Annotated in this window: 55 protein-coding genes and 1 tRNA gene (1 of these 56 cut by a window edge); 35 read left to right on the top strand and 21 right to left on the bottom strand. The window is 56.5% G+C overall.

Annotated features, from left to right (window positions below; translation table 11 throughout):
- Window positions 1-127: 127 nt before the first annotated feature.
- The 3 genes from HX786_RS11370 to HX786_RS11380 are packed head-to-tail and all read right to left on the bottom strand — an operon-like array spanning window position 128 to window position 2,222.
- Window positions 128-751, bottom strand: coding sequence for a DUF3916 domain-containing protein (locus HX786_RS11370; RefSeq protein ID WP_177020400.1), 624 nt, complete (start codon window positions 749-751; stop codon window positions 128-130).
- Window positions 752-806: 55 nt separating this feature from the next.
- Complete coding sequence (locus HX786_RS11375) at window positions 807-1,061, bottom strand: colicin E3-like toxin immunity protein (RefSeq protein WP_102368185.1); 255 nt, start codon at window positions 1,059-1,061, stop codon at window positions 807-809.
- 6 nt (window positions 1,062-1,067) lie between these two features.
- Window positions 1,068-2,222 (bottom strand): colicin E3/pyocin S6 family cytotoxin, encoded by a 1,155-nt coding sequence (locus HX786_RS11380; RefSeq protein WP_178912066.1) that lies wholly within the window; start codon window positions 2,220-2,222, stop codon window positions 1,068-1,070.
- A gap of 280 nt (window positions 2,223-2,502) precedes the next feature.
- On the opposite strand from HX786_RS11380, the gene HX786_RS11385 reads away from it, so the two are divergent.
- A complete protein-coding gene (locus HX786_RS11385) occupies window positions 2,503-2,973 on the top strand; it encodes a helix-turn-helix domain-containing protein (RefSeq protein WP_177021397.1) in 471 nt (156 codons plus the stop codon).
- A complete protein-coding gene (locus tag HX786_RS11390) occupies window positions 2,970-3,545 on the top strand; it encodes a PIN domain-containing protein (RefSeq protein ID WP_178903279.1) in 576 nt (191 codons plus the stop codon). The genes HX786_RS11385 and HX786_RS11390 overlap by 4 nt, the downstream gene beginning before the upstream one ends.
- A 113-nt stretch (window positions 3,546-3,658) precedes the next feature.
- Here the strand turns inward: HX786_RS11390 and HX786_RS11395 are convergent, their stop codons facing one another.
- Window positions 3,659-3,883, bottom strand: coding sequence for a hypothetical protein (locus HX786_RS11395; RefSeq protein WP_178912067.1), 225 nt, complete (start codon window positions 3,881-3,883; stop codon window positions 3,659-3,661).
- A gap of 367 nt (window positions 3,884-4,250) precedes the next feature.
- Between HX786_RS11395 and HX786_RS11400 the strand changes: the two genes are divergently transcribed.
- Window positions 4,251-6,005 (top strand): hypothetical protein, encoded by a 1,755-nt coding sequence (locus tag HX786_RS11400; RefSeq protein ID WP_178912068.1) that lies wholly within the window; start codon window positions 4,251-4,253, stop codon window positions 6,003-6,005.
- Window positions 6,006-6,110: 105 nt separating this feature from the next.
- Here HX786_RS11400 and HX786_RS11405 read toward each other — a convergent pair whose 3' ends face one another.
- The gene (locus HX786_RS11405) at window positions 6,111-6,479 is read right to left on the bottom strand and encodes a PH domain-containing protein (protein WP_003210321.1); all 369 of its coding nucleotides are present in this window, start codon (window positions 6,477-6,479) and stop codon (window positions 6,111-6,113) included.
- Window positions 6,480-6,636: 157 nt separating this feature from the next.
- Between HX786_RS11405 and HX786_RS11410 the strand changes: the two genes are divergently transcribed.
- Window positions 6,637-7,272, top strand: coding sequence for a LysE family translocator (locus HX786_RS11410; RefSeq protein WP_178912069.1), 636 nt, complete (start codon window positions 6,637-6,639; stop codon window positions 7,270-7,272).
- Here HX786_RS11410 and HX786_RS11415 read toward each other — a convergent pair.
- Both HX786_RS11415 and HX786_RS11420 read right to left on the bottom strand, forming a co-directional pair.
- Window positions 7,269-7,598: a hypothetical protein gene (locus HX786_RS11415; RefSeq protein WP_177046425.1), complete on the bottom strand. Its 330-nt coding sequence runs from the start codon at window positions 7,596-7,598 to the stop codon at window positions 7,269-7,271. The two genes, HX786_RS11410 and HX786_RS11415, sit on opposite strands and share 4 nt — an antisense overlap.
- Window positions 7,599-7,811: 213 nt before the next feature.
- Window positions 7,812-9,143 (bottom strand): Fic family protein, encoded by a 1,332-nt coding sequence (locus HX786_RS11420; protein ID WP_178912070.1) that lies wholly within the window; start codon window positions 9,141-9,143, stop codon window positions 7,812-7,814.
- 1,056 nt (window positions 9,144-10,199) lie between these two features.
- On the opposite strand from HX786_RS11420, the gene HX786_RS11425 reads away from it, so the two are divergent.
- The 3 genes from HX786_RS11425 (at window position 10,200) to HX786_RS11435 (ending at window position 17,017) form a co-directional block, all read left to right on the top strand.
- Complete coding sequence (locus tag HX786_RS11425; protein WP_178912071.1) at window positions 10,200-11,252, top strand: hypothetical protein; 1,053 nt, start codon at window positions 10,200-10,202, stop codon at window positions 11,250-11,252.
- A 43-nt stretch (window positions 11,253-11,295) separates the two neighbouring features.
- Complete coding sequence (locus tag HX786_RS11430) at window positions 11,296-12,708, top strand: hypothetical protein (RefSeq protein WP_178912072.1); 1,413 nt, start codon at window positions 11,296-11,298, stop codon at window positions 12,706-12,708.
- 292 nt (window positions 12,709-13,000) lie between these two features.
- Entirely contained in the window at window positions 13,001-17,017 is a 4,017-nt protein-coding gene (locus HX786_RS11435) for a hypothetical protein (RefSeq protein WP_178912073.1), read from the top strand.
- 61 nt (window positions 17,018-17,078) lie between these two features.
- On the opposite strand, the gene HX786_RS11440 is transcribed toward HX786_RS11435, so the two are convergent.
- From HX786_RS11440 to HX786_RS11480, 9 genes are all read right to left on the bottom strand, one after another.
- Window positions 17,079-17,936 (bottom strand): hypothetical protein, encoded by an 858-nt coding sequence (locus tag HX786_RS11440; protein WP_178912074.1) that lies wholly within the window; start codon window positions 17,934-17,936, stop codon window positions 17,079-17,081.
- Between the two features lie 88 nt (window positions 17,937-18,024).
- A complete protein-coding gene (locus tag HX786_RS11445) occupies window positions 18,025-20,913 on the bottom strand; it encodes a DUF927 domain-containing protein (protein WP_178912075.1) in 2,889 nt (962 codons plus the stop codon).
- The gene (locus HX786_RS11450; protein ID WP_178912076.1) at window positions 20,910-21,182 is read right to left on the bottom strand and encodes a DUF3077 domain-containing protein; all 273 of its coding nucleotides are present in this window, start codon (window positions 21,180-21,182) and stop codon (window positions 20,910-20,912) included. Before HX786_RS11450 ends, HX786_RS11445 begins: the two co-directional genes overlap by 4 nt.
- Window positions 21,179-21,463: a hypothetical protein gene (locus HX786_RS11455; RefSeq protein WP_178912077.1), complete on the bottom strand. Its 285-nt coding sequence runs from the start codon at window positions 21,461-21,463 to the stop codon at window positions 21,179-21,181. The genes HX786_RS11450 and HX786_RS11455 overlap by 4 nt, the downstream gene beginning before the upstream one ends.
- 530 nt (window positions 21,464-21,993) lie before the next feature.
- Window positions 21,994-22,299 (bottom strand): hypothetical protein, encoded by a 306-nt coding sequence (locus HX786_RS11460; RefSeq protein WP_178912078.1) that lies wholly within the window; start codon window positions 22,297-22,299, stop codon window positions 21,994-21,996.
- Entirely contained in the window at window positions 22,296-22,550 is a 255-nt protein-coding gene (locus HX786_RS11465) for an AlpA family transcriptional regulator (protein WP_178912079.1), read from the bottom strand. The genes HX786_RS11460 and HX786_RS11465 overlap by 4 nt, the downstream gene beginning before the upstream one ends.
- Window positions 22,551-22,631: 81 nt before the next feature.
- Window positions 22,632-23,576 (bottom strand): hypothetical protein, encoded by a 945-nt coding sequence (locus tag HX786_RS11470; protein WP_178912080.1) that lies wholly within the window; start codon window positions 23,574-23,576, stop codon window positions 22,632-22,634.
- A 246-nt stretch (window positions 23,577-23,822) separates the two neighbouring features.
- On the bottom strand, window positions 23,823-25,064 hold the full coding sequence (locus HX786_RS11475) for a tyrosine-type recombinase/integrase (protein ID WP_178912081.1): 1,242 nt from the start codon (window positions 25,062-25,064) through the stop codon (window positions 23,823-23,825).
- Window positions 25,065-25,229: 165 nt separating this feature from the next.
- Window positions 25,230-25,314, bottom strand: a tRNA-Leu gene (locus HX786_RS11480).
- Window positions 25,315-25,422: 108 nt separating this feature from the next.
- Here HX786_RS11480 and queA point away from each other — a divergent pair.
- From queA to HX786_RS11510, 6 genes are all read left to right on the top strand, one after another.
- On the top strand, window positions 25,423-26,472 hold the full coding sequence (queA, locus tag HX786_RS11485; RefSeq protein WP_008438293.1) for a tRNA preQ1(34) S-adenosylmethionine ribosyltransferase-isomerase QueA: 1,050 nt from the start codon (window positions 25,423-25,425) through the stop codon (window positions 26,470-26,472).
- A gap of 5 nt (window positions 26,473-26,477) precedes the next feature.
- Window positions 26,478-27,593, top strand: a complete 1,116-nt coding sequence (gene tgt / locus HX786_RS11490) for a tRNA guanosine(34) transglycosylase Tgt (RefSeq protein ID WP_166742186.1) — start codon at window positions 26,478-26,480, stop codon at window positions 27,591-27,593.
- A 43-nt stretch (window positions 27,594-27,636) separates the two neighbouring features.
- Entirely contained in the window at window positions 27,637-27,975 is a 339-nt protein-coding gene (gene yajC, locus HX786_RS11495; protein ID WP_003175975.1) for a preprotein translocase subunit YajC, read from the top strand.
- Window positions 27,976-28,037: 62 nt separating this feature from the next.
- Entirely contained in the window at window positions 28,038-29,906 is a 1,869-nt protein-coding gene (gene secD, locus HX786_RS11500; RefSeq protein WP_003210312.1) for a protein translocase subunit SecD, read from the top strand.
- Between the two features lie 9 nt (window positions 29,907-29,915).
- Window positions 29,916-30,830, top strand: a complete 915-nt coding sequence (gene secF / locus HX786_RS11505; RefSeq protein WP_003210311.1) for a protein translocase subunit SecF — start codon at window positions 29,916-29,918, stop codon at window positions 30,828-30,830.
- Between the two features lie 123 nt (window positions 30,831-30,953).
- On the top strand, window positions 30,954-31,502 hold the full coding sequence (locus HX786_RS11510) for a glycine zipper 2TM domain-containing protein (protein WP_003210309.1): 549 nt from the start codon (window positions 30,954-30,956) through the stop codon (window positions 31,500-31,502).
- 51 nt (window positions 31,503-31,553) lie between these two features.
- Here HX786_RS11510 and suhB read toward each other — a convergent pair whose 3' ends face one another.
- A complete protein-coding gene (suhB, locus tag HX786_RS11515) occupies window positions 31,554-32,369 on the bottom strand; it encodes an inositol-phosphate phosphatase (protein ID WP_178912082.1) in 816 nt (271 codons plus the stop codon).
- Between the two features lie 145 nt (window positions 32,370-32,514).
- On the opposite strand from suhB, the gene trmJ reads away from it, so the two are divergent.
- From trmJ to HX786_RS11620, 21 genes are all read left to right on the top strand, one after another.
- Window positions 32,515-33,285 (top strand): tRNA (cytosine(32)/uridine(32)-2'-O)-methyltransferase TrmJ, encoded by a 771-nt coding sequence (gene trmJ, locus HX786_RS11520; RefSeq protein ID WP_003210307.1) that lies wholly within the window; start codon window positions 32,515-32,517, stop codon window positions 33,283-33,285.
- Window positions 33,286-33,287: 2 nt separating this feature from the next.
- On the top strand, window positions 33,288-34,073 hold the full coding sequence (gene cysE / locus HX786_RS11525) for a serine O-acetyltransferase (RefSeq protein WP_008438291.1): 786 nt from the start codon (window positions 33,288-33,290) through the stop codon (window positions 34,071-34,073).
- Between the two features lie 302 nt (window positions 34,074-34,375).
- Window positions 34,376-34,867 carry a Fe-S cluster assembly transcriptional regulator IscR gene (gene iscR, locus HX786_RS11530; RefSeq protein WP_177027913.1) on the top strand — a complete coding sequence of 164 codons (492 nt, stop codon included), beginning with the start codon at window positions 34,376-34,378 and terminating at the stop codon, window positions 34,865-34,867.
- Window positions 34,868-34,917: 50 nt separating this feature from the next.
- Window positions 34,918-36,132 carry an IscS subfamily cysteine desulfurase gene (locus HX786_RS11535; RefSeq protein ID WP_008438290.1) on the top strand — a complete coding sequence of 405 codons (1,215 nt, stop codon included), beginning with the start codon at window positions 34,918-34,920 and terminating at the stop codon, window positions 36,130-36,132.
- Window positions 36,133-36,234: 102 nt separating this feature from the next.
- Window positions 36,235-36,621: a Fe-S cluster assembly scaffold IscU gene (gene iscU / locus HX786_RS11540; protein WP_003209682.1), complete on the top strand. Its 387-nt coding sequence runs from the start codon at window positions 36,235-36,237 to the stop codon at window positions 36,619-36,621.
- Between the two features lie 28 nt (window positions 36,622-36,649).
- On the top strand, window positions 36,650-36,973 hold the full coding sequence (iscA, locus tag HX786_RS11545) for an iron-sulfur cluster assembly protein IscA (RefSeq protein ID WP_003209680.1): 324 nt from the start codon (window positions 36,650-36,652) through the stop codon (window positions 36,971-36,973).
- An 8-nt stretch (window positions 36,974-36,981) separates the two neighbouring features.
- Window positions 36,982-37,503, top strand: a complete 522-nt coding sequence (gene hscB / locus HX786_RS11550) for a co-chaperone HscB (protein WP_008438289.1) — start codon at window positions 36,982-36,984, stop codon at window positions 37,501-37,503.
- Between the two features lie 51 nt (window positions 37,504-37,554).
- Window positions 37,555-39,417 carry a Fe-S protein assembly chaperone HscA gene (gene hscA, locus HX786_RS11555; protein ID WP_087695132.1) on the top strand — a complete coding sequence of 621 codons (1,863 nt, stop codon included), beginning with the start codon at window positions 37,555-37,557 and terminating at the stop codon, window positions 39,415-39,417.
- A gap of 3 nt (window positions 39,418-39,420) precedes the next feature.
- The gene (gene fdx / locus HX786_RS11560) at window positions 39,421-39,762 is read left to right on the top strand and encodes an ISC system 2Fe-2S type ferredoxin (RefSeq protein ID WP_003209674.1); all 342 of its coding nucleotides are present in this window, start codon (window positions 39,421-39,423) and stop codon (window positions 39,760-39,762) included.
- A 14-nt stretch (window positions 39,763-39,776) separates the two neighbouring features.
- Window positions 39,777-39,977: a Fe-S cluster assembly protein IscX gene (iscX, locus tag HX786_RS11565; protein ID WP_003209673.1), complete on the top strand. Its 201-nt coding sequence runs from the start codon at window positions 39,777-39,779 to the stop codon at window positions 39,975-39,977.
- Between the two features lie 92 nt (window positions 39,978-40,069).
- Window positions 40,070-40,495 carry a nucleoside-diphosphate kinase gene (ndk, locus tag HX786_RS11570; RefSeq protein ID WP_178912083.1) on the top strand — a complete coding sequence of 142 codons (426 nt, stop codon included), beginning with the start codon at window positions 40,070-40,072 and terminating at the stop codon, window positions 40,493-40,495.
- 30 nt (window positions 40,496-40,525) lie between these two features.
- Complete coding sequence (rlmN, locus tag HX786_RS11575) at window positions 40,526-41,674, top strand: 23S rRNA (adenine(2503)-C(2))-methyltransferase RlmN (RefSeq protein WP_003209670.1); 1,149 nt, start codon at window positions 40,526-40,528, stop codon at window positions 41,672-41,674.
- A 12-nt stretch (window positions 41,675-41,686) separates the two neighbouring features.
- A complete protein-coding gene (gene pilW, locus HX786_RS11580) occupies window positions 41,687-42,445 on the top strand; it encodes a type IV pilus biogenesis/stability protein PilW (RefSeq protein ID WP_178912084.1) in 759 nt (252 codons plus the stop codon).
- Entirely contained in the window at window positions 42,445-43,437 is a 993-nt protein-coding gene (locus HX786_RS11585) for a RodZ family helix-turn-helix domain-containing protein (RefSeq protein WP_177081123.1), read from the top strand. The genes pilW and HX786_RS11585 overlap by 1 nt, the downstream gene beginning before the upstream one ends.
- A gap of 4 nt (window positions 43,438-43,441) precedes the next feature.
- Window positions 43,442-44,551: a flavodoxin-dependent (E)-4-hydroxy-3-methylbut-2-enyl-diphosphate synthase gene (gene ispG, locus HX786_RS11590; RefSeq protein WP_003209666.1), complete on the top strand. Its 1,110-nt coding sequence runs from the start codon at window positions 43,442-43,444 to the stop codon at window positions 44,549-44,551.
- Window positions 44,552-44,574: 23 nt separating this feature from the next.
- Entirely contained in the window at window positions 44,575-45,864 is a 1,290-nt protein-coding gene (hisS, locus tag HX786_RS11595) for a histidine--tRNA ligase (RefSeq protein ID WP_003209664.1), read from the top strand.
- Window positions 45,865-45,904: 40 nt separating this feature from the next.
- Entirely contained in the window at window positions 45,905-46,546 is a 642-nt protein-coding gene (locus HX786_RS11600) for a tetratricopeptide repeat protein (protein ID WP_003209663.1), read from the top strand.
- Entirely contained in the window at window positions 46,539-47,690 is a 1,152-nt protein-coding gene (gene bamB / locus HX786_RS11605; RefSeq protein ID WP_003209662.1) for an outer membrane protein assembly factor BamB, read from the top strand. Before HX786_RS11600 ends, bamB begins: the two co-directional genes overlap by 8 nt.
- A 139-nt stretch (window positions 47,691-47,829) precedes the next feature.
- Entirely contained in the window at window positions 47,830-49,299 is a 1,470-nt protein-coding gene (gene der / locus HX786_RS11610; protein WP_003209661.1) for a ribosome biogenesis GTPase Der, read from the top strand.
- Between the two features lie 109 nt (window positions 49,300-49,408).
- Window positions 49,409-50,557 carry a pyridoxal phosphate-dependent aminotransferase gene (locus HX786_RS11615; RefSeq protein ID WP_003209660.1) on the top strand — a complete coding sequence of 383 codons (1,149 nt, stop codon included), beginning with the start codon at window positions 49,409-49,411 and terminating at the stop codon, window positions 50,555-50,557.
- Window positions 50,545-51,336, top strand: a complete 792-nt coding sequence (locus tag HX786_RS11620) for an amidohydrolase (protein WP_178912085.1) — start codon at window positions 50,545-50,547, stop codon at window positions 51,334-51,336. Before HX786_RS11615 ends, HX786_RS11620 begins: the two co-directional genes overlap by 13 nt.
- A 194-nt stretch (window positions 51,337-51,530) precedes the next feature.
- Here HX786_RS11620 and leuA read toward each other — a convergent pair whose 3' ends face one another.
- From leuA to HX786_RS11640, 4 genes are all read right to left on the bottom strand, one after another.
- A complete protein-coding gene (leuA, locus tag HX786_RS11625) occupies window positions 51,531-53,210 on the bottom strand; it encodes a 2-isopropylmalate synthase (RefSeq protein ID WP_003209657.1) in 1,680 nt (559 codons plus the stop codon).
- Window positions 53,211-53,530: 320 nt separating this feature from the next.
- Window positions 53,531-54,352, bottom strand: coding sequence for a peptidoglycan DD-metalloendopeptidase family protein (locus HX786_RS11630; RefSeq protein ID WP_008438272.1), 822 nt, complete (start codon window positions 54,350-54,352; stop codon window positions 53,531-53,533).
- 3 nt (window positions 54,353-54,355) lie between these two features.
- Window positions 54,356-55,735 (bottom strand): exodeoxyribonuclease VII large subunit, encoded by a 1,380-nt coding sequence (gene xseA, locus HX786_RS11635; RefSeq protein ID WP_177020410.1) that lies wholly within the window; start codon window positions 55,733-55,735, stop codon window positions 54,356-54,358.
- Between the two features lie 10 nt (window positions 55,736-55,745).
- Window positions 55,746-56,636 (bottom strand): LysR family transcriptional regulator, encoded by an 891-nt coding sequence (locus tag HX786_RS11640; RefSeq protein WP_003209651.1) that lies wholly within the window; start codon window positions 56,634-56,636, stop codon window positions 55,746-55,748.
- Window positions 56,637-56,735: 99 nt separating this feature from the next.
- Between HX786_RS11640 and HX786_RS11645 the strand changes: the two genes are divergently transcribed.
- Window positions 56,736-57,064: the start of a sulfite exporter TauE/SafE family protein gene (locus HX786_RS11645; protein ID WP_003209649.1), read on the top strand. Its footprint extends 439 nt past the window's final position; the window shows 329 of its 768 coding nt (coding positions 1-329); its start codon is at window positions 56,736-56,738; its stop codon lies beyond the right edge, outside the window.

Genomic DNA, 57,064 nt, shown 5'->3' on the forward strand with positions numbered 1-57,064 from the left:
GTGGGGAAGATCGGGGGGCGGTTGGAGTTGTATAACCGGGAGGTGGGTGGGTTGTGTGCGCGGTTGAGTTTTAGCGAGAGGGCTGCTTGAAAAGGCCGTCGTTATAAGCACGGCTTTCATCGCAAGGCTACGGTGCTGTGCTGAATAAATGCGGATGTTCTGCCTGAAATGCTTTGAAAGTCTTGTACTTCCAGCGGTCGCCGCCCGGGTCTTCATCCGATGAACTGACCTCGCCGAAATACCAATGCTCTGACTCGAACTGTTCTCCGTCCTCATCTTCGTGGATGAAGTGAAAACCCACCTCGTGTAGGCCTGGGGGGATGATCAACCCCCATTCGTTTGCAAGGCTTCTGCCCGTTATTCGGGTTTGACGAAAGTAGTCGTAGTCGAAGGGCAGAATAGCGCCGAGGTAGCGGCTTTTATCGATGTAGACGCAGACTTCGCTTGAGAACATGTCGGGCACCAGAATGGCTGCTACGATCCAGCATTCAGGTGTTTCATCGGGCCGGGCTTGAATCAGGTGCGCGGCCGCGTTGATCAATTGCTGAGCGCAGTGTGCCTGGATCGCCGGGGTTGTTTGCTTGCCTTCGACCAAGGTTTCTATGACGGGGATTTTGAAATTTTCAAATCCTCGCCTCACTGGGAAGTCTTCTAAAAACCAGCCTTCGAAACTATCTGCCCATCGGCTTATTGCGCGCAAGCGCCTGGGGATGTTGCGGAGTTTTTTGTCTGAAAGTGCAAGACGACGCATAGGGTATGAATACTCTTGGTTTGCTTCTGTTTGTGAGGCCCGGGCTTATTCTTGATCACCAGGACTTTCTATAATCGAGAGCGAGAAAGTAGTCACTTTCCGACGAAATAATTTTGTGGCTGAAGAGCGGCTGTATAGTTAATAGCCATTCTTCACGCAGCTGGAACATTCCGTTGTTAATGTCGTCTTCAACGGACAGTCTGAGCGAGTCGACAACGGTATAGTCCTCGCCCAAGTCTGCGGAGCGCTCTATTCCTAAACCAAGCTCTGTCGACTTATCGAACCATTCCAGTCTTAATTTCAGTCCCATATGCCCTCACAAAAATTTTTTGATATTTCGTTTTTTCTTAGGCTTTTTCAGCCGTTCACCAGTTATGTGGTTGAACGCCCCCAAGTGACTGCCATCGCTTGCTCTATACGCCTCTAGTTCGCCGTGCTGCGAGTCCCACTCGTAAATTATCCGTCCTTTGTCATCAATCCAGCGCTCTCTAAGCCCTGCCCCACCTTGCTTTGGGGTCTTGGGTTTTGCCTTGCTCAGGTTTAGGAAACCGGTGATTTCGTCTGTGCCGGGAGCGGAATGGTATTTGTGATCGCCCGCCCTAACGCTAACCACCACATACAGCGGCCGAACCCTCGACTTCACCGGAAACACCAGAATAAAATCCCGATACTCCGGCGGATAAATCGGGTTCACCAGAATCTGTTTGGCCGCCTCCGTCGGCGGATAAATCCACATCACCGGCGCTTGCGGTGCAGCCTCCAATGCCGGTATGCCAAGGGTGTCGCCAGGATCAATGGCCGGCGTCCAAATCAGCTCCACACCCTCGCCAAGATCCGCCACGAACTGACTATCACGACTCTGAAACTGCACCACATCGATCATCTGCCAGTCGGTATTTTTACCGGTGTAAAACCCATACCCCTTGAGCGTCCCGTCGTCGCGTTGCTCGATATGCAAGCGCATCCGCGAGCGGGCTTTTTGCAGGTTACGAAGCTGCTCTTCGCTATAGAGCGCACTGTCGCCAAGCTCCGATGGCCAAGCCAGCGCCACCAGCCCTGCAAGCAAGCTCCCCGCTGCGGCGCCGACCGCCGCAGCCGAGGACTCCAATGCCGCTGTGCGCAATACAAGCTGGCCAAGCCCTACGGGCAGGGCACTACCACTGATTTTCCTGAGGGACACGCCGCCGTGGCTGTCCATCTCCCGCCCGCCTAACAGCGTGAAGTGGCCGTAGTCCTTGATCAGCTCAAGCGGCACATAGCCGGTGGGATTGTTGTAGCTGATGATCCCGTCGGGCAACTGGCACGACTTGGCGAATACGTGGCCTGGAATCCTCGCGGGTTCAGGCGATGGCGGGGGAGGCGCTTCATACAAATCAATGAACGGTGAATTCGAAATCTGCTTAGGCTGCGGAGTCAGGATTCGCCGCTTCAGCTGCTCTTCTTCGGTAATTGGATACGCGCGCTCTGTCATGACGACTCACTTCCCTGTGCAAGGAAGCGAGCCTATGAGAGCGGAGAAGAACCTGAAATTCTCGCTGTTCGATGGGAGGTGTGGGAAATGTCATCAGATCAACAGCGACAATCGCGTCCCACGCTGCAGGCCGCAAAGTACGACGAGTAAGTAGATTCGTCCCCTGTGCTCCTTTACTGACGAACAGCTCACTGACTAGCGGTCGTTTCGTTTATTGCGATTTTCGTTTATTTCGTCTAGCGTTGATCTCACTCAGTTGAGTATTTGCCGGAGCGAAATCATGATTGCCAGCCATCTCCCCAAAACCGTCCTGCCGTTGGAAAAGGAAGTCGAAGCCGCCGTACAAGGCCAGCGAGCGTTGGCGTCTCTACTATCGACCAAGTTTGAGACCCAGCGTATCGACATTTTCGACAAGGAAGACAAGCCTCATACGCTGGTGCTACCTACCTCAGCGCTGCGCCTGCTGGTCGATATTTTGGGTGAGTTGGCCATTGGTAATGCCGTAAAGGTTGTGCCGGTCCACGCTGAACTGACTTCCCAGGAAGCTGCCGACATGCTCAATGTGTCGCGACCGCATTTGGTCAAGATGCTGGAAGAGGGCGCTATTCCATTCACCAAAACCGGACGGCATCGGCGGATACGGTTTTCTGATTTGATGGCGTTCAAGCAGCGGCGTGAGGATGAAAGTCAGGAGGCGATGGATGCGTTGGCGCAGCAGGCGCAGGAGTTGGGAATGGGGTATGAGGGATGAGGTGTTCGCCTTTTACTGCGGTATACGACGCCTGTGTTCTCTACCCTGCGCCACTCAGGGACTTGCTTATGTGGCTTGGCCTTTCGGGGCTTTTTCGAGCGCGATGGACTAATCAGATTCATGAAGAGTGGAAGCGAAATGTGCTCAAGAATCGACCTGACTTAACGGTAGCTCAAATGGATTGCACTTCGGCGCTGATGGACATGGCGATACCGGATGCTCTGGTGACGGGGTACGAGGATCTTTGTTCGAGCCTGGATTTGCCTGATCCTGATGATCGTCATGTGCTCGCGGCGGCGATCAGGAGTAAGGCCGAGGTTATCGTGACCTTCAACTTGAAGGATTTTCCAGCGCGGGTGTTGGACGCGTACGACATTGAAGCGATGCATCCGGATGACTTTGTTTCGGATCTTTGGGATTTGGATCAGGCAGCTGTGTTGGCTGCGGCGCAGAAGCAAAGGCGATCGCTGAAGAGGCCGCCGATGGATGCGGGGAATTACCTGGAGATGTTGATGCGGCAGGGGTTGGTGCAGACGACTAAGTTTCTTGGGCCTTATGAGGTGATGTTGTAGCGATTGTGTCAGATGGGCTGCATCTGCCGGTCAGATGTTTCTTGGCATATCTGGAGTAAATAGATCTGCCCCCTAAGTTTCTGACCCCTAAGTTTCTAATGTTGAGATTGATTTCACTCGTGACAGGCGAGGTAGAGCGACGCATTTTTTGGAAGAACCTGTGACGTGAGGTTTTCAATGACCTTGATCTGATTTGCTGTAAGCAGATAGTCGTAAACGCCGTCACTCTCTGTCTGCCAACCCATGATGGTGCGCAAATCTTCAGCTTTCACATTGAGGGAGATTTCAGCTGAAATGTTGTCGATACTTATAGGCACAACGTATATCAAGTGCTTCACGGCTTTACTCTTTTCAAGTCATCTGTGTCTTTAGTTTCTTCACCCTTTATCGGATCGAAATTCGCCGCTTCAGCTGTTCTTCTTCGCTAATTGGATACGCGCGCTCTGTCATGGCTGCTCACTTCCCTGTACAAGGAAGCGAGCCTATGAGAGCGGAGGCGAACCTGAAATTCCCGTTGTTCGATGGTGTGCGTGGGAAAACTCACTTTCTGAATGGGTGCTCACCTCCTAATCAGGTGTAGGAAGCTTCCAGTTCGCGTGCAGGCGTCGAAAAACCGATGTGTCGATATGCTAGGGTCATGCGCCATAACCGATAGGGATAAGGCGAGTGCCTGCCCTCAGTGGAAATTGGACAGGACGCCAGTTGATGATTTATGAAGATGTAGACCCGCAACTACTTGCCTTTTTGCATGACCCTATGGCGAACACGACTGCCCTCCCGCCAGCTGGCAAACGTCTCACCTGGCGCAGTCGAATGCTTTACAAAATACCCGCACTGCGTCGGCTGATTTGTCCCGAACAGGTTCAGGCAATACTCTGGGAGAAACTTAAGGCAAACCTGGAGCAGGCCCGACAATCGCTGCCGCAGTATCTCTTCGAAGACAACATACCGCTCAACCCTAATACGGTGCACCGGTTCACAGATCAACTGGGTAGCTATTTCAGGATTGAGGTGGCGTCTGCAGGTCATGGTGCGTCATCAGCGTCGGGAAGTGATACGTACGCTGATTTTAGTAAAGCCTACACATGGGCGGCGCTTGAATATACGTGCAACAGGATTGCCGAAAACCTGCAGCTGCGAGCCGTACATAACTTATCCATCCTGAAGAATGCTAACTTGTGGTTGTGTTATTACCTCAGTGAAATCTATTTTCTCATGGGGCATGGGCTTCTGACTGCCAGGTTGGTTGGGAGCACTCTTCACATTGTACCTACCGCGAAACTACAGCGACGGATCAAGGGGTATTGGTTGGCGGAGGTTACTGAGGCTAATTCTAAAATCAGTGATACACGCACATTGTATGACATGGCGGAACTGTTGCAGAAATATGGCCGTTTGAATCCGGATTTGCGTGGGCTTCTGGTGGATCAGACTCTCGATAAATGCCTGTCTATACATTCGGAGTACTTGTCCGCCGCCATGACACGGCATCCCAAGTATCATTACTTGCGAGAAATAGTCGATTTTGCCGTTCACCTGGAGCTGCGTGTGATGTCGGGCGAACGTACAACCGATGAAGCTTACCTGAGGACTATTGTCAGTCCTGCCACGGTGGATATGATCAACAGTGCCTTGGCCGGACGCGCACCAACGTTGGACTCCGCCAGCAGTTTCATAGAATACAAGGGCGGCGTTTATGTGCGGGGAGCGCTGAACTTTAAGTATGGGTTGAGAAAATTCGTCAGGTACTTGCTAGGTACCGCAACCATCAATGGGAAAGAGGCGGACTTTGGCCAACTGCTCGGAGCCGGCTTCGAAAAAGATTACGTTTTAAATTACATTAAAAAACTCAACGATCCACGTCTGGAAGTGTTTGGGGAATTCAAGCCGGGCAATAATGCGAAAATCAAGGGGTATGATATTGATTTGGTGGTTCGGGACCTAGAGGATGATATTTATTACTTTATTCAGGTTAAATATCAATTATCGGAAATTCCAACCTATCTTTCGGAGCAGTGCCAGCTATTTCTTAATGCTAATTTTCGTACCGGCTTTGTCAGGCAGTTGGCCGTGCTAAGGGACACTATTTCCGATGAAAGTATTCGCCAGAAACTGAGCCAGCATGGCCTGGCCGGTGCTCACGCAGGTAATAGTCACTTTGTATTGTTGCACAATATCCCCTTCCTGAACTTTTATGAACTGGATGGTATTTTCTTTTATGAGTGGAATCTGCTTCGGAATATTCTACGTGATGGGCGGGTGCAGGTTCGAAAAGATCAACACATTACCGAAGAGCGAGTGTTGAGCAAACCACGGATGCATCGGCCTCAGGAGATGGTAGACGCTTACTTCAACCAGTCGCAGAGCGGAAGGCAGATGACCGAGCACTATGATGTCTATTGCAGGGCTAATACGCGCTTTGTTTTCGATGAGCTGGACGTGATCTGCAAACTGTTATGACGTCCAGTGGTTTGCCCCTGAGCGGGCGTGATTGTTTAGGTCCGATCACGGGCAAGGCTGGCTTCTTCAATGGTTTTTTCAGGTAGTCCTGAGCAGCGCATTGGTTCAAAGCACATGCCGGGAAATCACCCTCGATATCTCAACAATCGACGTCTTCCCCGTGAACTCAAACTTCACTTTCCCCACCGCCGAAAAGTAAATCTCCAACTCCGAATCCAGGTCAAAGGTCCCCGAGGTTTCCACCGAATACGCGACGATATTTTTATACGGCAGGGACGTGAAATCCTTTTTGCTGCCGGTAATTCCCTGCACGTTCACCGCGATGATGCGCTTGGTGGTGAACACCACGCCGTCGCGCATGGCCTTGTAGGAATCGATGACCTGCTCATCATCCAGCAGCAATGACGAAACGCGCTCGGCGTATTCGTTGTTCTGCTTGAGCTTGAAGAAGCCTTTGTTGTTGAAGTCGATCATGTGCCTTTCCTTGGGTGAGTGGTGCAGCAGATGCCGGTACCGGTGTATGACGTTTTGCTCGCGGATCTGTATCTAACGGCGTTCCTTTTATCGACCTACCATGGCGCCAACAACCCGCCGGCCATCACAAGGTTTTACGTCGTCAAGGAGCCACACCATGCCCGAACACTCCAGCCTGCTTGCCTACGGCCTGATCTCGCTCGGCATGGTGCTGACGCCCGGCCCGAACATGATTTACCTCATTTCGCGGTCGATCTGCCAGGGGCGATTGGCCGGGCTGATTTCCCTGGGCGGCGTTGCGATGGGTTTTGTCGTCTATATGTTCTGCGCGGCATTGGGTATCACCGCGTTGGTGATGGCGGTTCCCTATGCCTACGACGCGCTGCGGCTCGGCGGGGCGCTGTATCTGGTTTACCTGGCCTGGCAGGCGGTGAAGCCGGGTGGCCGGTCGCCCTTCCAGGTGCGGGACTTGCCCAAGGACAGCCCGCGCAAGCTGTTCATGATGGGCTTTGTCACCAACCTGCTGAATCCCAAAGTGGCAGTGATGTATCTGTCGTTGCTGCCCCAGTTTATCGACCCCAACGGGCACGCCAGTGTGCTCTCGCAATCGCTGGTACTGGGCTTTACGCAGATCATGATCAGCGTGAGTGTCAACGGGCTGATCGCTCTGATGGCGGGCTCGATCGCGGGGTTCTTCATCCGCAAACCGGTCTGGCAAACCGTACAGCGCTGGTTGATGGGCTCGGTGCTGATGGGCCTGGCTGTACGCATGGCGGTCGAAGGCAGGCGTTAAAGGATCGCCTTCAGGTAATCCTTGAGTGCGTTGAGCGGGGCATTGAGTTCTTCGAGTGTCGTCGCTTGGCGCGCATCCACCGCAAGCCGTTGCAGCTCGCGGCCCATCACGGTGTGTGCACCGCCCAGGGATTCGAGGGCCAATGCCAGGCACTCGTCGATCTTATGCTGGATGGCATTGATATCGCCCTTGCGCACCAGCAAGCCAAACACCTCCCGCTCATAGCCGTCCATGACCAGGTCGTCCCGCAGAATCGGGCTCGCGTCTTCGGTCTCATGCACCAGCTTGAGCGCAAAAAGTGCTACAGCTTCCAGCGTCTGTTCCATGGCCAAGGTTCCTCTTTTCTCGCGTTCGCCCGCCCATCATCACTTTCCTGCAGGCGAAAAAAAAGACCTTGAATTTCAAGGTCTTTTTTTAAGATGGTGCCCGAGGGAGACTCGATCACCCCATATTCTATATACCCTGCAACCGGATTATAACGGTAGGGATACACGTGGGGATACAGGGAAAACGCTTCTGTGTCAGTAAACGCTTACCTACTACGAAATCTGCTCTATCAAAGCGTCCGAGATTTTTTGTGCAAGCGCTGTGGTAGACAACTTCAAAATCTCGTCATTCGCTTGCCGTACGTACCATTCATCTCCGTTACCTGATAGAGCCGTGATTTCTATGGCATAGGGCGAATTTTGATCAGAAATCCATTTAGGAAAGCCATCAGGGTTTTTGGTGGACCAGTAAAGAGAAGGGCCTCCCTCTCGCTTGAGGTGTTGAAACATTTTCGAACTGCGGTGGCCAATGTATGCAAGCTTCTCCAGCTTTTCTATTCCCGGGATTTCAATTTTTACGTTGAACGCCCAAGAGCGGGTTACCGAATGGCCTAGGCACACTTCTACGTATTCCAGAATGTCCAGTGGTTCGTTGAAGATGTGCGCATGACATGTCCCCTTTAGCTGGTCGACAGTTCGCCCTACCTTGTCCTCTATGATGGACGCTAGCAAGCGAACGCTGGTTTCCCAAATACGTAGCTGGCTTGCCTGGCGCTTCCGCAGTTTTTCTACAATAGGGTCGTAGCTCTGCTTCTTTTTGGCCGAGAGCTCCAAGCCCATAAGCGCGCCCTCAATTCTGTCGAAAATCAACTCACAAAAAGACCTGATATCGCCGCCGTCGTCAGACTCTGCCAAAGACTCGATGTAGCGCTCGCGCTCTTTTTTCTTGATGATTATCGGCGGATACCCTGAGCGTATTAACTCTAGGTTACCTACTGCTCGGGCTGTGCGGCCGTTACCATCTATGTATGGATGAATGTGAGCCAACCATGCGTGGAGTACCGCACATCGAATTGGTGCAGGTAGCGTGATGTTCTCTTTCGACCAACGCTGCCAATGCTCCATGTTGTCCATCACTTCAGACCACGTCTTCGGTGGAACGTGTTTGGCTCCGCTAATGGTGACTTTTTCTTTTCGAAAGATCCCTGCGCCGGCGCGATCTCCCAATAGTAGAGAATGGATTTCATGAATTTGGGGTATGTCGGTCGGATCGTCATGGTTGCGGGCCAGCTCGGTGATCCTTGTTAAAGCGCTGTCCAAAGCAATCGCATCTTTCGCATATGCGGGATCGTGACCGGTGATAGTGATCCCTTTCATTACGGCTAGCTCAGTCTCGCCTGCTGTGAGCGTACTACCCTCAATGGCATTAGATTCCGCTACCTGCTCAAAACGTTTCTCGCCGTAATACTCTTTGAGGGTTTCTGCGGTCATGATTCCGCTCTGTCGCAGAAGGTTCACGCGCTCCTCAATCGCTTTCACTCTTTGCTGTATTTGCTCACTTGCTAACCCCTCCAGCACATAGGGCGTGTTTTCAAGATTCAACACAGAGGTTCTCCTTTACCTTAAAAATGATGAGTTGGTGGTCGCCTTCAGCGGCCATCGAAGCTACTCGTTTCTCGTCAGCCCGTCCATATGGTATGACCCATACGAATGCTCGCCGGGGACCCTGGGCAGATAGCCTCAACACGGGGCATGAAACCCGCGGGATCGTGGTAGCGGCAGCCGCACCAGCTTACTGAAATTTCAACGTTGAAATTGAAAAGATCTTGAAGAGAAAAGGGCATCTTTACCGGATCTGTAACGGTCATGCGTTTCGTTCAGGATAGTGAACGATTGGCCCGGTCAATTCGGTCAACCAGTCAACTAACTTAGGAACCCAGCCACTAACGAGATCCCGCGGGTTCTTTGCCCCGTGCCTATTCGAAATGCCAAGGGTTCCTAGCAACCTTCCGACTCATAGGGCAAATGCACTGGTGAACAGCGGTTCACTCAGTTCAACTGTTCACTAAGCTGGGCACCTTTCCGCTAACACAATCCCACGGGTTTCACACCCCTGTATATATGCAAAATCTCCCAGTGGCCTCGAGGGTTTTGAAATGTGAGGGGCCTGACCATGACCTACGTCGCTGATGGTTTGTCCGCTCACGGGGCTAGGGGGTAAAAGTTGGTGTTACAGGTGTTACTCGTGTTACGTGATTATTTATATTATTGATTTATATGCGTTTTTATTGAGTTACACCTCTGTCTGCTCCGATCACAATGAGGTGTTACAGGCGCACGGGTGTTACATCTCTCGGAGGTGTATGACTTGATCGCTATCAGTCTGACGCGTTTTGGCTAGCGAATACCCCGGGCCAGGAGGGCAGACTCAGAGTTGTTTGAGACGCTTACCAAGCCAGTATTCGGAAAGGTCGACTCATGCGCGGTTTCCGGTAATGGCCGCTTGCCATTTATTTTGGACACTGCCTATGTTTTCACATCACTATAGGGCCGCTCAGGTAAATGGGGCGAAGGCGTAGCACTCTGCCGATCTGCTGTAAATGCGCTGAGGCGAGTACGTTGCAGGACAACTAGGAAGTGCTGGCTTTTATTGGAGATCGCATGAGTTTTTTTACGGATGAAGAATCAGAATCGTTAACGATCAAGAGAATGATCCTTCACGTGGTTGGCCCCAAGGACTTTCAGGCCATGCCTGAGCGATCTTTGGAGGAGGAAGCATTTTTCATCGGCAAAATAGAAGACATGGCGGCTACGCCTCTCTTCATGTTCAAGTCGGTTTCTACAACACGCCAAGAAATCGAGGCGATCGCTACCGGCGATGTCTCTTTTGAGCATGGGGCGCAGAGCTTGGCCGCTAGCTTTAATCGTAAGCATGTCGGTGGTAGTGCCGATGGCGTTCTGTGCATGTTTGAGCTTGAAGTAGCTGATCCAGAAGTGAAAATCTACAGCCTGATCAAGTATGACTACAAACTTGCTCTCGAGCAGAACGAATCATCGCCAGGGCAAGCCTTTCGAAGGATCGTTACAGCCCTGGTAGACGATAAGAAGGCCATACAGAAAACGGCGCTGGTGCGTGTCATCAGTGGTGTTGCAGACCACAGCATCTCAGCGACTGACCGCACCAAGCAAGGTGCGGATCTCGCTGACTACTTCGCTGACTTCCTCTCTGTGACTAGAGCTGTTTCCAATACAGAACTGAGTGAGATCGCTCGCAAACTGATCAAGGGGGCTCTCCAGGCATGCAAGTCTGATCTGCCTGATCAGGACGTAGCTCGGGCTGTTAAACGGGCACAAGCATCTCTAGGGGCTCGCAGAAAAATTGATGAAGAAGCCATTGTTGAGGCAGTAATGGCCGCTGCGGGGCATCCGGAAGATGAGAAGGTTACTAATAGACTTGAGCGTGAGACGCGGAAACGCGTGAAGGCGAGCAAAATCCATGAGGTCAGCTTCAAACCTGATCGGCGCATCTTTCGCCAGCCTTACATGCGCAAGATTATGACCGTCGAGGGTGTGACGATTTTGTTTCCGGACAAGATCGAGAACCCCAATGTACTTGTGGTTGACTTTGAGGGAGACAGAAAACAGATCATCATCGACACCGATAAGGTCATGGAGGACAGCGTTGTCACACCTAAGACTGGTCAACCTACTTAATGGTCTAGCTCGAACTAAAAAAGCCTTGATCTCGGAGGGACCGATGAGTCTTGTCGTCTCAAATTTACTCGTCGAATCAACGCTCGAAGTAGTACGCGCAGCAACTGAAGTATCCTGGGCATTCAGCATCGCTGACAGCCATGGAACGGAATACGATATCGAAGAGGTTGATGCTGACTTCGGGCCTTTTCGCGTCGTGCTCGAAAAGTCATTACCGTCCGAGCATAGTGTTTCAGATGATCTGTTCATCGCCACCGAAATCGGTTTCAAAAGCTTCCTTCGCAAAGGAAATAACGCTTCACGGTGGCATATCCTTGGGCTGACCTCCGCTTTCAGTACGCGGGCCAGGATGTACTGCGGATGGGCCGAATCCCTGGCATTGCCGGCATCGCCAGCAACGAAGGCGCCCCGCCTACTGGTGAAGGAGTCAGCGACTGTTCGCACTGTGCCAGAAGACGTTCGCCATTGGTTACTTGCAGAAGGTTATGCCCTCGAACCAAGTGACCCGTTCCACGTGGCCTGGGCTATGTACTCGCTTAATTACCTGAGTCGCTGTTTTGCAAACGAGATCGACTCCGCCGGCACCACACTCACCTTCAAGGGGCCGCCAAAGCTCAACCTCACGATCAGCCATGTCGCAGATGTCGATGAGGAACTGCATCTCGACGGATTTGAGGTTATTCAAGAGGCCGCTGGTTGGGTTTTCGATAACGCAAGAGAAGCTGAGGTAAAGCACATCCTTCTCTCAGCGGAAATCGCTCGATCAGGCAGAGCCGATGGCCTGACCGGAGATTACCTCAGGGAATACCTCAGAGGCGCACTTGATTGCGCCAAGATTGCCTATCAAATGGCGGTATCGGAGATCACCAAAGACACGCTTAAATCCTTAGGAGATCTACGCAAGGCCGTCACTGAAGAGACGTCAAAAGCTACAGATGCAACCCGCCAAGCGGTGGCCGCTATAGCGACAGCGTTGACTGTCGGCCTGGGCTTGATCGCAGCCCGGCTAACTGTGCATATCAATCCTTATCTGATTTCCCTCGTCATGGGCGTAGCGTTTGGCTATACCCTCATGAGCGTGATATCTGGCCGGAAATTCATCACTATTCAACAGAGAGTGCGACAGGAGTGGCAGCCAAAGCTTTACCGGTTTCTATCCGGCGAAGAATATAAAAAAATGGTAGCCGAGCCTATCAGCGAGGCCGAAAAGCTATTCCATCGAGTGAGCCGTTGGGGCCTAGCGATGCTGGGCGCGACTGCGGTTGGGATCTTCATCTTCGCATTCGCATACGACATCCCAGCCACTTCTCAAGCCGGTGCTCCAATTTCACCTCAGCATCAGGTTGAACCTAGGCGACCAGTGCCACAAGCTAAGCCTCCGATACCTCGTAATCTTGACAAGGGAATGAAGGCGGATTTTGAACTTGTACCGTTGATACTCGCAGCCTTAGCGTGATGAGGCGAGGTGTAACCACGCATAGCCGGGATCTTCAACGATCCTTGCTCATGATGTGGCTCTAACACGGTTTAAGCCCACGTTTTCCTGTTGGTTTTGACTCCGGTGCGTTGCGAGCAAAGGCAGTGATCGAATTTTCGAGTAGTGCGCTCTAGCTTCGATATTAAAAGTACATCTCTCATAGAACCTGAAAATGTCGTAGCCTTGTTCATGCATTCAGCGCATGGTGTTTTCAATGCCCAACTAAATCGCAAGAACGCATCATGCGTTTCAATGGAATGAGTCTGCCAATATGAGCTCGGCTTACTACTTACCTCGAAAACTGACAGCTAATGAGAAAATTTATACTCAGGAGGAGCTGCTTCTAGCTTCAGATTACATTGTCGTTTTGTCTGAACCGGGCGGCGGTAAGTCTTCATTGCTGGAAAGCATCGCGCAACGGTTAGGGGTGGCTTGCGTGACCGCTAACGTGTTCAGGCATCTGGGGAGCGAAGAGAAAAATACCTCTCTAGTCATAGATGCTTTTGATGAGCTGGCCAAGATCGATCAGTCTGGCATACACAGGCTATTTGCAAACGCTAAAAAGTCTGAAGCGAAGCTAGTTGTCATTTCGAGCCGGTCGAGTGAATGGGGTGCATCGTCGACTCAAGCATTTGCCGACTTCATGGGGCAGTCCCCGCTCGTGGTTCGATTATGTGAGTTCGATAAAAATGAGCAGAAAGCTATATTTGATAAACATGTGCCAGGGGAAGATTTTAAAGTATTTGAAGATGAAGTTTCGAGGTTTGACTTAGACTCATTGTTGCCTAACCCTCAATTCCTAAAGCTGTTCGCAGACGCATATGTAGAAAGTGGGCGGCATTTTGTAAATAAGCGGTCTATTTTTTCCTTGGCAGTAGAAAGGTTGTCAAGAGAAACAAATCCCAAAATTGCAAGTGGTCCTAATTCACTTTCAATAACTGAAAAGGTCTCATTTGCTTCTGAAATATTTGCCAAACTGCTTCTGAGTGGGGCTGACGGTGTAACTAAAAGCGAGGCGAATGAGAGTCGTGTTTATCCTTTTATGGGGTCACTCTCTGCCAGATATAATAAGTATGCTGATGTTATTGCTACGAGACTATTTAAGCCTGGAGATTATTCAGACCAGCATCGCCCTGTTCATAAGGTTGTTGTTGAATACTGTGCAGCGGGCTATTTAGTAGGTCGTATCGGAGCAGCTGCGGACTCCCTTACACTCACTAAGTGTCTACCTATTATTGCACCGAACACCATTGTTCGAGATGAACTGCGTGGGCTGGTTGGATGGATGGCTGCGCTAGGTAACCGAGATATCCAAATAGCGGCTATCCAGCTGGATCCGTATGCCGTGCTTGCTAACGGTGACCCTTCATCGCTTGAATCCTCTTCAAAGCATTTGCTTATTCGCAAACTTAAAGAAATTGAATCAATAGATCCTTATTTTAGAAGAGGTGATTTTGGGAGAAGTTTTAGTGCCGCTGGCTTTTTCACAAAGGATGTAATTGAGGAGGTTCGTCCGGTTTTAGTGTTGGGCAATGAGGGGCACCTTCGAGACCTAATTTTAGAATTGCTAATAAACTCAAAAGAAGCAAGGCAGGTTGAGAGTGAGTTAGTGGATATACTTCTTTCTACTTCAGAGTCTGAGAGCGCAAGATTGCTGGCAAGCAGGTGCTTGCTTGCGATTGAAGGTCGCGACTCCAAAACTGATCTAATAGCTTTGTACGCTGAGGCTACACATGCTTCTCTGCGAGTTGCTGCTGAAATTATTAAAGGCTCATGGATGCCGCCTTATGGTCGAGCAGATATTTTAGAGTTCCTCCGTGTTTGTGCCGAACTGTATCCGAAAAAGTACGACCCAAATGACAGGGTTGTAGAGTCTCGCTATTTTATAAAGCGTTTGATTGGGTCTCTAGATTTGGAAACCTCTGAGTGGCTTCTAGATAATCTGTATTTGGACCTGGTTTGTATTTGCGGGAAAGCAGTATATGAGTGTGGTTGCAAGACTGGTACTAGTAAGATTATTGGCTCATTACTTGATCGTTATTTCGGTGTGGTGGCTCCCCCTTATGACCCAGTAAAAATTTGGAAATGGGTTGAGAATTTAAACTACTACAATCAGATAGGAGCAAGCCAAAGTAAGTCTGTAGAAATTATGCAGGATGATGTCGAACTTCGCCAAGGCATAATGTCTCACGCTCTAGGGAAGTTGGCTGATTGCGAAGAGATAATTAATACGAAAATACATAAATTTGATTTTCACTCTCACTCTGGACTGGTTCTATGTCGCAGAGATATGAGATGTTTAGCTGACTTCGCCTTTGAGTCAAATAATCCAGTGTTATGGTCCACCTGTATTCCATTTCATCGAAAGCATCTTTCTAGCGATGCTAGAGGGTCTGACGATCTACGGAAACACCTACGCAATCAAGCGCTTATGAAGCCTGCTTTTATGCGAGAGTGGAGCAAGGTAAAAAGGCAAATGTCGGAGAGCGACCAGCGCTATGGCTTGCCTGCCAATTTCAGGAGAAAATTAAGAAAGGGGCGCCAGAAGCAAAAGATAATTCGTGAAAAAAATGCGCAATATCTGAAGGATAATAGACAAATAATCGAGTCAGGTTCGCACTGGAGATGGCTTGTGCGATTTTCAGATCTGGCGTTAACACACTCAGGCCAGATTGAAAGTGAACTTGGCGACGAGCGAATTGCAAGAAACGCCTTGAGAAATTGTATTGGATTTATAGCACCGAAGATTCCTAGTCTTACCGACGCTGCTACCCTATCCTACACGTCGAGTGGTTCGTTAGCTGTGCGTGTTTTATATGCGGCCTGCTTGGAAATAATGCGGGAAAAACACAGTTTAGAGGGTGTCGAACTACGGCTGCTGAAGGTGTTGAGGGGGAGTATAAATGTTCACTATAGCTCTGTGAGTAAAGAACAAAATAATGCGCTAAAAACTGAGATCGACCGGCTTATTTTTGCTGAAGAAGGAAGTGCTGAAGAGTTTATTAGGGATTATGTTGAAAGTCAGCTAGCGTTTCCTGAGCTTAAAAATCCTGATGTATGGCTCCTATACGGCGATGAGGCTTTTAGCAAGTTGCGTTCTACCCTGTCTATCGAATGGTTATCTCGATTTGAAGGTTTAAAGCTTGATACTGTGAATACTCTTTTTGATATTGCTGCTCAGGGCGAGAATCAAAGAGCTCTTAAAGCGATTATAGAGCAGCGCTGTGCTGCATTGCTCCCTTTAAATTCTGAAGAAGAATGTTGTTTAGATTTGACGCAGAGTCGCTTGTTCTGGTTTGTTAGCGCCTTCTACTTTTTAGATGATATATCACAGCCTCAGTGGGACTGGCTTCGCACTGAAGCAGATAACATCTTTGCATTTCATGAGCATTCGAGTTCCCATAGGCTTAATCATACGCAATGGCCCGCTTTGACAGCTCTGAAGGTAAAGGCTGTTCTTGATGCATTCGTCGATTACTGGCCAAGTGTGGAATTACCTAGTAATTGGGGGAGCGATAGTCCAAAGGAAGAAAAAGCTTATCGATTTATAAGGAATTTGGTCTGGAGCCTGAACACCATAGAAGCTGAGCAAGCCATACCCGTTGTTGCTGATCTTCTTGAAGATTTCCGCTATGAAGCAATGCATAAAGATTTAGCTAGTATCTATAGTGCTCAGCTTAGAGTACGTTCGCTAAAAAACTATCAGGCGCCTCTTCCGGCAGATGTGGTTAGTTTGCTAGAAGCTGATGCAGTAGTAACGGTAGAAGGATTGCGGCAACTTATAATTGATGAGCTTCAATTGCTTCAGGATGCTATAGATGGTGGTGAGTTTAATCCTGGAGATCGTTTTTATGAAAAAGAAGAACGCGTAGGCGAAATAAAGTGCACCGAAATTATTGCGGAGCGCCTAAGTATTCGGCTTGGATTTAAAGATATAGTTGTTATGCAAGAGCATTATCTAAAAGGAGGTAAGCGCAGTGATTTTACCGTGACGAAACTTGTCGGTGGTAAAAGAAAGCTTCTCGTTGCTGAGGTTAAAGGTCAATGGCATTCGGAACTGTACTGTGCGGCGCAAGGGCAGCTATATGAACGCTACTCTATTCATCCGGATGCAGAGAATCAGGGGATTTATCTCGTACTTTGGTTTGGCGGGGGCGAGCTCATAGCTGGTAGGAGAAATAAAGATATTACATCCGCGCAAGATTTAAAGTTCAGTATTGAGGCCAGTTTGCCGCAGACTTTGAAAGGGTTACTTGATGTTTTTGTGCTGGACCTATCTAAGCCTTGATGTTCGTCAAGTGCGTGGGTCAGTTAGAGTAAGCAGCCCGCGGGTGCGGGCTGATCAGGGGTTACGCGGCGAGTAGTTCTTCCAGGGAGATGTTATGAGCGACCGCTACCAAATCTGAATGATCAAGTCTTGAATGGAATGGACCGAAGCGAGGTACTTCCAGTCCGGACAACGCATCCCCCATTCCGCCTCTCTGGTAGCTGACGGCAAGTATCCGGGCGCCCAAAGCCATCAGTTGCTCGGTCGCCGCGTTCCACTCCTCATCCAATGCAAACCCAACCGCGCTCAATGCTGCCGCCTTGGCTTCATCTCCACGTTGGCGTGCATTCGTGATTTGGGTCTCAAGGGCATCAAGCTCTACTTGTAGAGCATTGAGAATCAGGTCTTGCCTTCTGACCTGCTCGTCTGTTGTTGCCAGTTGCTTGGCAGCTTTTTGCATTTCGCTGCTTGCTGATTTTTCCCCTTCGCTGTCGTCACTTGCCAGGCTTTTGGCGTAGGACGTTGCAGCGTCGCGCTCGGCTTGTTGTGCCTTTTCCAGTGCTTGATCGGCTTCTGATTGAATTGTCTGAAACCGCTCACTCAAGTGCGCTTTTTTCCGTTCCAGCGTTTCGACTTCAGCGGTTGCATTGGTCATTGCTTGAATCGCGTTAGCTTTGATCTGATCGATTTTTTCCAGACGTTCCAGGTGTTGGACCTTCCGATCAATTGATGCGAGCTCGCCTGCAATCGCATGTATGCGCGATTTGACGCTTGAAAGCATCTCCATAGCTTCGCGACCCTCAGGGCTCCCAATAACGTTGCCATTAGCACTGTATCCTCTTGGTGCATTACGCCATTCGGCTTCCAGTTGCGGCAGGTTTTCTTCCAGGGTTTCCAGTTCTTGAATCAAGGCGGCTTGTTGCTGTTTTAGCTGGTTCATGTTGAGTTCTCAAAGGCGAAGGTTGATTGGTTTTTTCGCTGGCGGGCCAGGCCAAGGTGAGCCTGCATTCCTCAAGGCGAGGCCGTTGTTAGGCCGCTTGGGAGCCGTGATCACCTTGTTCAGGTACCGCGACAACCACATAGCAGCGCTGCGAGCCCAGCCCTGGTAGTCGTACTGCGGTCGAAGCTTTGCCATCCTTACCAGGCTCTAAAACGCCTCGTCTCAGGAGCTCTTTGTTAACCGCGCTCAGGTTCATGCCTCGGAAGATTTCGGAGCGCCACGCTTCGGGCAACACGTAGTAGGTGTTGGTGGTGTGCAGGGCGTCGCCCATACCGTGTTCCATCGTCTTGCGAAAGCCCAGTCGATCAATCGTGCGTGGGCCGTGCTCATCGATTTTGGCGGCGGCAGATTCCCATCGGGTGAAGCGGCTTTCGCCAAAGCGCTCGATGACCTGCCTCAGCCGCACCAAAATCGCATCGCCCTCGAAGTTACCGGAGCCGCCGCGTTCGGCCAGCCACGCATGCAGGCATACCCGTGCAGCGGTCGTGGCCGTGCCATCCGGCCAGCCGGTAACGCCGAAGGCGGTGGCCAACTCTCCGGCCGCTGCTGCGAGGCCAAAGCGAAGGGCGGCACGCTGGGCCTGACCACTGGCTGAGGCGGGCAGGTTTTGGGTGATGAACTGCTCCACCGTGCGGCGAACGATCACCGACCACCTGAGCATTTCTCCAGGCGTACACAGTGCGTGCAGGAAGGCGGTGAGGGGGGTGCCGTAGTATTTGGCTACTCGGGCCTTGAGTGCGTCGGAGAGGGCAGCAGCGTCCTCAAAACCGTTCAGCGCATCGAACATGCCGAGGCCTTTGCCGGCATCCGCTGGCACGGCGAGCATGCGCACCTCCATACCGGCTTTCAGCTCCTTGTTGGCGTCTGCCATGTGCTGCGCCAATGTCTTCTCGCCCGTCGACAGAAACAGCAAGCGCCACTCCTGCACCTGTCGGCCAGCTTGTCCCCGATCATTGGCACGGGCCTTACCGGTGCCATTGCCGAGCATGTATACCGTTTCGCCAATGATGCGCGGGTCACACATACCGATTTCATCCAGCACCAGGAGGCCGTCTGAGTGTGCGGCGGCGATGGACTCCAAGGCGTTATCCGTGGAGCGCCACGAACGCACCAGGCGCGGCCCGCCATAAACCGAGGCGGCGACTTGTAGGTGAGTGGTCTTGCCCCCGGAACTGTCGCCGTACAGGTGGAAGCCGCCCGACTCATGTCCCAGCAGGTTCAGCAGAGGCCCAGCAAAGGCCACAGAGACGACAAACGCCAAGCGATGGTTACCAACGCACAGTGCGCCGATTTGCTGCTGCCATTGCTCCAGAGAGCCCGCCTCGCTGATCGGTGGCAACTGCGTACCGGCTTCATAAAAATGCAGGTGTTCGGCGTGTGAACCGATTTGCTGCTCGGGCAAAAGGAAGGCGCTTTCGTGCCACCCCAAGCGCGTCACCAATCGTGCGCGCTGGGCGCTGTCGAAGCCGCCGAGGTAACTCTGCAGGTCGTTGCGGGCATTGCGCCCTGATCGGCTTCCCGCGAGGCGCAGGCCCATGTCTACCAGTGGACCAAGTACGTCCTTGCCGAAGTCGCCGGTCATGGTCCGGGCCGGGATGTTCCAGCGCTTTTTGGCGCCGTCCGGGTCGTCGAATTCGACCAATAAACCCCAGTTGTGGCCCTTGTCGTCACGAGTGCGAGCGATGATTTCGAGAGGCGAACATACAGGACGCGCCTCGCCATCATCGCCGGAATAAAACAACCCTTCAGACGTCAGGCGAAAGCCGCCCGGCAATAAGTCATTTTTCGATTTCGCAGGGCGTTTGGCGGGCGCCTTGGCCTTCTGTTCTTGAGGTTCAGTTGGCTCAGCGGCACTGCCGAAAAACTCACCGCTGCGCACCAGCTCGGCGACGTGGGCAGCGGTCCAGCCTTTGGCTAACGCATCCGCTGCATCGTCGCCGTCTGCCCATTTTCCACCCTTGATGAGCGTGGGCTTTCCTCCTTTGCTGCTGGGCTTGAGCTTGAACACGTCGAGCGAGATTCGTTGTACCGAAGCGACGCCCAGCTCAATCAACTTGAGCTCGATGGCGCCCATGCAGGTCGTCCCGCTGGCATCGTTATCCGGCCATAGCACCACCGTGCGCCCTTTGAGTGGCGTCAGGTCGGCCTTGTGCCAAGAGTTGGAGCCGTTCGGCCAGCACGTGGCTACATGGTCGGGCATCAGTTCAGCTGCGGCATCAGCAGCCTTTTCGCCTTCACACAGCACCACAGGTGCATCGGCCCGCTGTGCCAGCTCATCCAGGCGCAGCAGTGGCCGAGGCTCCAGCAATCCTTGCCAGCGCCATTGCGTGGTTTGCCCATCGGAGCGCTTGCACCAGGTCAACGGTGCGAAAACCTTTCGCGGCTTGCCGTCTTCATCGGGACCCAAGTCGAAGCGATACAGCGCCATGACCGGCTGGCCCTGAGCATCGCGATAGATCCACACTTTGGACGGAACACCGTGTTGCCGGTGTTTGGTTGGACACTTGTTCATGGCCTCGGCCGGGATCGGTTGAATCGCAATCCACTCCGGCGTAGCGCTCTTGGCGGGTGCGCTTTTGGTGGTCGCGGAGCCAGCGGAAACGCTGAGCAGATCCGCCAGCTTTTTGCAGGCTTCAACATCTGTGCCGCCGTCGATGTAGCGCACCAGGTCGATCAGGTCGCCGCCCTTATCGCCGGTGGCAAAATCCGCCCAGGTGCCTTTGCTCAAATTGATCTTGAGTGAGCCTGCGCGTTTGTCCGTGCGGGTAGGGTTTGGTGCGGTGTATTCCTTGCCACCGTCGACGCGTTTACCGTTTGGCAGCCAGTGCGCAAGCACCCGATCTATGTTCTTCAGGGCAGCGCTTTTTACGTCAGCAAAGCTGGGGCGTTTTGAGGTGTTGCCGGTGGGCTGAGTCATGGTGTGGTCCTCGACTCAAGCAACGCCTCGTTCACGTCGTCGATCAGTGCCTTGGCCATTTCGCCGAGGTAGAACGCAGGCCAACTAAAACGCTCGCCCGCATCACTGATGGCGGCGTCGAGGATCAGTTGATTGGCGTGGTGCAGAATCTGGGAGACGGCTTCAAGTGCGTCCTCCAGCGGGATACCGGCATTCACCCGAAATAGGTTTTGGCCGTTACCGTTGGCCGGGGAAAACTCGGAGCGTCCAAGCGTGCTGGAGTGGGTCACAGCGCACCGCCTTTCTGGCCCATCGGCACAGACGAGGCATCACCGTACATGGTGAGTGTTTTGATCAAGCCCAAGGTGCCGCGCACATCCCAAATAACGGACGACAGCACGCGGTTGGAAAGCAGAGGTTTATCGCCGTCTAAGTGATCTTCCAGCAGCATGAGAACTGAATCGGCACGGTCTAGCGCACAGGTGATGGCGTCGATAGGCAGACCGGCTTCGGTGTCTTGACTGACGCAGAGCAGATCCTCGGGAAGTGCAAAGCCTGGGAGCATGCTCATTGAGCACCCCCTGCGACTTCCAGGGCGCGAGCCTTGGACATATGGGCGTTGTAACGGGAGAGACGTGTAGAAAGGCTGGAGTTGGCGTGTAAAGCGGCGAGAGCCATAGCTCGATGAGCGGCGGCGCGAATTTTGGACGGATTGAGGGCGTGCATTTGGTGAAGCTCCTGTATGTGAGGAGCTGCCACTGATCGTCGCCAAACGAATTAGGGTGGCAGCTGTGCGCAGGTTGGCGAACCGGGCATACAGGACCCCGGCAGACCCGAAGGTCTCCCACGCACAGCCGCCATAAAGCAGGAATGCGGGCACAAAAAAAGCGCCTGCAATCGGTATGGGGGCGCCTGTGCGCCTGCATGTACTCGGGTCGCCAAACCCGATCGCTGAATTTGCAGCGACGGTCAGAGAGTAACGCCCGTTTTTTGAAAGTGCAACTGTCCGCAACGCTTGCAGATTTTTTTGATGCGGAATAAATTGATCAGGCATGTAGATTTACCTCAACGCCTCCGGTTGCCGCCGGGGGCGTTTTCGTTTCAGGCATGGACTTCCCAGCTCAGGGAAACAAAGGGCAAAAGGTCGCCTTCGAGGCAGGCGCGTGCATCTTCGTAGGCGTCGATTTGTTGGCCTTCGTCGACGATGATTGCTTGCGGGGCTTGGCAAGGAAATGACAATGCGCACCAGATGCCGTCTGCCCAGCGCATCACCAAAACGTCCCGACTCAGGCGTTTTTGCTCTGTACGGTGGCGTTCGAAGCGTTGCATCCACCGAGGCGTAAATCCGACTGTTTTGAGTACAGAAAAGGGCTGCAAGATGGCCCTATTGGCGACACGATTCTTCATGCTGCCACCTGATCGCGGGCAGCGATGCGTGCTCGGGTCCATGCCTGAACTTCCCCCAATACCCACGCGACCGGAGCACTTCGGGCATTGCTCTTACTCAGCTTTACTGGCAACGGGAATCCGCTTTCAGGTTGACGCATCAGCTTGTAGATAGTCGGGCGTGCGAGCCCTACGATTGAAATGACCTCGGGCATGCGAATGAGGGTCATGGAGGGATCATGCGAGGGAATTGCTTTTAATACGGTAGTCATAGCGAGCTAACCCTTTGTTAATTGAGACAACGGGTCATACGCTACGCAGGGGAACGGGAGTGGACTGTGTCCGCTCCCTTTTTATTTCAGAGGTCTAAGGCCCAGAGCGGTCAAGTGCTCTCGAATGGTTTTTTTTGTGCCGAGGCCTTCCCGTTTGGAAAGAATATTGGTCAGTTCAGCATCGGAAAGACTTCGCATTTCAATTTTCCGACCGTTAATGATTTGCTCAGCAGCCGCCTTGATTTTTGCTCGTCTATCCACTGTGTCGGTCTGTATTTTTGAGCTGGGATCTCGGTTCCCCTTACCGGCTTCCTGGCCCCTTCTCGTCGCCTTTGTCGACAAGGCGTCGTCGAGAATTCGATGCATCAGGCTTGATGTGTTGAAGCCTTTTTTAAACACATCCATCTGCTCCACTTGACGATAAAGGCTCGCCATCAACAAAGCCTGGTTCGCCTCACCTAACAACGTAGCGAAGTCTTCTCGTGCTCGGATTTCGTTTCCGCTACTGCGGTCCCGCTCTTTTTCGATCAGGGCAAGATACTGGCGAGGTGAGTCATGTTTCAGCTGCTCTATCAGGTCTGCATCAATGTCGTAGGTCGCGAGTTCAAGGTCGAATAGCCAATTTGCGAGCGTCTCAACGGCCTGCGTTCCAAGTACCAGGGCGTAGGTAGCCACGAGCTGTGAGTCTGCTGCGGAACGGCTGACCCGAAGGAGCCCTCGAATCACGCTTGGCAACGAGCCTGCTTCCGCAGAGTCGGCATGGTCGTAGATGGCATCACGTAAGGGGTAAAGGGTTCGTGTGATCGATTCTGCACCTGGGGAGTAGGAATCCTCCTCAAGCCAGAACGATGTGGCTGTGTTGATCAGATCGAAAGCACTTTTGAAGTGTTCGTTGAACTGCGGAAACAGCGCAAGACTGCGAACGGCTGCCTCGACATCGTCCTGATCCCACACCAGGCACGTTACGTCGAAACCTGCGATTTCGAGTTCGAGCTCTTCTGCCTCAATGCCCCGCTCAAAGTCCATTTAGATCTCCCCGCCGCCCCGGAGCCGATAGGCTGTTACAGCGATTTGCAGGTGGAGGCGCCAATGCCAGCAGGGTTGAGGGCGTGGCTTTTCTGTAACACGACTGCTCGATGTAACACGTGGCGTTCAGAAGCTTTGCAGTGCGTGTAACGCTAAATATATTCAATAAATACAATGGGTTATTGGTTGGCGTAACACGCGTAACACCCGTAACACCATTTTTGAAGGGGTATAGGGTTGACGGCTTCACATGGCCTTCCCAAATTGACCTTGCACTACATTTCCGGCCTCTAGGGAATCAAGGTGATCGGCGTACCATTGCATCATTTTTACGCGTTGCTCAAAGTATTGGGCCTTGTTGTATACCCCTGAGACGCCTTCCTCTTTGTGAGCCAACTGCGCTTCAACATGTTCCTTCGGCCAGCCATGTTCTCGAAGTAACGTGCTCGCGGTGTGTCGAGTACCGTGTCCTACTAGACGCCCTTTGTAGCCGATGGTAGCGAAGACTTTGTTGATTGTGTTTTCGCTGATGGTTGGGTTCTTTGCTCCGACGCCGGGGAAAAGCCAGCGACTCCGTCCCGTTAAACAGTGCAGGTCCCTCAGTGCTGTAACGGCTTGGTGGGGAAGGGGGCATACAAAATCCCGGCGCATCTTCATCTTGGCAGCAGGCGTCGTCCAAATGGCCTTCTCAAGGTCGAACTCTTTCCATTCAGCCAAGCGGACCATGCCTGGGCGGGACGCCGTCCAGATACAAAGCCATGCGGCGGTGCGTGCCGTCAGTCTGCTCGGAGTGTTTTTGAGTGCTTGGAGGAATTCAGCCAGTTCAGGCTCCAGCAAGTGTGGATGCTGCTGAGTCTTGGGTGCCTGGGCAGCAATGTCGCGAAGGCGGCTGCCCGGATCGTTTTCGGTGAGTCCTAAACCAATTGCTCGACCGAAGATTTGGTTGATCCAGGTGCGGCACTTTTCCGCCACGTTGTGAGCGTCTCTAGCTTCTAGGGACGCCTGGAGATCTGCACAGTCGGTGCGGGTGATTTCGTCGAGGGGCTTATCTCCCAATGCCGGGAGTATGTCCTTGTCGAGGTAGGTGCGGATTTTGTGAATGGTAGAGAGTGCGAGGCCCTTTTCTTCTTTGGCCTTGAGCCAAGCTTCAGCGGCAGCTCGAAACGTTCGGGCCTTGGCCGCATCAATTGCAGCTTTAGCGGATCGTTTCTGCTCCAGGGGATCGGCGCCACTACTCACTACTTTGCGTAGATCGGCAGCTTTGTCTCTTGCCAGCGCACCACTGACCTCTGGGTAACCCCCGAGCCCCATCCAAGCCCAATTGCCCGCCGGACGTTTGTAGCGTAGCTGCCAGGATTTACCACCATCAGGTTTGACCCTGAAGTAGAGGCCGTTACCGTCTAGCTCCCGGTATTCCTTTGACTCCGGCTCCAGCCCTACAAGCGTTGTGTCTGCGAGAGGGCGGCGCTTGATATCTGCGCGCTTCATCCTTGTATCCCAAAGTTCGGTATTTTTCTCAGGATACAAGCAGGGATACAGGGATACAACGGATAAGGGGATACAGAGGTAGATAGCCAGAAACAAAAAAACCGGCTCAAGTGGCCGGTTTCTCTGGTGCTGAGAGCCTGGTAGAGACTTTCAGATACTGCTATATGGTGCCCCGAGGGAGACTCGAACTCCCACTCCTTTCGAAAACGGATTTTGAATCCGCCGCGTCTACCAATTCCGCCATCAGGGCTCAATGGCGGCGAAGTATAGAGATGAGATTACCGTTGGTCAATCACGTTTCATGGTCAATTTTCACTATTTCCGCTAGACTTCCCGGCCCTGCTAGACGAACCCCATCATGCGCGTTGCTGACTTTACTTTTGAGCTCCCTGATTCGCTGATCGCTCGCCATCCTTTGGCCGAGCGTCGCGCCAGTCGACTGCTGACCCTGGACGGGGTCAGCGGTGCCCTCGCACACCGTCAATTCACTGATTTGCTTGAGCATTTACGCCCAGGCGACTTGATGGTTTTCAACAATACCCGGGTGATTCCGGCTCGCCTTTTTGGCCAGAAAGCATCCGGCGGCAAGCTGGAAATTCTGGTGGAGCGGGTGCTGGACAGCCATCGCGTGCTGGCCCATGTGCGCTCCAGCAAGTCGCCGAAACCGGGTTCGAAGATCCTTATCGATGGCGGTGGCGAAGCAGAAATGCTGGCCCGTCATGATGCGTTGTTCGAGCTTGGGTTTGCCGAAGAAGTGTTGCCGCTGCTGGAACGCGTCGGCCATATGCCGTTGCCTCCTTATATAGACCGCCCGGATGAAGACTCGGACCGCGAGCGTTATCAGACGGTGTATTCCCAGCGACTGGGCGCGGTGGCTGCACCGACGGCGGGGCTGCATTTCGACCAGCCGCTGCTGGATGCGATTGCCGCCAAAGGCGTTGAAACGGCCTATGTGACCCTGCACGTGGGGGCCGGCACGTTTCAGCCGGTGCGTGTGGATAACATCGAAGACCACCATATGCACAGCGAGTGGCTGGAAGTCAGCCAGGACGTCGTGGATGCGGTTGAAGCGTGCAAGGCGCGCGGCGGGCGGGTGGTGGCGGTCGGTACGACCAGCGTGCGCTCGCTGGAAAGCGCGGCGCGCGATGGCGTGCTCAAGCCGTTCAGTGGCGACACAGACATCTTTATCTACCCGGGCCGGCCGTTTCATGTGGTCGATGCCCTGGTGACCAATTTCCATTTGCCGGAATCCACGCTGTTGATGCTGGTGTCGGCATTTGCCGGTTATCCCGAGACCATGGCCGCTTATCAAGCCGCCATCGATAACGGATACCGTTTTTTCAGCTACGGTGATGCGATGTTTATCACCCGTAATCCGGCGCCGCGCGGCCCAGAGGAACAATCATGAGTCGTATGTCGTTTGAATTGCTGGCCACGGATGGTAAAGCTCGCCGCGGCCGTTTGACTTTCCCTCGCGGTACCGTCGAGACCCCGGCTTTTATGCCGGTCGGTACCTACGGCACGGTAAAAGGCATGCTGCCGCGTGACATCGTCGCCACGGGCGCCGAGATCATCCTCGGCAACACCTTCCACCTGTGGCTGCGCCCGGGCACCGAAGTGATCAAGAAGCATGGCGACCTGCATGACTTCATGAAGTGGCAAGGCCCGATCCTCACTGACTCCGGTGGTTTCCAGGTGTTCAGCCTGGGCGCCATGCGCAAGATCAAGGAGGAGGGCGTGACCTTCGCCTCCCCGGTGGACGGCGCCAAAGTGTTCATGGGCCCGGAAGAGTCGATGCAGGTGCAACGTGACCTGGGCTCCGACATCGTGATGATTTTCGACGAGTGCACGCCGTACCCGGCCGATGAAGACGTCGCGCGGATTTCCATGGAACTGTCGTTGCGTTGGGCCCAGCGCTCGAAAAACGCCCATGGCGATAACACCGCTGCCCTGTTCGGTATCGTGCAGGGCGGCATGCATGAAAGCTTGCGCAAGCGCTCGCTGGACGGCCTGGACAAGATCGGCTTCGACGGCTTGGCCATCGGCGGCCTGTCGGTGGGCGAGCCCAAGCACGAGATGATCAAGGTGCTGGATTACCTGCCGGGCCTGATGCCGGCTGACAAACCTCGTTACCTTATGGGCGTTGGCAAACCGGAGGATCTCGTAGAGGGTGTGCGCCGCGGTGTGGACATGTTCGATTGCGTGATGCCAACCCGTAATGCCCGCAATGGGCATCTGTTCATCGATACAGGCGTGCTGAAGATCCGTAACGCGTTCCATCGCCATGATGAATCGCCGCTGGATCCTACCTGTGACTGCTACACCTGCCAGAACTTCTCGCGCGCTTATCTGCACCATCTGGACAAGTGTGGGGAAATGCTGGGTAGCATGTTGAATACCATCCACAATTTGCGTCACTACCAAGTCCTGATGGCTGGTTTGCGCGAGGCTATTCAACAGGGTACATTGGCCGCCTTCGTCGATGCCTTCTATGCCAAGCGCGGGCTGCCTGTGCCGCCCTTGGACTGAGTTTTCCGACCCTAAGATTCACTATTTGCAACTGGAGTGCTAAATGAGCTTTTTTATCTCTAATGCCATGGCTGATGCCGCTGCACCGGCCGCTGCCGGTCCTATGGGCGGTGGTTTTGAGTGGATTTTCCTGGTCGGCTTCCTGGTCATCTTCTACCTGATGATCTGGCGTCCACAGGCCAAGCGCGCCAAAGAGCAGAAGAACCTGCTGGGCAGCTTGCAGAAAGGCGACGAAGTCGTGACCACTGGCGGCATCGCCGGCAAGATCACTAAAGTGTCCGACGCTTTCGTGGTTCTGGAAGTCTCCGACACCGTAGAAATGAAGTTCCAGAAGGGCGCCATCGCTGCCACGCTGCCAAAAGGCACGCTCAAAGCGATCTAAGTAACAACCTTTACCAATCGACGGGGCGCGCAAGGCGCCCCGCGTTATAAGCGGGCGGCGTGATGCTGAACAAATACCCTCTGTGGAAATACGTACTGATCCTGGCGGTGCTGGCGATCGGTTTTATTTATTCCGCTCCCAATCTCTATCCTGATGACCCGGCTATCCAGATCACTGGCGCCAGCACTGCGCTGCAGGTCAATCAGGCTGATCTGGACCGTGCGAGCAAAGCGCTCACCGACGCGGGTATCCAGGTTAAAGCGGCAAGTTTGGCTGCTGATGCGAAGGGCGGCTTGTTGCGCCTGACCAAGCAAGAAGACCAATTGCCGGCAAAAGACGTTGTGCGCAAGGTCATGGGTGATGACTACGTCGTCGCACTGAACCTGGCACAGACCACGCCAAAATGGCTGCGCGCGATCGGCGCACACCCGATGAAGCTGGGTCTGGACTTGTCCGGTGGTGTGCACTTCCTGCTGGAAGTGGACATGGACAAGGCCCTCGACGCTCGCCTGAAAGTCTACGAAGGCGATGTGAAGAGCCTGCTGCGTAAAGAGCGCCTGCGTTATCGCAGCCTGCCGCAGCTCAACGGTGCCATCCAGCTGGGCTTTGCTGACGAAGCAACCCGCGAACAGGCCCGTGCGCTGATCCGCAAGAACTTCAACGATTTCGACATTGTTCCGGCCGACCTCAATGGTCAGGCGGTACTGCGTCTGGCGATGACCCCGGCCAAGCTGGCGGAAATCCGTGAATACTCGATCAAGCAGAACTTGACCACGGTACGTAACCGCGTCAACGAGCTGGGTGTGGCCGAGCCGATCGTTCAGCGCCAGGGTGCCAACCGCATCGTGGTTGAACTGCCGGGCGTGCAGGACACCGCTGAAGCCAAGCGTATCCTGGGTAAAACAGCCAACCTGGAATTCCGCCTGGCGGCTGAGCCGGGTGCTACCCGTGCTACTGCAGAAGAGTTCGAGTTCCGTGAAGGCAATCGTCCACCTGCACTGATCGAGCGTGGCTTGATCATTACGGGTGACCAGGTGACCGACGCCAAGGCTGGTTTCGGCGAGCACGGTACGCCTGAAGTGAACATCCGCCTGGATGGCCACGGCGGCGAACTGATGAGCCGCGCAACCCGCAGCAACGTCGGTCGCAGCATGGCGGTGATCTTCATCGAGCAGCGTCCTGTCACCACCTACACCAAGCAAGTGGTCGACGGCGTCGAGAAAGACGTGCCGGTACAGACCTTTAAAGAAGAGAAGAAGATCATCAGCCTGGCGACCATCCAGTCGCCGCTGGGTGCTCAATTCCGCATCACCGGCCTGAACGGCCAGGGTGAGTCATCCGAACTGGCGCTGCTGCTGCGTGCCGGTGGCCTGGCCGCCCCGATGTACTTCGCTGAAGAACGTACCATCGGCCCGAGCCTGGGTGCTGACAACATCACCAAGGGTATCGACGCTGCACTGTGGGGCATGCTGTTCGTCTCCCTGTTCATCATCGCCATCTATCGCTTCTTCGGCGTCATCGCCACCGTCGCGCTGGCGGGCAACATGGTGATGCTGCTGGCCCTGATGTCGCTGCTGGGTGCAACGCTGACCCTGCCAGGTATCGCCGGTATCGTACTCACCATGGGTATGGCGGTTGACGCCAACGTACTGATCTTCTCGCGGATTCGTGAAGAGATTGCTGCGGGCATGACCGTGCAACGGGCAATCAACGAAGGCTTCGGCCGGGCATTTACTGCAATTCTCGACTCCAACCTGACCACCCTGTTGGTCGGCGGGATTCTCTTTGCCATGGGCACCGGCCCGGTCAAAGGTTTTGCGGTGACCATGTCCCTCGGTATCTTTACCTCGATGTTCACGGCCATCATGGTGACCCGCGCAATGGTCAACCTGATCTTTGGCGGACGTGACTTCAAGAAGTTGTGGATTTAAGGGGCTGCCATGTTACGTACAATCAACTTCATGGGCGTTCGCAACGTTGCGTTCGGCTTCACCATGCTCCTTACCGTTCTGGCGTTGTTCAGCTGGTTCCATAAGGGCCTGAACTACGGTCTGGACTTCACCGGCGGTACGCTCATCGAGCTGACCTACGAGAAGCCGGCCGACGTTAGCCTGGTGCGCAACGAGCTGGTCAAGGCCGGCTATCACGAAGCCATCGTCCAGAGCTTTGGTGCAACCACTGACCTGCTGGTGCGTATGCCGGGCGAAGACCCGCAACTGGGTCACCAGGTAGCCGAGGCCTTGCAGAAGGTCGGCGGCGACAACCCGGCGTCGGTCAAGCGCGTCGAGTTCGTGGGCCCGCAGGTAGGTGAAGAACTGCGTGACCAAGGCGGCCTCGGCATGCTGATGGCGCTGGTCGGCATCATGATCTACCTGGCTTTCCGCTTTCAGTGGAAGTTCGGTGTCGGCGCCATTGTGTCGCTGATCCACGACGTGATCGTGACCGTGGGTATCCTGGCCTACTTCCAGATCACCTTCGACCTGACGGTATTGGCGGCGGTGCTGGCAATCATTGGCTACTCCCTCAACGACACCATCGTGGTATTCGACCGGGTTCGTGAGAACTTCCGGGTGCTGCGCAAGGCGACGTTGATCGAGAACATCAACATCTCCACCACCCAGACCCTGCTGCGCACCATGGCGACGTCGATCTCCACCTTGCTGGCGATTGCCGCACTGATGGTGTTCGGTGGCGACAACCTGTGGGGCTTCTCGCTGTCGCTGTTCATCGGCGTGCTGGCGGGTACCTACTCGTCGATCTACATCGCCAACGTGGTACTGATCTGGCTGAACCTCAACAGCGAAGACTTGATCCCTCCTGCCAGCACCGGCAAGGAGGTCGACGACCGCCCTTGATGGGTGATTGTTGATCTGCTGTTACAAATAAGGCGCGAGTATTGAACTCGCGCCTTTTTTTTTGCTCCAAGGCTGGGTATAGCGCGGATCGTTCGGTCCGTTTGTGATGGTCAGGAGGTTCACGTGAACAAGTCGTTACTGGTTGGTGCGGTATTGGGTGCTGTCGGTGTGACTGCCGGGGGTGCTGTTGCCACCTACAGCCTGGTAAAAAGCGGCCCTGAGTATGCGCAAGTGCTGGCGGTGCAGCCGGTGAAAACCCAGATTAAAACCCCGCGTGAAGTCTGCAAGGATGTTGCCGTAACCCGGCAGAAACCTGTGCAGGATCAGCATCAGATCGTCGGTACGGTGGTCGGTGCGCTGGCGGGCGGCCTGTTGGGTAATCAGGTCGGCGGCGGTAATGGCAAGAAGCTGGCCACCGTGGCCGGTGCGGTCGGTGGCGGTTACGCTGGTAACAAGGTTCAGGAAGGCATGCAGAACCGCGATACCTACACCACCACGCAAACTCGTTGTAATACCGTTAATGACATCAGCGACAAGGTTGTCGGGTACGACGTACGTTACACCCTGGACGGCAAGGAAGGCTCCGTGCGCATGGATCGTGATCCAGGCAACCAGATCCCCGTCGACAAGGAGGGGCGCCTGGTTATCGGTCAGAACCAGCCGCAGCAGTAATCCCAGGTATAAAAAAAGCACCCCGAGGGGTGCTTTTTTGTGCTCGCTCGCTTAGCGCTTCAGCGAAGCCGGCAGGTGCGGCTGGATCGCCGTCAGGACTGCCTTGAAGCATTTGGTGTTGCCGGCAACCACGTGACCCTTCTCCAGGAAGTCGTGACCACCGGTGAAGTCGCTCACCAGGCCGCCCGCTTCTTGAATCAGCAGTGCGCCTGCAGCCATGTCCCACTCGGACAGGCCCGACTCCCAGAACGCATCAAAACGGCCGGCAGCGACATACGCCAGGTCCAGGCTGGCTGCGCCGGCGCGACGGATGCCGGCGGTCTGGCCAACCAGGGCGCGGAACATGCCCAGGTAGTTTTCCAGGTTGTCCATCTGGTCGTCACGGAACGGGAAGCCGGTACCCAGCAGGGCGCCGTCGAGGCTGGTGCGACCGCTGACGCGCAGGCGGCGACCGTTCAACTGGGCGCCACGGCCACGGCTGGCGGTGAATTCTTCCTGGCGAACCGGGTCCAGCACAACGGCGTGTTCCAGACGGCCACGGTATTTGCAGGCAATGCTCACGGCAAAGTGCGGGATGCCGCGCAGGAAGTTGGTGGTGCCATCCAGTGGGTCGATGATCCACAGGTAGTCTTCGCCTTCGCCGCTACCTTTGCGCAGGCCGGTTTCTTCACCGAGGATGCCGTGGGTAGGGTAGGCCTTGCGCAGCGCGTCGATGATTTTCTGCTCGGCGGCGCGATCCACCTCGGATACGTAATCCTTGGCGTCTTTTTCGTCGACCTTGATGGTATCCAGGCGCTCGATGGAGCGGAAGATCAATTCACTGGCGCTGCGGGCGGCGCGCAGCGCGATATTCAGCATGGGCTGCATGGATGTGTCACCTAAGGTTGTTAAAGAAAGCCGAGCATTCTAGCAGAAACTTTCTTCAGGTGAAGGACGACGTTACCTTTCATGGCATAACCTTAGGCTGTTCTGTAAGATTTGCTCCCCTTTCCCGTGTCCGAGAGCGCCTCCCTTGCTGCAAAACATTCGTGTCGTCCTCGTCAATACCAGTCATCCCGGCAATATCGGCGGCGTGGCGCGAGCCATGAAGAACATGGGGCTGACGCGCCTGGTGCTGGTGGAGCCGCGGGTGTTCCCGCACCACGAGGCCGATGCGCGCGCGTCCGGCGCCAATGACATCCTCGAAAAAGCCCAGGTCGTTGCCACTCTGGAAGACGCCCTGGTCGGCTGCAACCTCGTGCTCGGCACCAGCGCTCGCGACCGTCGCATCCCCTGGCCGCTGCTGGATCCTCGCGAATGCGGGACCAAAGTCGTGGAAGAGGCCGCCGGCGGCGCTGAAATCGCCTTGGTATTCGGCCGTGAAGACTCCGGCCTGACCAATGAAGAGCTGCAGCGATGTCATTATCACGTGCACATTCCATCAGACCCTGAGTTCAGTTCGCTGAACCTCGGGGCAGCGGTGCAGGTGTTGAGCTATGAAGTGCGCATGGCCTGGCTGGCTGCTGAAGGCCAGCCAAGCAAGGTTGAAAAGGATGAGGTTGCATCGACCAAGAGTGGCGAACTGGCCACCATGGACGAGCTGGAGCGATTCTATGAGCACCTGGAGCAAACCCTGGTGGCCATCGAGTTCCTCGATCCGGAAAAACCGCGGCACTTGATGGCGCGTCTGCGCCGGCTATACGGACGCAGCTCGGTCAGCCGGGCAGAAATGAATATATTGCGTGGCATCCTCACGGAAACCCAGAAAGCGGCCCGTGGCGAGCTTCTTAAGCGGAAGGATTAAAAATGTTCGAGCGTTTGCGAGAAGATATCCAGAGTGTTTTCCACCGTGACCCGGCGGCGCGCAACGCCTTTGAAGTGCTGACCTGCTACCCGGGCATGCACGCGATCTGGATCCATCGCCTGTCCGGCGCCTTGTGGGGCATGGGCTGGAAATGGCTGGCGCGGCTGGTGTCGAACTTCGGCCGTTGGTTGACCGGGATTGAGATTCATCCGGGCGCCAAGGTCGGCCGTCGTTTCTTTATCGACCACGGCATGGGCATCGTTATTGGCGAGACCGCCGAGATTGGTGATGACGTGACCCTGTACCAGGGCGTGACCCTGGGTGGCACAACCTGGAACAAAGGCAAGCGCCACCCTACGCTGGAAGATGGCGTTGTAGTCGGGGCGGGCGCGAAGGTGCTCGGTCCGTTTACCGTCGGTGCGGGCGCCAAGGTCGGCTCCAATGCTGTGGTGACCAAGGCTGTACCGCCTGGCGCAACGGTTGTCGGCATTCCCGGGCGGATCATCGTCAAGCCGGAAGTGGGTGATGAGCAGGAAGCCAAGCGCAAGGCCATGGCCGAGAAGATCGGCTTCGATGCCTATGGCGTCAGCGAAGACATGCCTGACCCGGTAGCGCGTGCCATCGGTCAGTTGCTGGATCACCTGCAAGCGGTGGACGGCAAGCTGGATGGTATGTGCGGTGCCCTGAAAGACCTCGGCAGCAGCTACTGCGCCAAGGATCTGCCTGAGCTGCGCAAGGAAGACTTCGCCGAGATCAAGGACGAAAGTGCCGCCACCAAGGCTGGCTGAAGTCTCGCAATCACTGCAAAACCCATGTGGGAGCGGGCTTGCTCGCGAAAGCTGCGCGTCAGTCACCGAATATATTGACTGAATCACCGCATTCGCGAGCAAGCCCGCTCCCACATTTTGACCTTCATTAGCCCCGAATTCCCGCTTGGCCCTGTTCCCGCTGGTCCATCCCGTCCCGCCCTGCTATGATTCGCGCGCCCTTTTTACGGGTATTCCTGACTAAAGTACTAGGTCTTATAGTTGACTTAAATACTCGGGAATCGCATACTTGCTCCCATTCTGAAACACCTTGGTACTTGTCCATGAGACTGACTACAAAAGGCCGATACGCGGTGACCGCCATGCTTGACCTGGCCTTGCACGCGCAAAATGGGCCGGTGTCCCTGGCCGATATCTCCGAGCGCCAAGGCATTTCCCTGTCCTACCTCGAGCAGTTGTTCGCCAAGTTGCGCCGCAGCAATCTGGTTTCCAGCGTTCGTGGTCCAGGCGGCGGCTATCAATTGTCCCGCGAGATGCAGGGCATCCAGGTCGCCCAGGTGATCGACGCGGTGAACGAATCCGTCGATGCCACCAAATGCCAGGGCCTGGGTGATTGCCACGCAGGCGACACCTGCCTTACGCACCACTTGTGGTGTGACCTGAGCCTGCAGATCCATGAGTTTTTGAGTGGTATCAGCTTGGCTGATCTTGTGACTCGCCGTGAGGTGCAAGAAGTAGCCCAGCGTCAGGACCAGCGCCGTTGCAACACCAAGGCGCCGCGTCTGGACAAGATTGAAGCGTCCGCCGTCGAGTGACAGCCGAAGAGCTAACGGCACGCCAGCCAGCCTGATTTAGGAGAAAGTCCATGAAATTGCCGATTTACCTTGATTACTCAGCGACCACCCCGGTTGATCCGCGTGTCGCGCAAAAGATGAGCGAATGCCTGCTGGTTGACGGAAACTTCGGTAACCCGGCGTCCCGTTCCCACGTTTTCGGCTGGAAAGCCGAAGAAGCAGTGGAAAACGCTCGTCGCCAGGTCGCTGACCTGGTGAATGCCGACCCACGTGAAATCGTCTGGACCTCCGGTGCCACCGAGTCCGACAACCTGGCAATCAAGGGTGCGGCGCATTTCTACGCGACCAAAGGCAAACACCTGATCACCACCAAGATTGAGCACAAGGCTGTCCTCGACACCATGCGCCAACTGGAGCGTGAAGGTTTTGAGGTTACCTACCTCGAGCCAACCACCGACGGTATCGTGACCCCTGCGATGATCGAAGCCGCGATGCGTGAAGACACCATCCTGGTTTCCGTGATCCACGTGAACAACGAAATCGGCACCATCAACGACATCGCCGCCATCGGCGAGCTGACCCGCTCCAAGGGTGTGTTGCTGCACGTCGACGCTGCGCAGTCCACCGGCAAGGTCGATATTGACCTGTCGAAACTGAAAGTCGACCTGATGTCGTTCTCTGCCCACAAGACCTACGGACCTAAAGGCATCGGCGCCCTCTACGTGAGCCGCAAGCCTCGCGTACGTATCGAAGCCACCATGCACGGCGGCGGTCACGAGCGCGGCATGCGTTCGGGCACCCTGGCGACCCACCAGATCGTCGGCATCGGCGAAGCGTTCCGTGTGGCCAAGGAAGACATGGCTGCCGAAAACGTGCGCATCAAGGCCCTGAGCGATCGCTTCTACAAGCAGGTCGAGCACCTTGAAGAGCTGTACATCAACGGCAGCATGACCGCCCGTGTACCGCACAACCTGAATTTGAGCTTCAACTACGTCGAAGGCGAGTCGCTGATCATGGCGCTCAAGGACCTGGCGGTTTCGTCCGGCTCGGCCTGCACCTCGGCTTCCCTTGAGCCGTCTTACGTCCTGCGCGCCCTGGGCCGCAACGACGAACTGGCTCACAGCTCGATCCGCTTTACATTCGGCCGTTTCACCACCGAAGAAGAAGTCGACTACGCCGCGCAGAAAGTCTGCGAGGCCGTCACCAAGCTGCGTACCTTGTCCCCGCTGTGGGACATGTACAAGGACGGTGTCGACATTTCCAAGATCGAGTGGGCGGCACACTAAATATAGAAGCCGCCACCCAAAAGGCTCTGTAAAGACGTGGCGGAAAACGCAGGCGTGTTTACAGGGCTCCAGAGCGGCCCTGATGAGTGAGGATTCAGTACCATGGCTTACAGCGAAAAGGTCATCGACCACTACGAAAACCCGCGCAACGTCGGCAAGATGAACGCGGAAGACCCTGATGTCGGCACCGGCATGGTCGGCGCTCCGGCGTGCGGCGACGTTATGCGCCTGCAGATCAAGGTCAACGAAGCTGGCGTTATCGAAGACGCCAAGTTCAAGACCTACGGTTGCGGTTCGGCCATCGCCTCCAGCTCCCTGGCGACCGAATGGATGAAAGGCAAGACCCTGGATGAGGCTGTGACTATCAGCAACACCCAGCTGGCCGAAGAGCTGGCCTTGCCGCCAGTGAAAATCCACTGCTCGGTACTCGCAGAAGACGCCATCAAGGCGGCCGTTCGCGACTACAAGCAGAAGAAAGGCTTGATCTAAGCAATTTGGCGACGAGTAAGGAGTCACGATGGCTATCAGCATGACAGAAGCGGCTGCGCAGCACATTCGCCGCTCCCTGAATGGGCGCGGTAAAGGTGAGGGGATTCGTCTGGGTGTTCGCACCACGGGCTGTTCCGGCCTTGCCTACGTGCTGGAGTTTGTCGACGAGGTGGTCGAGGAAGATCAGGTGTTCGAGAGTCACGGCGAAAAAGTGATCATCGACCCGAAAAGCCTGACCTACCTGGACGGCACCGAACTCGATTTTGTCAAGGAAGGGTTGAACGAAGGCTTCAAGTTCAACAACCCCAACGTACGCGGTGAATGTGGCTGCGGCGAAAGCTTCAACATCTGAGGCTGATTGTGGGTACTCCTTGTCATTTCGCTTTGTTCGAGCTGCAGCCGAGTTTTCGACTGGACCTTGAACAGCTTGCCACGCGCTACCGTGAATTGGCGCGTGGGGTGCATCCGGACCGCTTCGCTGACGCTTCCGAGCGTGAGCAACGCCTGGCGCTGGAGCAATCAGCCAGCCTCAACGAAGCCTATCAGACGCTCAAGAACCCTCCCAAACGCGCGCGCTACCTGCTCGCGATGGGCGGTCGCGAGCTGCCGCTTGAAGTTACGGTCCAGGACCCTGATTTCCTGATGCAGCAGATGCAATGGCGCGAGGAGCTTGAAGAACTGCAGGACGAGGCTGATCTGGCCGGAGTCGCAGTGTTCAAGCGCCGTCTGAAAGTGGCCCAGGATGAACTCAACGAAAGCTTCGCAGCCTGTTGGGATGATGCAGCGCAACGTGAACAGGCCGAACGCCTGATGCGGCGCATGCAGTTCCTCGACAAGCTCACCTACGAAGTGCGCCAGTTAGAAGAGCGCCTCGACGATTAACCCAGTGCCGCCCAGGTTGCACGCCTGATATACAGATAAGTCCTGATTACCATGGCCCTACTGCAGATCGCCGAACCCGGTCAAAGTCCTCAACCGCACCAGCGTCGTCTGGCGGTCGGGATTGACTTGGGCACTACCAATTCGCTGGTCGCTGCATTGCGCAGCGGTCTTTCCGAGCCGCTGCCCGACGCGGATGGCCAAGTCATCCTGCCGTCTGCCGTGCGTTATCACGCTGACCGCACCGAAGTGGGCGAGTCGGCCAAGCTGGCGGCGTCTACCGATCCTTTGAATACCGTGCTGTCGGTCAAGCGCTTGATGGGTCGTGGTTTGTCCGACGTCAAGCAGCTGGGCGACCAGCTTCCATACCGCTTTGTCGGCGGCGAATCACATATGCCGTTCATCGACACGATCCAGGGCCCGAAAAGCCCGGTGGAAGTGTCGGCCGATATCCTCAAGGTCTTGCGCCAGCGCGCCGAGACCACCTTGGGTGGCGAACTGGTAGGTGCGGTGATTACTGTTCCTGCATATTTCGATGACGCTCAGCGCCAGGCCACCAAGGATGCGGCGAAACTTGCCGGCCTGAACGTGCTGCGCCTGCTCAACGAGCCGACCGCAGCCGCTGTGGCTTACGGTCTGGATCAGCACGCCGAAGGCCTGGTGGCTATTTACGACCTGGGCGGCGGTACCTTTGATATTTCGATCCTGCGCCTGACCGGCGGTGTCTTCGAAGTGTTGGCTACCGGTGGCGATACCGCTCTGGGTGGCGATGACTTCGATCACGCCATTGCTGGCTGGATCATCACCAGTGCCGGCTTGTCTGCCGACCTGGACCCGGGTGCGCAACGTAATTTGCTGCAAACTGCCTGTGCCGCCAAAGAAGCGCTGACTGACGCTGCGTCGGTTGAAGTTTCCTACGGTAGCTGGTCGGCTCAACTGACCCGCGAAGCGTTCGATTCGTTGATCGAACCGATGGTCGCCCGCAGCCTGAAAGCCTGCCGCCGCGCCGTGCGTGATTCCGGTGTCGAGCTGGAAGACGTGGTCGCCGTGGTCATGGTGGGTGGTTCGACCCGCGTGCCGCGTGTTCGTGAGGCGGTCGCTGAAGCCTTCGGCCGTCAGCCGCTGACTGAAATCGACCCGGATCAAGTGGTGGCCATTGGTGCCGCGATCCAGGCCGATACCCTCGCCGGTAACAAGCGTGATGGTGGCGAACTGCTTCTGCTCGACGTGATCCCGTTGTCCCTGGGGCTGGAAACCATGGGCGGCCTGATGGAGAAGGTGATTCCACGCAACACCACCATCCCCGTTGCCCGCGCCCAGGACTTCACCACGTACAAAGATGGTCAGACGGCCATGATGATTCATGTGCTGCAGGGCGAGCGTGAGCTGATCAGCGACTGCCGTTCCCTGGCGCGCTTCGAATTGCGCGGCATTCCGGCGATGGTGGCTGGTGCGGCGAAGATTCGCGTGACCTTCCAGGTCGACGCCGACGGCTTGCTCAGCGTTGCCGCTCGCGAACTGGCCTCCGGCGTTGAAGCCAGCATCCAGGTCAAGCCGTCCTACGGCCTGACCGACGGCGAAATCGCCAAGATGCTCAAGGATTCGTTCCAGTACGCCGGTGACGACAAGGTCGCCCGCGTGCTGCGTGAGCAGCAAGTCGACGCCCAGCGCCTGCTCGAAGCGGTGCAGGGCGCCCTTGAAGCTGACGGCGAGCGTCTGCTGGATGCCGAAGAGCGCATGGTCATCGACCTGCAAATGCAGGAACTGGCTGAATTGATGAAAGGCACCGATGGTTACGCCATCGAGCAACAGACCAAGCGCCTGTCGCAAGTGACCGATGCCTTTGCCGCCCGTCGCATGGACCAGACGGTGAAAGCCGCCCTGGCGGGCCGCAACTTGAACGAACTTGAGGATTAACTGATGCCGCAGATCATTTTTCTGCCACACGCCGAGCATTGCCCGGACGGTATGGTTGTGGAGGCTGAGACCGGCAAGTCCATTCTCGAAGTCGCTCACGATAACCACATCGAGATCGAAAGCGCCTGCGGCGGCGTTAACGCCTGTACCACGTGCCATTGCATCATTCGCGAAGGTTTCAATAGCCTGGAAGAGGCTGATGAGCTGGAAGAGGACTATCTTGATAGGGCGTGGGGCCTTGAGCCGACGTCGCGATTGAGCTGTCAGGCAAAAGTGGGAACAGAAGACCTCACCGTCGAGATTCCGAAGTATTCGCTCAACCATGCCGCCGAAGCGCCGCATTGATTCAAGGAAATGTCATGAGCCTGAAATGGGTTGATGTACAAGAAATCGCTATACAACTTGCTGAAGCTCACCCGGATGTCGATCCTCTGTCGGTGAACTTCGTCAAGTTGCGCAACCTGGTGATGCAGCTGCCGGAATTTGACGACATCCCGGATCGGGGTGGCGAAAAGGTTCTTGAGGCGATACAAGGCCTGTGGATCGAAGAAGCAGACTGAATCGCCTTTTTACGCAGTTAGGCAATACCCAAGAACCCGCGTATAATTCGCGGGTTTAATTTTTCGCAAATTACCGTTTCTGGAGTTACACCATGGCTGTTCAACGTACTTTCTCCATCATCAAGCCTGACGCTGTTGCAAAAAACGTCATCGGCGAGATCACCACTCGTTTCGAAAAAGCCGGCCTGAAGGTTGTAGCTTCGAAACTCAAGCAACTGTCCAAGGCTGAAGCTGAAGGCTTCTACGCTGAGCACAGCGCTCGTGGTTTCTTCGGCGACCTGGTTGCCTTCATGATCTCCGGCCCTGTTGTTGTTCAGGTTCTGGAAGGCGAAAACGCTATCGCTCTGAACCGTGAGCTGATGGGCGCTACCAACCCTAAAGAAGCTGCTGCCGGCACCATCCGTGCTGACTTCGCTGAATCGATCGACGCCAACGCCGTTCACGGTTCGGACTCCGAAGCCGCTGCTGTCCGCGAAATCTCGTACTTTTTCGCTGCTACTGAAGTAACCGCTCGCTAAGCATTGGCTTAAAAGAGCGAAGGTGAATCCATGACTACATTGACTGCAAAAACCAACCTGCTGGGTCTGACTCAACAGGAAATGGAAAAATTCTTCGACTCAATCGGGGAGAAGCGTTTTCGTGCCGCTCAGGTAATGAAGTGGATTCACCATCTTGGCGTCGATGATTTCGACGCCATGACGAACGTCAGCAAGGCCCTGCGCGACAAGCTCAAGGCCATTGCCGAAGTTCGCGGCCCCGAAGTGGTCAGCGAGGACATTTCCACCGACGGCACCCGTAAGTGGGTGGTGCGCGTGGCGTCCGGCAGCTGCGTCGAGACCGTGTACATTCCCCAGGGCAAACGCGGCACTCTGTGCGTTTCGTCCCAGGCAGGCTGTGCCCTGGACTGCAGTTTCTGCTCCACCGGCAAGCAAGGTTTCAACAGCAACCTCACCGCCGCCGAAGTCATCGGCCAGGTGTGGATTGCCAATAAATCGTTCGGCAGCATCCCGGCGACCGCCGACCGTGCCATCACCAACGTGGTGATGATGGGCATGGGCGAGCCGCTGCTGAACTTCGACAACGTTGTCGCGGCCATGCACCTGATGATGGACGACCTGGGCTACGGTATCTCCAAGCGCCGCGTGACCCTGTCGACCTCCGGCGTGGTACCGATGATCGATGAGCTGGCCAAGCACATCGACGTCTCCCTGGCGTTGTCGCTGCACGCACCGAATGACGCATTGCGTAACCAATTGGTGCCGATCAACAAGAAGTATCCGCTTAAGATGCTGCTCGAATCTTGCCAGCGTTACATGGCGACCTTGGGCGAAAAGCGTGTGTTGACCATTGAGTACACCATGCTCAAGGACATCAACGACAAGGTCGAGCACGCGGTCGAGATGATCGAGTTGCTCAAGAACGTACCGTGCAAGATCAACCTGATTCCGTTTAACCCGTTTCCCCATTCTGGCTATGAGCGGCCGAGCAACAACGCCATCCGCCGTTTCCAGGATCAACTGCACCATGCAGGCTTCAATGTCACCGTGCGCACCACCCGCGGCGAAGACATCGATGCGGCATGTGGCCAATTGGTAGGACAGGTGCTGGATCGCACCCGTCGCAGCGAACGTTATATCGCCGTGCGTGAATTGAGTGCCGCCGACGATATGCCGCAAAGCGCCGCGACTCGAACCTGAGAGAGGATCTCTATGCCCTTGCGCCTTGCGCTGCTTTTGCTTGTTGCCAGCCTCGCGGCTGGCTGTGTTTCATCGGGCCATGACAGCCCGTTGCAAACCGGCAAGGGCCGTGACGAAGCGCGAGCTGCCTATGTGCAGCTGGGCTTGGGGTACTTGCAGCAAGGGATGACCGAACAGGCCAAGGTGCCGCTGAAAAAAGCCCTCGAGCTGGATGGCAGCGACGCCGACGCCAATGCTGCGTTGGCCTTGGTGTTCCAGGTCCAGGCCGAGCCCGAATTGGCCGATCAATATTTCCAAAAGGCCCTGGCCACACGCCCTGGCGACCCAAGACTGCTGAATAACTACGGCAGTTTTTTGTTTGCGCAGAAACGTTATGCCCAGGCATCCGAATATTTCCAGCAGGCTGCGGCCGATACCCTCTATCCTGAGCGTTCGCGGGTTTTCGAGAACCTGGGGGTGACCTCAATGCTTCTCGGCCAGCGCGACACCGCACGCCAGCAACTGGAAAAAGCCCTGCACCTGAACCAGCGCCAGCCACGGGCCTTGCTCGAAATGGCTGAGTTGTCCTTCGAAGACAGGCATTATGTGCCGGCACGTGACTATTACGAGCGTTTTAGCCTGCTGAGCGGGCAAAATGCACGTAGTCTATTGCTCGGTGTGCGCCTGGCGACGGTTCATGAAGAACGCGACAAGGCCGCACGTTTTGGCCAGCAACTCGAACGACTCTATCCCGGTACGCCGGAATATCAGCAATACCTGTCGGAGCAATGATGAAAGCGGCGCACCCGGAAGTTGTAGCAGCTAATCGTGGAAACCCAGGCGAGACCTTGCGTCAGGCCCGCGAAAGCAATGGTTGGTCGCTGGCAGAAGTGGCCCTCAAGCTCAATTTGACCACGACTTCATTGGGCAACCTTGAAGCTGGCGCATTCGACAAGCTGCCAGGGCATACCTTTGCCCGCGGCTATATCCGCGCCTACGCGAAGTTGCTGGGTATCGACCAGGCTGCATTGGTCCAGGAATTCGACCAAATCACCGGTACCGATTCCCAGGGCAGCAATGTCCATGGTCTTGGCCGCATTGAAGAGCCTGTGCGGGTTTCCCACACCATTTTGCGCATTGTCAGCCTGTTGCTGCTCATCGCCGTGATCGGCGGTGGTTTTGTATGGTGGCAGGATCAGACCGCCCAGCGTGGCAAGGACTTGTCCAGCAACGCCATGGAGCACGTCGAAGTCGAAAGCGCCGACGGCACCACCCAGATTCATCCGTTGGATGAGCCGGAAGACCAGGCCGTGGCCCAGGGTCAGGCGGCGCCTGAGGCAGGGCCAAGCGCCGAGCAGCCTGCGCCCGAAGCAGGTACTGCCGCCGCAGTGGCACCCGTCGCACCCGCTCCAGCGGTTGCAGTGACGCCTGCTGCTCCAGCTCATACGCCAGCAACGCCAGCAGTACCGGCGCAGGCTCCGGCAACAACGGCTCCCGTCGCCCCGGCGATTTCCGCGCCAACCACCCCGGTACTGATCGCCGGTGATGGCCGAGTACAAATTACCTACGTCGCTGACTGCTGGACGCAAGTCTCCGATGGCAACGGCAAGGTGCTGTTCAGTGGTCTGAAGCGTAAGGGAGATACACTTGACCAGGGCGGCAAGCCTCCTTTGACGCTGCGTCTGGGCTTTGCCCGTGGCGCGCAAGTGGCCTACAACGGCCAGCCTGTGGACGTGGCGCCGTTCACCAGTGGCGAGACTGCTCGCCTCAAGTTGGGACAATAAAGTCATGCACGGCGAATCTCCAATCAAACGTCGCGTATCGCGCAAGATCTGGGTCGGCTCGGTGCCGGTGGGCGGCGATGCCCCTATCGCAGTACAAAGCATGACCAACAGCGACACCAATGATGTGGCGGCCACTGTCGCCCAGATCAACCGCCTGGAAGCGGCGGGCGTCGACATCGTGCGGGTTTCCGTACCGGATATGGACGCTGCCGAAGCCTTTGGCCGCATCAAGCAACTGGTCAAGGTGCCGCTGGTCGCCGATATCCACTTCGACTACAAGATCGCGTTGCGCGTGGCCGAATTGGGCGTCGATTGCCTGCGGATCAACCCGGGCAACATCGGTCGTGAAGACCGGGTTCGCGCCGTGGTGGATGCCGCCCGTGATCGCGGGATTCCAATTCGCATCGGCGTCAACGCCGGCTCGCTGGAAAAAGACCTGCAAAAGAAGTACGGCGAGCCGACGCCGGCCGCACTGGTCGAGTCCGCGCTGCGCCACGTAGAACACCTTGAACGCCTGAATTTCCAGGACTTCAAGGTCAGCGTAAAGGCTTCCGACGTGTTCATGGCGGTAGAAGCGTACCGCCTGCTGGCCAAGGAAATCGTCCAGCCGCTGCACCTGGGTATCACCGAAGCCGGCGGTTTACGCTCAGGCACAGTGAAATCTGCGGTGGGTCTCGGTATGCTGCTGGCCGACGGGATTGGCGATACTATTCGCATCTCCCTCGCGGCAGACCCGGTAGAGGAAGTGAAAGTCGGTTACGACATTCTCAAATCCCTGCATTTGCGTTCCCGTGGCATCAACTTCATTGCCTGCCCGAGTTGCTCGCGGCAGAACTTCGACGTGGTGAAAACCATGAACGAACTGGAAGTACGCCTCGAAGACCTGCTGGTGCCGCTGGATGTCGCGGTGATCGGCTGTGTGGTCAACGGGCCGGGTGAGGCCAAAGAGGCCCATGTGGGCCTGACCGGTGGTACGCCAAACCTGATTTACATCGACGGCAAGCCGTCGCAGAAATTGACGAATGACAATCTGGTGGATGAGCTGGAACGGCTGATCCGCCAGAAAGCGGCCGAAAAGGTCGAAGCTGACGCAGCGGTTATCGCGCGCGGCTGATCGAACGAATTTAAGGATTTGATGTGAGCAAGTCTCTGCAAGCCATTCGTGGCATGAACGACATCCTGCCTGAGCAGACGCCCCTGTGGCGCTACTTCGAGGGCACTGTCGCGCGCCTGCTGGATAACTACGGTTACAAGCAGATCCGCATGCCGATCGTCGAGTTCACCGAGCTGTTCAAGCGCTCCATCGGTGAAGTGACCGACATCGTCGAAAAAGAGATGTACACCTTCGAAGACCGCAACGGTGACTCCCTGACCCTGCGTCCGGAAGGTACTGCCGCGTGTGTGCGTGCGGTGCTCGAACATGGCCTCACCGGCGGTGGTCAGCCGCAGAAGCTCTGGTACATCGGCCCGATGTTCCGCCACGAGCGTCCGCAGAAAGGCCGTTATCGCCAGTTTCACCAGATCGGCCTGGAAGTCTTCAACCTAGACGGTCCGGACATCGACGCCGAGCTGATCGTGCTGACCTGGCGCCTGTGGGGCATGCTGGGCATCCGTGATGCGGTCAAGCTTGAACTCAACAGCCTGGGCACCAGCGAATCCCGGGGCCGCTACCGCGAAGCCCTGGTGGAATTCCTGTCGGCCCACCTGGACAAGCTGGACGAAGACAGCCAGCGTCGCCTGAAAACCAACCCGCTGCGGGTACTGGACACCAAGAACGCCGAGACCCAGGCCGTACTGGTGGACGCGCCGAAAATGGCCGACTACCTGGACGACGAGTCCCGTATCCACTTCGAGGGCCTCAAGGCTCGCCTGGATGCAGCCGGTATTCCTTACGTCATCAACCCGAAACTGGTGCGTGGCCTCGATTACTACAGCAAGACCGTGTTCGAGTGGGTCACCGACAAGCTCGGCGCCCAGGGCACGGTGTGTGCCGGTGGTCGTTACGACGGCCTGGTCGAGCAGATGGGCGGCAAGCCAACCACCGGCGTAGGTTTTGCCATGGGCATCGAGCGGCTGATCCTGCTGCTGGAAACCCTGGAGCAGGTTCCCGAAGAAATCTCCCGTCAGGTGGACGTGTACTTCTGTGCCTTTGGCGAGGCGGCCGAACTGGCTGCCCTGGCCCTGAGCGAGAAACTGCGCGACCAACTGCCGAACCTGCGCCTGCAAGTCAATGCCGGCGCCGGCAGCTTCAAAAGCCAGTTCAAGAAAGCCGACAAGAGCGGTGCGTTGTATGCACTGATCCTGGGTGATGATGAATTGGCCCAGCAAGTGGTAAGTTTCAAACCCCTGCGTGGTCAGGGTGAACAACAAAGCATTGCCTTTGATGCGCTTGCAGCGCACCTGGCCACCTGCATCGTGCAGGGTTGAAGCTGTCAAACAGCCGATTTAGCGATTAAGGAGTATTGGGGTGTCGAGTACTGATGATGACCAGCTGGCCGAGTTCAAAGACTGGTGGCAGCGCAACGGCAAGCCCCTGGTCACTGGCGGCTTGCTGGCTTTAGTAGTGGTGTTCGGCTGGCAAGCCTGGCACAAGTATCAGGCTAACCAGTCGCAAGGCGCCTCGATTATCTATCAGCAACTGCTGGAAACCACGCTGACGCCAAACGGCAAGCCTGACCTGGCCCAGGTTGCAGACCTGGCCGGCAAGCTGAAGAGCGAATTCGGCGGTAGCACCTACGCGCAATACGGCAGCCTGTTCGTCGCAAAAGTTGCGGTCGACAACGGCAAGCTGGATGACGCAGCCTCCGAGCTGAAAGCCATCACCGACAAGCCGGCCAACCCGACACTGGGTGAAATCGCACGTCAGCGTCTGGCTCAGGTACTGGCGGCACAGAACAAGGCCGACGAAGCACTGAAACTGCTCGACGGCGATGCTGACAAGGCATTCCTGGCCACTCGTGAAGAGCTCAAGGGCGACCTCCTGGTCCAATTGGGTCGTACCGACGAAGCCAATGCTGCGTACCAAAAAGCCAAGGCGGCGCTGTCTGATGAAGCGGCGGTCGGTGGCTTACAAATCAAGCTCGACGACTTGGCCAAAGGGGATGCGTGACGTGATCCGTTGGAAACATGCAGCATTGCTGGCTCTGGCCGTTTTGGCCGCGGGTTGCAGCAGCAACAGCAAAAAAGAACTGCCTCCGGCCGAGCTGACCAGCTTCAAGGAAGAAGTGGTCCTGCAAAAGCAGTGGAGCCGCTCCATTGGTGACGGTCAGGGCGATCTGTACAACCTGATGGTCCCGGCGATCGACGGTGACACTATCTACGCCGCTGATTCCACCGGTGTTGTGGTCTCCATGGATCGCATGAACGGCGACGTCAAGTGGAAGAAAGACCTCGAACTGCCTGTGTCCGGCGCCGTTGGCGTGGGTTCTGGCCTGGTGATGCTCGGCACGCTGAAAGGCGACGTCGTGGCACTGGATTCGAGCACCGGTGAAGAGAAATGGCGCGCTCGCGTGACCAGTGAAGTGCTCTCGCCGCCTGCTACCAACGGTGACGTGGTTGTCGTGCAGACCCAGGATGACCGTGTGATCGGCCTCGACGCCGCCACCGGTAACCAGCGCTGGTTGTATGACAGCACGCCGGCGGTCCTGACCTTGCGCGGTACCAGCGGTCCGGTTGTAACCAGCAACCTGGCACTGGCAGGCCTATCGACCGGTAAAGTGGTCGCCCTGGACACCCAGAACGGCGTCCCGGCCTGGGAAACCCGGGTCGCGATTCCTCAAGGTCGTTCGGAACTGGACCGCGTAGTGGACATCGACGGTGGCTTGCTGCTGTCGGGTGATACCCTTTACGTCGCTACTTATCAGGGCCGTGTTGCGGCGCTGGACGTGCAGAGCGGCCGGATCAACTGGCAGCGTGATGCTTCCAGCTACGCCGGTGTCGCCCAAGGGTTTGGCAGCGTCTACGTAAGCCTGGCGTCCGGCACCGTTGAAAGTGTCGACGAGCGTTCCACCACTGCATTGTGGAGCAACGACTCCCTGGCCCGCCGTCAGTTGTCGGCACCGGAAGTGTTCTCCAGCTACGTGGCGGTAGGCGACTTTGAAGGTTACCTGCACCTGCTGAGCCAGGTGGACGGTCGCTTCGTGGGTCGCGAACGTATCGACAGCGACGGCCTGCGTGCCCGTCCGCTGGTGGTAGGTAACATGCTTTACGTGTATGGCAACAGCGGCAAACTGGAAGCGCTGACCATCAAGTAATGGTTTGACTATGCTTGGGGTAATTCCCAGGCGGCCCTGCTTCGGCAGGGCATGCGGCGCTTTCGAGCGCTGCCCCGAGCACCAGCCGCTGCCTTGCAGCGGCTTTTGTATTTTCTGAAATAACGAAGTGGAGAGCCGCATGGTTCCCGTAATCGCCCTGGTGGGCCGACCGAACGTCGGCAAGTCCACCTTGTTCAACCGCCTGACCAGGACTCGCGACGCCATCGTCGGCGACTTGTCCGGTCTGACCCGTGATCGCCAATACGGTGAGGCAAAGTGGCAAGGGCGCTCCTACATTATTGTCGACACCGGTGGTATCTCCGGTGACGAGCATGGCATGGACGAAAAGATGGCCGAGCAGTCGCTGCTGGCCATTGAAGAAGCTGATGTCGTGTTGTTCCTGGTGGACGCCCGCGCGGGCTACACCGCTGCAGACCAGATGATTGGCGAGCACCTGCGCAAGCGCAACAAGCGTTCCTACGTGGTGGCCAACAAGATCGACAACATCGATCCTGAAATGGCCCGCGCCGAGTTCAGCCCGATGGGCCTGGGCGATGCGATCCCGATCGCCGGTGCCCACGGTCGCGGCATTACCCAGATGCTGGAAATCGCCCTGCGCGACTTCCCGCGTGATGACGTGGATGAAGTCGAAGGCGAAGAAGAAATCGTTGCCGAAGGCGAGGAAGCCAAGCGCATTCCTGGCCCAAGCGAAAAAGACGGTATCAAGATCGCGATCATCGGCCGTCCGAACGTCGGCAAGTCGACCCTGGTCAACCGCATGCTCGGTGAAGACCGGGTAATCGTCTATGACGAGCCGGGCACCACTCGCGACAGCATCTACATCCCGTTCGAGCGTAACGACGAGAAGTACACGCTGATCGACACTGCCGGTGTGCGCAAGCGCGGCAAGATCCACGAAGAAGTTGAAAAGTTCTCCGTGGTGAAAACCCTGCAGGCGATCAAAGACGCCAACGTAGTGATCTTCGTCATGGACGCCCGCGAAGGCGTGGTAGACCACGACCTGAACTTGCTGGGCTTTGCCCTGGAAGCCGGTCGCGCCCTGGTGATTGCGATCAACAAGTGGGACGGCATGACGCCGAGCGAGCGCGACTACGTCAAGGTCGAGCTGCAGCGTCGCCTGTTCTTCGTCGAGTTTGCCGATATCCACTTTATCTCGGCACTGCACGGTACCGGCGTGGGTAACCTCTACGCCTCGGTGCAGAACTCGTTCAAGTCCGCGGTTACCCGCTGGCCGACCAACCGCCTGACCCAGATTCTTGAAGATGCGGTCAGCGAGCACGCGCCGCCGATGGTCAACAACCGTCGGATCAAGCTGCGCTACGCTCACTTGGGTGGTGCCAACCCGCCGATTATCGTGATTCACGGTAACCAGCTGGAGAAGGTGCCGAAGTCCTACGTGCGTTACCTGGAAAATACCTACCGCCGTGTCTTGAAACTGGTCGGTACGCCGATCCGTATCGAGTTCAAGGGCGGCGAGAACCCGTACGAAGGTAACAAGAACAGCCTCACCGACCGCCAGGTAAACAAAAAGCGCCGGATGATGACGCACCACAAGAAGGCCGACAAAAAGCGCCGCGACAAGCGCTGATCCTGATCGGTTGAAAAAGGGCTCTTTCGGAGCCCTTTTTTTGTGTCTGGCGGTTGACCCTTCGCGGCATGCAGCTTAAAACTTGGGGCTCACCGCAAGGGGCGCACCGATGATCACCAGCAAGCTGCCGAATGTCGGCACCACCATCTTCACCACCATGTCGCAACTCGCTGCCGAAACCGGTGCGCTCAACCTGTCCCAGGGCTTTCCCGACTTTAACGGGCCCCAGGAGTTGCTCGATGGAGTGGGCAGACACATTGCCCTGGGCCATAACCAATACGCCCCGATGACCGGCCTGCCGGTACTGCGCCAGCAAGTGGCGGCCAAGATTGCCCGCAGCTATGGCGCAACGGTGAATGCCGACAGCGAAGTGACCATCACCCCAGGCGCCACTGAAGCGATCTTCTGTGCGATCCAGGCGGTGATCCGCAGCGGTGATGAAGTCATCGTGTTCGATCCGGCCTACGACAGCTACGAGCCTTCTGTGGAACTGGCAGGCGGTCGCTGCGTACACGTGCAACTGGGCCTGGATGATTTCGCCCTGGACTTCGAGCAACTGCGCGCTGCGCTGTCGCCGCGCACCCGCATGATCATCCTCAACAGCCCGCATAACCCCACCGGTGCCCTGATCAGCCGTGCCGAGCTGGACCAGTTGGCCGAGTTGATCCGCGACCGCGACATCTACCTGGTCAGCGACGAGGTCTACGAGCATCTGGTGTTCGACGGTGTGCCCCACGTCAGCGTGTTGGCTCACGAAGAGCTGTATCAGCGTGCGTTTGTGGTCAGTTCGTTCGGCAAGACCTACCACGTCACCGGCTGGAAAACCGGCTACGTGGTCGCGCCGCCAGCCCTCAGCGCCGAGCTGCGCAAGGTGCATCAATATGTCAACTTTTGCGGCGTGACCCCGTTGCAGTACGCTTTGGCAGACTTCATGGCCGAACACCCGGAACACGTCGAGGAGCTGCCGGCTTTTTATCAAGCCAAGCGCGACCTGTTCTGCGACCTGCTGGAACCGTCGCGTTTCAGCTTTACCCGGGTGGCCGGTACCTACTTTCAATTGGTGGATTACTCACAGATTCGCCCGGACCTGGATGACGTCGCCATGTCGCTGTGGATGACCCGCGAACACGGCGTTGCGACCATCCCGGTCTCGGTGTTCTACCGGAACCCACCGCAAGGCCAGCGCCTGGTGCGACTGTGCTTTGCCAAACGCGAGGAGACGCTGCGTCAAGCAGCCGAGAAACTATGCGTGATCTGAGTGCACTGCCCAACCTGAACATCGCCCTGGTGCAAACCACCCTGGCCTGGCACGACCGCCAGGCCAACCTGGAGCATTTTGAACTGTTGCTGGAACAGGCCAAGGGTGCCGACCTGATCGTGCTACCGGAGATGTTCACCACCGGTTTCTCGATGGAATCGGACACCCTCGCCGAGCCTGAAAACGGCCCCACCCATCAATGGCTGCAGGCCCAGGCGAAGAAGTACAACGCGGTGATCACCGGCAGCGTGATCATCCAGGCCGCCGACCGCAGTCACCGCAACCGCCTGCTGTGGGCGCGACCGGATGGTGAGGTGTTGCACTACGACAAGCGTCACCTGTTCCGTATGGCCGGTGAACACGACCACTACACCCCCGGCGAGCGCCAGGTGCAGTTCGAACTCAAGGGGTGGCGGATTCGTCCGTTGATCTGCTACGACCTGCGATTCCCGGTGTGGAGTCGTGACGCCCAGGACACTGACTTGCTGCTGTACACCGCCAACTGGCCGGGCGCACGTCGCCAGCACTGGAACCGTCTGCTGCCGGCACGGGCCATTGAAAACCTGTGCTACGTGGCGGCGGTGAATCGGGTGGGCACGGACGGCAAGGGCTTTGCCTACACCGGCGACAGCCAGGTCGTGGACTTCCAGGGCGAAAGCCTGCTGAGCGCAGGGGAGGCGGACGGGGTGTTCCAGGTGTGCCTGGACGCAGCGGAATTGGCGGAGTACCGCACACGCTTCCCGGCGAACCTGGATGCGGACAGCTTCGAGTTCACCTGAAGGATTTTCGCCGCCTTATAGATTGCCTTCGCGAGCAAGCCCGCTCCCACATTCGTCCTGCGCTACCTGAAAGAACGCGGTCAAAATGTGGGAGCGGGCTTGCTCGCGAAGCGGCCCTTAAAATCACCACAAATTCCAATAAAAAGGCCCCTGGATTCTCATCCCGGGGCCTTTCGCATTTCAGCGGTCAGTGTTTATGCCGCTTTCGCTTCCAGCTGGCTCAACGAGCGGTTCAGCGCGCTGAACACCGCCTTGAAGCTCGCCGTGGTGATGTTTTCATCAATGCCCACGCCATGCACCGGACGCTCACCGTTCACTCGCAGCTCGATGTAGGCCGCCGCCTTGGCATTGGTGCCGGCGCCAATCGCGTGTTCGTTGTAATCCATGATCTCCACACCAATCGGCAGCCCGGCCACCAGCGCTTCCAGGGCGCCGTTGCCCTTGCCGTGCCAGCGCAGGTTGGTTTCGCCCTGGCCTTTGCCGGAGACTTCAACTTCCACCGAGCTGTTGCCGTTCTCTTCCTGCAAGCGATGGCTGACCAGCGCGTAAGGAATGTTGGCTTGCAGGTATTCACGCTGCAACAAGCTGTAGATCTGCGCGGCGGTCATCTCCAGGCCCACGCGGTCGGTTTCGGCCTGTACCACCTGGCTGAACTCGATCTGCATGCGGCGCGGCAAGCTGATGCCGTATTCCTGCTCCAGCAGGTAGGCGATGCCGCCTTTGCCCGACTGGCTGTTGACGCGGATCACCGCCTCGTAGCTGCGGCCGATGTCGGCCGGGTCGATCGGCAAGTACGGCACTTCCCACAAGGCGTCGTCTTTCTGCTGGGTGAAGCCCTTGCGGATCGCGTCCTGGTGGGAGCCGGAGAAGGCGGTGTGAACCAGGTCGCCGACGTACGGGTGACGTGGGTGAACCGGGATCTGGTTGCACTCTTCGACAACTTTGCGAATACCGTCGATGTCGGAGAAGTCCAGCTGAGGGTCGAGGCCCTGGGTGTACATGTTCAAGGCCACGGTGACCAGGTCGACGTTACCGGTACGCTCGCCGTTGCCGAACAGGCAGCCTTCGACACGGTCGGCGCCGGCCATCAGGCCCAACTCGGTGGCGGCTACGCCGGTGCCACGGTCGTTGTGGGTGTGCAGGCTGATGATCACGCTGTCGCGACGGTTGATATGACGACCGAACCACTCGATCTGGTCGGCATAGATGTTCGGGGTGGCGCACTCGACGGTGGCTGGCAGGTTGAGGATCACCTTGTGCTCAGGCGTCGGGTTCCAGACCTCGATCACCGCGTCACAGACTTCCTTGGCGAACTCAAGCTCAGTGGCGCTGAACGTCTCTGGCGAGTATTCGAAGGTCCACTGGGTTTCCGGCTGCTGGGCGGCGTATTTGACGAACAGCTTGGCCGCGTTGACCGCGATCGCCTTGATGCCGTCCTTGTCCTGGTTGAACACGATGCGGCGGAACGACGGCGAGGTGGCGTTGTACAAGTGAACGATGGCTTTCTTCGCCCCGCGCAGGGATTCGAAGGTGCGCGCGATCAAGTCTTCACGGCCCTGGGTCAGCACCTGGATGGTGGTGTCCTCGGGGATGTGATTGTCTTCGATCAGGGTGCGCACGAAGTCGAAATCGGTTTGCGACGCAGCCGGGAAGGATGCTTCGATTTCCTTCACACCGACGGCGACCAGGGTCTTCCAGAAACGCAGCTTTTTCACCGCGTCCATCGGTTCGATCAGCGACTGGTTGCCGTCGCGCAGGTCGGAACTGCACCAGATCGGCGCGGTGGTGATGGTTTTCGAAGGCCAGGTACGGTCCGGGATATCAATGGTCGGGAACGCGCGGTACTTCGAAGACGGGTCTTTGAGCATGCTCATCGGGAAATCCTTTGTCTAGGGGCCGAGAAAAGGCGGCCTGCCGTAAAACTGTTATTGGGGATAAAGCAGAAGACGAGGCAGATCGATTCAGCCTGGCAGTCGTGCGCTGACTAGGCACAGGCTGCGGTGCTGGCGGAGCTGAATGAGGGTGTGAAAGGTTTTCATAGGTCCAACCCTAACCGCCGGGGTGAAAGATGGCAAGCAGTCGGAAAAAATTGAGAGAAGTTCTGCTATTGCTGAGGAAAACGAGATTTTATGGTTGAGAATTGTGCGCGGGGTTGTTTTGTTTGCGCACCCTTTGCCGGGTGCGCAATTGAGCATCAGGGCTGAAACGCGCCGATAAAGATCGCCGGATCCACCCGTGCGTCGTTCAGGCTGATGTTCCAATGCATATGCGGCCCGGTCGCCCTGCCAGTGGAACCGACCTTGCCCACCACCGCACCACGAGCCAGTTGCTGGCCCACGCTCACATCAATCTTCGACATATGGCAGAACATGCTGATAAAGCCCTGGCCATGGTCGACAAACACGGTGTTGCCGTTGAAGAAGTAGTTGCCGGTCAGGATCACCTTGCCCGCTGCCGGGGTCTTGATCGGCGTGCCGGCGCCCACGGCAAAGTCCAGGCCGGAATGCGGATTCCGCTCCTCGCCATTGAAGAAACGTCGCACGCCGAACTTGCTCGACAGCGGCCCGTTCACCGGCTTGTCCAGCAGCAGGTTGCTCGGCGTGTTCGGGCTGAAACTGCGATAGGCCTTGAGCTGGACTGCCAGCTCGCCTTCGATGCGCTTGAGTTGCGCCGGGTCCGGGTTCACCTGGCTCTTGTTCTTCAGGGTGATGTGCTGCTCGGGGTATTTCTTGAAGCCCACGACAAACGGCAGGTTCTGGCTGCCGCTGGTGATGCGTTGGGTGCCGGGCTTGACCGTCAGCGGGATGCCCACAATCGCCAGCCAGTTGTTTTGCTCCTTCACCACCAGCACTGGGCGGTTCATGTAGGTGGCTTTGGGCGCCGTGGCCGAAGTGCCGAGGTCGACCACCGCCACGCCACCGGGCACCGGCTTGTTCAGCAGCCGGGTGATGTAGCTGTCGGCATGGGCGTTAAAGGTCAGGCACAGCAGCATCAACAAACTTAAAAAGCGTGGCATCAATCAATCCAGTAACGAGAGGGTGACGGGCGTCAGGTGGTTGTCTTCCACCCGTACCTGCAATTGGCCTTCACCGAGGCGCGCGGTCAGGCGCTGCCCGGTGTGGGTTTGCGCGGCGTTGCGAATCGCCTGGCCGCGTTCGTCGAGCAAGATGCTGTAGCCGCGTCCAAGCGTCGCCAGCGGGCTGACCACGTGCAGCGTCTGCACCTGGCTTTGCAGTTGCAGGCGACGGGCCTTGAGGCCTTCGCGCATGGCACGGGGCAGGCGTTCGGCAAGGCTGTCCAGGCGTTGGCGCAACAGCGCCAGTTGGCGGCCGGGGTGTTGGCCGGCGAGGCGGGTTTCCAGGCGGATCAAACGCTCGCGACGGGTGTTGAGGCTGCGCTCGAAGGCACGCCGCAGGCGCATGTCCAGGTCATCCAGGCGCTGGGCCTGTTGGCGCAGGCGCTCGCCCGGGTGACGCAGGCGACGAGCCATGCCTTCCAGGCGCAGGCGGTCGTGAGTCAGGCGGTTGCGCATCAGCATCACCAGGCGGCGGTGCAGGTTCTCTACCTGGCGAGTCAGGTGGCTGGAGTCCGGCGCCAACAGCTCGGCAGCGGCGGAAGGCGTTGGGGCGCGTACGTCGGCGACAAAGTCGCTGATCGACACATCGGTCTCATGGCCAACGGCGCTGACGATGGGCGTTACGCAGGCATCCACCGCACGCGCCACGGCTTCTTCGTTGAAGCACCAGAGGTCTTCCAGCGACCCGCCGCCACGGGCCAGGATCAACGCGTCGAAGCCGCGTGCATCGGCCAGCTTCAGTGCGCGGACGATCTGCGCCACGGCTTCACGACCTTGTACGGCTGTCGGGATCAACGTCAGTTCCACGTTGGGTGCCCGGCGGCGGAACACGCTGATGATGTCGCGAATCACCGCGCCGGTGGGCGAGCTGATAATCCCGATGCGCCGTGGGTGTGCGGGCAGCGGCACCTTGCGCTCGACACTGAACAGGCCTTCGGCGCTGAGTTTTTCCTTCAGCGCGTCGAAGGCCAGGCGCAGTGCGCCGTCACCGGCCGGCTCCACCGTGTCGAGAATCAGCTGATAGTCGCCACGGCCCTCAAACAGCGAGACCTTGCCCCGCACCTTCACCGCCAGGCCGTCTTTCAACGCCTGGCGCACCCGGGCGGCGTTCTGCCGGAACAGCGCACAACGCACCTGGGCGCCACTGTCCTTGAGGGTGAAATACACGTGGCCGGAGGCCGGGCGGGCGAGGTTGGAGATCTCGCCTTCGACCCAGATATTGGTGAACACGTCTTCCAGCAACACCCGCGCGCGGCCGTTGAGCTGGCTGACAGTCAGGACTTCGCGGTCCAGGCCCAGACGGGCAAAGGGATCTTTAATCATGGGCGGCAGTTTATAGGCATTCGTGCAGGGTTTGACAGAACTGCTCCACCAGCGCGCTCGGCGTTTGCTGGCAGGCGAGGGCGACGGTGCTTTGGCAATCGGGATCGGCCAGGGGTAAAAAATGAATGTTGGCCGGCGCAATGTCCTGCATCGACTCCGGCAGCAAGGCGATCCCGAATCCGGCCTGGATCAGCTGTAACTGCGTGGTCTTGCGCGACATCACCCGCGCCGCCTTGGGGAAAAATCCTGCACGCATGCACAACTCGGCTGACAGGTAACTCAGCCCTCCGCGCTGGGGGTGAGGGATCGAGATAAACGCTTCGTTCTTCAGTTGCGCCAAATCGATACCGGATGTGTGCCCGGCCAACCGGTGGTTCGGCGGCACGGCCAGCAACAGCCTTTCGCTATATAAAGGCACGATGCGCACGCCTTCGCGCTGGCGCAACACCGGTAAGCGCAACAGCCCGACCTCCAGTCGGCCGTCGGCGATTTCTTCCAACTGGGCTTCGGAGGACAGTTTGGCGATGTCCATCGATACGCCCGGGCATCGTTCCAGCCAGGCACCGATGCCGCGCAGCAGGCGGCCACTCATCGGCACCGTGCTCGAATGGCTCATCCGCAGCGTGCCGAGCTGTCCATTGCCCACTTGCGTCGCCATCTCACTGGCCTTGAGCAGTTCGCCCAGCAGGTTGCGTGCCCGCGGATAAAAAGCCTCGCCCGCAGCCGTCAGCCGTGGCTGGCGCGCGGTACGCTCGAACAATGGCGTTTGCAGCAGGTTTTCCAGCTCCTTGATCTGCCGGCTCAGTGCCGATTGCGCCACAAACAGCCGCTCGGCCGCTGCGCTGAAGCTGCCGCTCTCGGCGATTTCGACGAAGTAACGCAATTGCCGGGTGGAAATCACAAGTCATGCCTTTTCGAGATGAGTAATGGGCTTTGAAGATATTAGTCGCAACGCTTGCCAATGGCTAAAGTGATGGCCATCTCTCATAAGGAATACGTCATGAGTCCGGTCGAGCTGTTGAGTCATTGGTCGTTTGGCGGTGTGGACTGGCTGGTGATCGGCGTGGCGATTGCCCTGGCGTATATCGTGTTCGGCATTGCAGGCTTTGGTACCGCATTGGTGGCGGGGCCGATCCTGATTCTGTTCATGCCGCTGTCGAAGATCATCCCCTTGCTGGTGCTGCTGGATTTTGTCGCGGCCTTCGGCAACCTTCTGCAATCGCGCCGGGATGTGGTGAAACCGGAGTTGTTCAGGCTACTGCCGTGCATGGCGATTGGCTGCACCCTTGGGGTGATCTTCCTGCTCAACCTGCACTCTGATTTATTGCT

This window comes from Pseudomonas sp. 21615526, from assembly GCF_013386245.1.
GTDB lineage: Bacteria > Pseudomonadota > Gammaproteobacteria > Pseudomonadales > Pseudomonadaceae > Aquipseudomonas.

Coding starts and splice junctions, on each gene's coding strand:
- HX786_RS11370 (WP_177020400.1), bottom strand. CDS start 751: ATGCGTCGTCTTGCACTTTCAGACAAAAAACTCCGCAACATCCCCAGG.
- HX786_RS11375 (WP_102368185.1), bottom strand. CDS start 1,061: ATGGGACTGAAATTAAGACTGGAATGGTTCGATAAGTCGACAGAGCTT.
- HX786_RS11380 (WP_178912066.1), bottom strand. CDS start 2,222: ATGACAGAGCGCGCGTATCCAATTACCGAAGAAGAGCAGCTGAAGCGG.
- HX786_RS11385 (WP_177021397.1), top strand. CDS start 2,503: ATGATTGCCAGCCATCTCCCCAAAACCGTCCTGCCGTTGGAAAAGGAA.
- HX786_RS11390 (WP_178903279.1), top strand. CDS start 2,970: ATGAGGTGTTCGCCTTTTACTGCGGTATACGACGCCTGTGTTCTCTAC.
- HX786_RS11400 (WP_178912068.1), top strand. CDS start 4,251: ATGATTTATGAAGATGTAGACCCGCAACTACTTGCCTTTTTGCATGAC.
- HX786_RS11405 (WP_003210321.1), bottom strand. CDS start 6,479: ATGATCGACTTCAACAACAAAGGCTTCTTCAAGCTCAAGCAGAACAAC.
- HX786_RS11410 (WP_178912069.1), top strand. CDS start 6,637: ATGCCCGAACACTCCAGCCTGCTTGCCTACGGCCTGATCTCGCTCGGC.
- HX786_RS11415 (WP_177046425.1), bottom strand. CDS start 7,598: ATGGAACAGACGCTGGAAGCTGTAGCACTTTTTGCGCTCAAGCTGGTG.
- HX786_RS11425 (WP_178912071.1), top strand. CDS start 10,200: ATGAGTTTTTTTACGGATGAAGAATCAGAATCGTTAACGATCAAGAGA.
- HX786_RS11430 (WP_178912072.1), top strand. CDS start 11,296: ATGAGTCTTGTCGTCTCAAATTTACTCGTCGAATCAACGCTCGAAGTA.
- HX786_RS11435 (WP_178912073.1), top strand. CDS start 13,001: ATGAGCTCGGCTTACTACTTACCTCGAAAACTGACAGCTAATGAGAAA.
- HX786_RS11440 (WP_178912074.1), bottom strand. CDS start 17,936: ATGAACCAGCTAAAACAGCAACAAGCCGCCTTGATTCAAGAACTGGAA.
- HX786_RS11445 (WP_178912075.1), bottom strand. CDS start 20,913: ATGACTCAGCCCACCGGCAACACCTCAAAACGCCCCAGCTTTGCTGAC.
- HX786_RS11455 (WP_178912077.1), bottom strand. CDS start 21,463: ATGAGCATGCTCCCAGGCTTTGCACTTCCCGAGGATCTGCTCTGCGTC.
- HX786_RS11460 (WP_178912078.1), bottom strand. CDS start 22,299: ATGAAGAATCGTGTCGCCAATAGGGCCATCTTGCAGCCCTTTTCTGTA.
- HX786_RS11465 (WP_178912079.1), bottom strand. CDS start 22,550: ATGACTACCGTATTAAAAGCAATTCCCTCGCATGATCCCTCCATGACC.
- HX786_RS11470 (WP_178912080.1), bottom strand. CDS start 23,576: ATGGACTTTGAGCGGGGCATTGAGGCAGAAGAGCTCGAACTCGAAATC.
- HX786_RS11475 (WP_178912081.1), bottom strand. CDS start 25,064: ATGAAGCGCGCAGATATCAAGCGCCGCCCTCTCGCAGACACAACGCTT.
- queA (WP_008438293.1), top strand. CDS start 25,423: ATGCGCGTTGCTGACTTTACTTTTGAGCTCCCTGATTCGCTGATCGCT.
- tgt (WP_166742186.1), top strand. CDS start 26,478: ATGTCGTTTGAATTGCTGGCCACGGATGGTAAAGCTCGCCGCGGCCGT.
- yajC (WP_003175975.1), top strand. CDS start 27,637: ATGAGCTTTTTTATCTCTAATGCCATGGCTGATGCCGCTGCACCGGCC.
- secD (WP_003210312.1), top strand. CDS start 28,038: ATGCTGAACAAATACCCTCTGTGGAAATACGTACTGATCCTGGCGGTG.
- secF (WP_003210311.1), top strand. CDS start 29,916: ATGTTACGTACAATCAACTTCATGGGCGTTCGCAACGTTGCGTTCGGC.
- suhB (WP_178912082.1), bottom strand. CDS start 32,369: ATGCAGCCCATGCTGAATATCGCGCTGCGCGCCGCCCGCAGCGCCAGT.
- cysE (WP_008438291.1), top strand. CDS start 33,288: ATGTTCGAGCGTTTGCGAGAAGATATCCAGAGTGTTTTCCACCGTGAC.
- iscR (WP_177027913.1), top strand. CDS start 34,376: ATGAGACTGACTACAAAAGGCCGATACGCGGTGACCGCCATGCTTGAC.
- HX786_RS11535 (WP_008438290.1), top strand. CDS start 34,918: ATGAAATTGCCGATTTACCTTGATTACTCAGCGACCACCCCGGTTGAT.
- iscU (WP_003209682.1), top strand. CDS start 36,235: ATGGCTTACAGCGAAAAGGTCATCGACCACTACGAAAACCCGCGCAAC.
- iscA (WP_003209680.1), top strand. CDS start 36,650: ATGGCTATCAGCATGACAGAAGCGGCTGCGCAGCACATTCGCCGCTCC.
- hscA (WP_087695132.1), top strand. CDS start 37,555: ATGGCCCTACTGCAGATCGCCGAACCCGGTCAAAGTCCTCAACCGCAC.
- fdx (WP_003209674.1), top strand. CDS start 39,421: ATGCCGCAGATCATTTTTCTGCCACACGCCGAGCATTGCCCGGACGGT.
- iscX (WP_003209673.1), top strand. CDS start 39,777: ATGAGCCTGAAATGGGTTGATGTACAAGAAATCGCTATACAACTTGCT.
- ndk (WP_178912083.1), top strand. CDS start 40,070: ATGGCTGTTCAACGTACTTTCTCCATCATCAAGCCTGACGCTGTTGCA.
- rlmN (WP_003209670.1), top strand. CDS start 40,526: ATGACTACATTGACTGCAAAAACCAACCTGCTGGGTCTGACTCAACAG.
- pilW (WP_178912084.1), top strand. CDS start 41,687: ATGCCCTTGCGCCTTGCGCTGCTTTTGCTTGTTGCCAGCCTCGCGGCT.
- HX786_RS11585 (WP_177081123.1), top strand. CDS start 42,445: ATGAAAGCGGCGCACCCGGAAGTTGTAGCAGCTAATCGTGGAAACCCA.
- ispG (WP_003209666.1), top strand. CDS start 43,442: ATGCACGGCGAATCTCCAATCAAACGTCGCGTATCGCGCAAGATCTGG.
- bamB (WP_003209662.1), top strand. CDS start 46,539: ATGCGTGACGTGATCCGTTGGAAACATGCAGCATTGCTGGCTCTGGCC.
- der (WP_003209661.1), top strand. CDS start 47,830: ATGGTTCCCGTAATCGCCCTGGTGGGCCGACCGAACGTCGGCAAGTCC.
- HX786_RS11615 (WP_003209660.1), top strand. CDS start 49,409: ATGATCACCAGCAAGCTGCCGAATGTCGGCACCACCATCTTCACCACC.
- HX786_RS11620 (WP_178912085.1), top strand. CDS start 50,545: ATGCGTGATCTGAGTGCACTGCCCAACCTGAACATCGCCCTGGTGCAA.
- leuA (WP_003209657.1), bottom strand. CDS start 53,210: ATGAGCATGCTCAAAGACCCGTCTTCGAAGTACCGCGCGTTCCCGACC.
- HX786_RS11630 (WP_008438272.1), bottom strand. CDS start 54,352: ATGCCACGCTTTTTAAGTTTGTTGATGCTGCTGTGCCTGACCTTTAAC.
- xseA (WP_177020410.1), bottom strand. CDS start 55,735: ATGATTAAAGATCCCTTTGCCCGTCTGGGCCTGGACCGCGAAGTCCTG.